Origin of the sequence: Mangrovibacterium lignilyticum, assembly GCF_010882175.1 — a bacterium.
In the GTDB taxonomy this organism is placed as follows: Bacteria; Bacteroidota; Bacteroidia; order Bacteroidales; family Prolixibacteraceae; genus Mangrovibacterium; species Mangrovibacterium lignilyticum.
The window spans coordinates 692,056-749,726 of sequence record NZ_WKLH01000003.1 but is presented as its reverse complement, the minus strand read 5'-3'; the positions used below and the strand labels follow the sequence as shown (position 1 = coordinate 749,726).

General features: G+C 45.2%; 42 protein-coding genes (2 of these 42 only partly in view). 23 read left to right on the top strand and 19 right to left on the bottom strand.

The window, feature by feature from the left end; translation table 11 throughout:
• The 7 genes from GJV22_RS17350 to GJV22_RS17320 form a co-directional block, all read left to right on the top strand.
• Positions 1-251, top strand: partial view of a glycoside hydrolase family 10 protein gene (locus GJV22_RS17350; protein WP_238480356.1) — the 3' portion only. The gene continues 1,255 nt to the left of window position 1, outside the view; 251 of the gene's 1,506 nt are visible here — the last part of the coding sequence; the start codon falls outside the window, past its left edge; the stop codon is at positions 249-251.
• 6 nt (positions 252-257) lie between these two features.
• Positions 258-1,697 carry a glycosyltransferase family 2 protein gene (locus GJV22_RS17345; protein ID WP_163716803.1) on the top strand — a complete coding sequence of 480 codons (1,440 nt, stop codon included), beginning with the start codon at positions 258-260 and terminating at the stop codon, positions 1,695-1,697.
• Positions 1,698-1,777: 80 nt separating this feature from the next.
• Entirely contained in the window at positions 1,778-2,725 is a 948-nt protein-coding gene (locus tag GJV22_RS17340) for a DUF4922 domain-containing protein (protein WP_238480350.1), read from the top strand.
• Between the two features lie 187 nt (positions 2,726-2,912).
• Positions 2,913-4,244 (top strand): SpoIID/LytB domain-containing protein, encoded by a 1,332-nt coding sequence (locus tag GJV22_RS17335; RefSeq protein ID WP_163716801.1) that lies wholly within the window; start codon positions 2,913-2,915, stop codon positions 4,242-4,244.
• 84 nt (positions 4,245-4,328) lie between these two features.
• Complete coding sequence (locus GJV22_RS17330; protein ID WP_163716798.1) at positions 4,329-6,965, top strand: DUF5686 and carboxypeptidase regulatory-like domain-containing protein; 2,637 nt, start codon at positions 4,329-4,331, stop codon at positions 6,963-6,965.
• Positions 6,966-7,023: 58 nt separating this feature from the next.
• Positions 7,024-8,298, top strand: a complete 1,275-nt coding sequence (locus GJV22_RS17325) for an AmpG family muropeptide MFS transporter (RefSeq protein WP_163716796.1) — start codon at positions 7,024-7,026, stop codon at positions 8,296-8,298.
• Between the two features lie 227 nt (positions 8,299-8,525).
• On the top strand, positions 8,526-11,018 hold the full coding sequence (locus tag GJV22_RS17320; RefSeq protein ID WP_163716793.1) for a TonB-dependent receptor domain-containing protein: 2,493 nt from the start codon (positions 8,526-8,528) through the stop codon (positions 11,016-11,018).
• 390 nt (positions 11,019-11,408) lie between these two features.
• Here the strand turns inward: GJV22_RS17320 and GJV22_RS17315 are convergent, their stop codons facing one another.
• From GJV22_RS17315 to GJV22_RS17295, 5 genes are all read right to left on the bottom strand, one after another.
• Positions 11,409-11,792, bottom strand: coding sequence for a hypothetical protein (locus tag GJV22_RS17315; RefSeq protein WP_163716790.1), 384 nt, complete (start codon positions 11,790-11,792; stop codon positions 11,409-11,411).
• Between the two features lie 338 nt (positions 11,793-12,130).
• Positions 12,131-12,958 (bottom strand): MBL fold metallo-hydrolase, encoded by an 828-nt coding sequence (locus GJV22_RS17310; protein WP_262888227.1) that lies wholly within the window; start codon positions 12,956-12,958, stop codon positions 12,131-12,133.
• A 340-nt stretch (positions 12,959-13,298) separates the two neighbouring features.
• Positions 13,299-13,949 (bottom strand): hypothetical protein, encoded by a 651-nt coding sequence (locus GJV22_RS17305; protein WP_163716785.1) that lies wholly within the window; start codon positions 13,947-13,949, stop codon positions 13,299-13,301.
• Between the two features lie 300 nt (positions 13,950-14,249).
• Entirely contained in the window at positions 14,250-14,615 is a 366-nt protein-coding gene (locus GJV22_RS17300; protein WP_163716782.1) for a hypothetical protein, read from the bottom strand.
• Complete coding sequence (locus GJV22_RS17295) at positions 14,605-14,973, bottom strand: DUF6864 domain-containing function (RefSeq protein WP_163716779.1); 369 nt, start codon at positions 14,971-14,973, stop codon at positions 14,605-14,607. Before GJV22_RS17295 ends, GJV22_RS17300 begins: the two co-directional genes overlap by 11 nt.
• A gap of 1,129 nt (positions 14,974-16,102) precedes the next feature.
• Here GJV22_RS17295 and GJV22_RS17290 point away from each other — a divergent pair.
• From GJV22_RS17290 to GJV22_RS17275, 4 genes are all read left to right on the top strand, one after another.
• Positions 16,103-16,462 carry a BlaI/MecI/CopY family transcriptional regulator gene (locus GJV22_RS17290; RefSeq protein WP_163716775.1) on the top strand — a complete coding sequence of 120 codons (360 nt, stop codon included), beginning with the start codon at positions 16,103-16,105 and terminating at the stop codon, positions 16,460-16,462.
• Position 16,463: 1 nt separating this feature from the next.
• Entirely contained in the window at positions 16,464-18,188 is a 1,725-nt protein-coding gene (locus GJV22_RS17285) for a M56 family metallopeptidase (RefSeq protein ID WP_163716773.1), read from the top strand.
• A gap of 477 nt (positions 18,189-18,665) precedes the next feature.
• A complete protein-coding gene (ppnP, locus tag GJV22_RS17280) occupies positions 18,666-18,947 on the top strand; it encodes a pyrimidine/purine nucleoside phosphorylase (RefSeq protein WP_163716771.1) in 282 nt (93 codons plus the stop codon).
• 104 nt (positions 18,948-19,051) lie between these two features.
• Positions 19,052-20,539, top strand: coding sequence for a Gfo/Idh/MocA family protein (locus tag GJV22_RS17275; protein ID WP_163716768.1), 1,488 nt, complete (start codon positions 19,052-19,054; stop codon positions 20,537-20,539).
• 51 nt (positions 20,540-20,590) lie between these two features.
• Here GJV22_RS17275 and GJV22_RS17270 read toward each other — a convergent pair whose 3' ends face one another.
• The 3 genes from GJV22_RS17270 to GJV22_RS17260 all read right to left on the bottom strand — a co-directional run bounded on the left by GJV22_RS17270 (position 20,591) and on the right by GJV22_RS17260 (position 23,915).
• Entirely contained in the window at positions 20,591-21,292 is a 702-nt protein-coding gene (locus GJV22_RS17270) for a Crp/Fnr family transcriptional regulator (protein WP_163716765.1), read from the bottom strand.
• Between the two features lie 147 nt (positions 21,293-21,439).
• The gene (locus GJV22_RS17265; protein WP_163716761.1) at positions 21,440-23,083 is read right to left on the bottom strand and encodes an NAD+ synthase; all 1,644 of its coding nucleotides are present in this window, start codon (positions 23,081-23,083) and stop codon (positions 21,440-21,442) included.
• A 169-nt stretch (positions 23,084-23,252) separates the two neighbouring features.
• On the bottom strand, positions 23,253-23,915 hold the full coding sequence (locus tag GJV22_RS17260) for a porin family protein (RefSeq protein ID WP_163716758.1): 663 nt from the start codon (positions 23,913-23,915) through the stop codon (positions 23,253-23,255).
• Between the two features lie 441 nt (positions 23,916-24,356).
• On the opposite strand from GJV22_RS17260, the gene GJV22_RS17255 reads away from it, so the two are divergent.
• Together GJV22_RS17255 and gldB are read left to right on the top strand one after the other, a co-directional pair.
• Positions 24,357-25,046 (top strand): hypothetical protein, encoded by a 690-nt coding sequence (locus GJV22_RS17255; RefSeq protein WP_163716757.1) that lies wholly within the window; start codon positions 24,357-24,359, stop codon positions 25,044-25,046.
• A 177-nt stretch (positions 25,047-25,223) separates the two neighbouring features.
• The gene (gldB, locus tag GJV22_RS17250; RefSeq protein WP_163716755.1) at positions 25,224-26,222 is read left to right on the top strand and encodes a gliding motility lipoprotein GldB; all 999 of its coding nucleotides are present in this window, start codon (positions 25,224-25,226) and stop codon (positions 26,220-26,222) included.
• Positions 26,223-26,228: 6 nt separating this feature from the next.
• On the opposite strand, the gene GJV22_RS17245 is transcribed toward gldB, so the two are convergent.
• From GJV22_RS17245 to GJV22_RS17235, 3 genes are all read right to left on the bottom strand, one after another.
• Entirely contained in the window at positions 26,229-27,440 is a 1,212-nt protein-coding gene (locus GJV22_RS17245; protein ID WP_163716752.1) for an acyloxyacyl hydrolase, read from the bottom strand.
• Positions 27,441-27,664: 224 nt separating this feature from the next.
• Positions 27,665-28,369 (bottom strand): response regulator transcription factor, encoded by a 705-nt coding sequence (locus tag GJV22_RS17240; protein WP_163716748.1) that lies wholly within the window; start codon positions 28,367-28,369, stop codon positions 27,665-27,667.
• Complete coding sequence (locus GJV22_RS17235) at positions 28,369-30,000, bottom strand: sensor histidine kinase (protein WP_163716745.1); 1,632 nt, start codon at positions 29,998-30,000, stop codon at positions 28,369-28,371. The genes GJV22_RS17240 and GJV22_RS17235 overlap by 1 nt, the downstream gene beginning before the upstream one ends.
• A 162-nt stretch (positions 30,001-30,162) precedes the next feature.
• Between GJV22_RS17235 and GJV22_RS17230 the strand changes: the two genes are divergently transcribed.
• On the top strand, positions 30,163-30,846 hold the full coding sequence (locus tag GJV22_RS17230; protein WP_163716742.1) for a hypothetical protein: 684 nt from the start codon (positions 30,163-30,165) through the stop codon (positions 30,844-30,846).
• Between the two features lie 115 nt (positions 30,847-30,961).
• Here the strand turns inward: GJV22_RS17230 and GJV22_RS17225 are convergent, their stop codons facing one another.
• Positions 30,962-31,906 carry a mechanosensitive ion channel family protein gene (locus GJV22_RS17225; protein ID WP_163716737.1) on the bottom strand — a complete coding sequence of 315 codons (945 nt, stop codon included), beginning with the start codon at positions 31,904-31,906 and terminating at the stop codon, positions 30,962-30,964.
• 581 nt (positions 31,907-32,487) lie between these two features.
• Between GJV22_RS17225 and GJV22_RS17220 the strand changes: the two genes are divergently transcribed.
• From GJV22_RS17220 to GJV22_RS17190, 7 genes are all read left to right on the top strand, one after another.
• Positions 32,488-33,381 carry an ABC transporter ATP-binding protein gene (locus GJV22_RS17220; protein ID WP_163716734.1) on the top strand — a complete coding sequence of 298 codons (894 nt, stop codon included), beginning with the start codon at positions 32,488-32,490 and terminating at the stop codon, positions 33,379-33,381.
• A gap of 77 nt (positions 33,382-33,458) precedes the next feature.
• The gene (locus tag GJV22_RS17215; RefSeq protein WP_163716731.1) at positions 33,459-36,785 is read left to right on the top strand and encodes a golvesin C-terminal-like domain-containing protein; all 3,327 of its coding nucleotides are present in this window, start codon (positions 33,459-33,461) and stop codon (positions 36,783-36,785) included.
• Between the two features lie 16 nt (positions 36,786-36,801).
• Entirely contained in the window at positions 36,802-38,289 is a 1,488-nt protein-coding gene (locus tag GJV22_RS17210; protein WP_163716728.1) for a TolC family protein, read from the top strand.
• Positions 38,290-38,330: 41 nt separating this feature from the next.
• On the top strand, positions 38,331-39,389 hold the full coding sequence (locus GJV22_RS17205) for an efflux RND transporter periplasmic adaptor subunit (RefSeq protein ID WP_163716725.1): 1,059 nt from the start codon (positions 38,331-38,333) through the stop codon (positions 39,387-39,389).
• Between the two features lie 12 nt (positions 39,390-39,401).
• A complete protein-coding gene (locus tag GJV22_RS17200) occupies positions 39,402-42,488 on the top strand; it encodes an efflux RND transporter permease subunit (RefSeq protein ID WP_163716722.1) in 3,087 nt (1,028 codons plus the stop codon).
• A gap of 5 nt (positions 42,489-42,493) precedes the next feature.
• A complete protein-coding gene (locus tag GJV22_RS17195; RefSeq protein WP_163716719.1) occupies positions 42,494-47,209 on the top strand; it encodes an efflux RND transporter permease subunit in 4,716 nt (1,571 codons plus the stop codon).
• On the top strand, positions 47,209-47,925 hold the full coding sequence (locus tag GJV22_RS17190; RefSeq protein WP_163716716.1) for a hypothetical protein: 717 nt from the start codon (positions 47,209-47,211) through the stop codon (positions 47,923-47,925). The genes GJV22_RS17195 and GJV22_RS17190 overlap by 1 nt, the downstream gene beginning before the upstream one ends.
• Before the next feature lie 107 nt (positions 47,926-48,032).
• Here GJV22_RS17190 and GJV22_RS17185 read toward each other — a convergent pair whose 3' ends face one another.
• The 3 genes from GJV22_RS17185 to GJV22_RS17175 all read right to left on the bottom strand — a co-directional run bounded on the left by GJV22_RS17185 (position 48,033) and on the right by GJV22_RS17175 (position 50,352).
• Positions 48,033-48,812, bottom strand: a complete 780-nt coding sequence (locus GJV22_RS17185) for a hypothetical protein (protein WP_163716714.1) — start codon at positions 48,810-48,812, stop codon at positions 48,033-48,035.
• A 431-nt stretch (positions 48,813-49,243) separates the two neighbouring features.
• Positions 49,244-49,627, bottom strand: a complete 384-nt coding sequence (locus GJV22_RS17180) for an HU family DNA-binding protein (RefSeq protein WP_163716711.1) — start codon at positions 49,625-49,627, stop codon at positions 49,244-49,246.
• A gap of 164 nt (positions 49,628-49,791) precedes the next feature.
• Entirely contained in the window at positions 49,792-50,352 is a 561-nt protein-coding gene (locus tag GJV22_RS17175; RefSeq protein ID WP_163716707.1) for a PhnA domain-containing protein, read from the bottom strand.
• 146 nt (positions 50,353-50,498) lie between these two features.
• Between GJV22_RS17175 and GJV22_RS17170 the strand changes: the two genes are divergently transcribed.
• Both GJV22_RS17170 and ppgK read left to right on the top strand, forming a co-directional pair.
• Complete coding sequence (locus GJV22_RS17170; RefSeq protein ID WP_163716705.1) at positions 50,499-51,077, top strand: GNAT family N-acetyltransferase; 579 nt, start codon at positions 50,499-50,501, stop codon at positions 51,075-51,077.
• A gap of 156 nt (positions 51,078-51,233) precedes the next feature.
• The gene (gene ppgK / locus GJV22_RS17165) at positions 51,234-51,968 is read left to right on the top strand and encodes a polyphosphate--glucose phosphotransferase (protein ID WP_163716702.1); all 735 of its coding nucleotides are present in this window, start codon (positions 51,234-51,236) and stop codon (positions 51,966-51,968) included.
• Positions 51,969-52,173: 205 nt separating this feature from the next.
• On the opposite strand, the gene GJV22_RS17160 is transcribed toward ppgK, so the two are convergent.
• The 4 genes from GJV22_RS17160 to amrB all read right to left on the bottom strand — a co-directional run.
• Positions 52,174-52,857, bottom strand: a complete 684-nt coding sequence (locus GJV22_RS17160) for a uracil-DNA glycosylase family protein (RefSeq protein ID WP_163716699.1) — start codon at positions 52,855-52,857, stop codon at positions 52,174-52,176.
• Positions 52,858-52,957: 100 nt separating this feature from the next.
• On the bottom strand, positions 52,958-54,082 hold the full coding sequence (gene amrS, locus GJV22_RS17155; protein WP_238480349.1) for an AmmeMemoRadiSam system radical SAM enzyme: 1,125 nt from the start codon (positions 54,080-54,082) through the stop codon (positions 52,958-52,960).
• A 51-nt stretch (positions 54,083-54,133) separates the two neighbouring features.
• Positions 54,134-56,623, bottom strand: a complete 2,490-nt coding sequence (locus GJV22_RS17150; RefSeq protein WP_163716696.1) for a spermine/spermidine synthase domain-containing protein — start codon at positions 56,621-56,623, stop codon at positions 54,134-54,136.
• Positions 56,620-57,671, bottom strand: the 3' portion of a protein-coding gene (gene amrB / locus GJV22_RS17145) for an AmmeMemoRadiSam system protein B (protein WP_163716692.1). 478 nt of this gene lie beyond the right edge of the window; the window shows 1,052 of its 1,530 coding nt (coding positions 479-1,530); its start codon lies off the right edge, out of view — the gene reads right to left on this strand; its stop codon occupies positions 56,620-56,622. The genes GJV22_RS17150 and amrB overlap by 4 nt, the downstream gene beginning before the upstream one ends.

The following is a 57,671-nucleotide window of genomic DNA, read 5'->3' as shown; positions in this document are numbered from 1 at the left end:
AGCTGAAGTGGGAAAAACCCGCATTCAAAAACGAGATGGACGAAGTAAAACGTTACATTGTCTATAAAAACAAAGTCGGCGAGCAACTGAATGAAGCCGATGTCCGTTCCATTTATACGATCACCGACGGAACAGCAATAAAGCTCGAACGGCGAAAAGGTAAAAAAGAACGCTTTGAATTTCGGGTGACAGCACTCGACCGCTTAAATAACGAAAGTTCGGCTACCCTGCCGGAAACAATAAAATGGTAAACGAACATGAAAACAGATATTTTTGTTGCCTGGTGTGGTCAGAAAAACACACAAAACCTGATTGACCAACTTCGTCAATCGCAGTCCGTCGCATCAATCTTCGTACTTGCGCCGCAAGCAGTTCAAGTCAAAGCGACGGATGTCATTGAGGTCGAAGAGCTCTATTCCACGCAATGTATGAAAGCTATTGCGGAACGCACGCAAAGCGAATACGCTTTGTTGCTGTTGCAGAATAGTCAACTCGGTATTGGTCAGTTTGCCATCGAGCGGTTGCTGCAACTAGCCGAAAACAGCGATGCCACCATGCTTTACGCCGATTATTACGAGCAAAAGGAAGCCGTGTTTGCTGCTCACCCGGTGATTACCTACCAGGAAGGAAGCCTGCGCGACGATTTCAACTTTGGCCCGGCACAGCTTTACCGCGCCGATGTGTTGAAAACCTTTGAAGCAGCTGTAACTGCCGACTGGAAACATGCGGGCTACTACGCACTGCGCCTGCTTGCTTCGCGCATGGGAGAACTTCTTCGTGTTCCGGAATTGCTGTTTACCATGACGGAAACGGACACCCGCAAATCGGGCGAAAAGCAGTTCGACTACGTGACCAGCTCGGCCCGCGAACGCCAAATTGAACTGGAGCAGGCCTGTACCGTTCACCTGCAAAAGATCGGTGCTTTTCTGAAACCCGACTTTCAGCAAGTTGATTTTGCCGACGGTTTTCCGGTAGAAGCAAGCGTGGTAATCCCGGTTCGAAACCGAATCAAAACCATAAAAGATGCCGTGGATTCAGTCTTGTCGCAGGAATGCAATTTCCCGTTCAACCTGATTATTGTCGACAACCATTCCACCGACGGAACAACTGAATTACTCCAAAGCTATAAGGACGAACGATTAATCCACGTGGTGCCCGAGCGGAACGACCTTGGTATCGGCGGTTGCTGGAACGAGGCGGTCTTTCATTCGCAATGCGGTCGTTTTGCCATTCAATTGGACAGCGACGATTTGTATTACGACGATACGACGCTGCAACAGGTGGTTGATACGTTTCACAAAGAGCAATGTGCCATGGTCATTGGCTCCTACCAGATGTGTAATTTCAAACTCGAGGAAATTCCGCCGGGATTGATTGACCACAAAGAATGGACACCGGAGAACGGGCCCAATAATGCACTCCGAATCAACGGACTTGGTGCACCACGGGCATTCTACACACCGATCTTCCGCGAAATCCGGATTCCAAATACCAGCTATGGTGAAGACTATGCGATGGGGCTGGCCATTTCGCGCCACTGGAAAATAGGACGCATCTACAAGCCAATATACCGGTGCCGCCGTTGGGAAGACAACTCCGATGCCTCGCTTGATATTGCCAAACAAAACGCACATAATCAATACAAGGATGCCTTGCGGACATTCGAGCTAAAGGCGAGGATGAAAAAGTTGCAGTGATCAGTCATTCGTTTTATTTGTGAACGCTGTTCAGAACCCTGTTTTCTCTGTAGTAAAGAGATAACTCAACACCTGTAATATTGAAACTTGAAAAGAAAATAGACCGGTTTACAAAGGATCAAACCCGCAACTGGGAGCTTGCCCGGAAGAACTATGCCGATTTGGGCAGCATTGAAAAACGCAACTTCGTTTTTGATGGGTTTCGGGTTGTTGCCCAATTCAATCCCGGACGAATTCGGTCGTCGGCTGCCAAAACCGATCGGACATCGATTAGCGAACGGCCCTGCTTTTTGTGCAAAGCCAATCGCCCCGAAGAACAACTGGGAATTGACTTTCAGGGCAAGTACGAGATTCTCGTCAATCCTTACCCTATTTTTGAGCAACACCTCACCATCGTTGGCTACGAACATGTGCCGCAACATTTTGACGGGCGTTTACGGGATATGCTGGCGCTGGCTGAAGCGTTGCCCGAATTCACCATCTTTTACAACGGCCCTAAATGCGGCGCTTCAGCCCCCGACCATTTTCACTTTCAGGCCGGACAAAAAGGCGCAATGCCCGTTGAGCTTGAACTGAACGATTTATTGAAATCGAACGCTGAACTACTCGTCAGTCTGCCATCAACACAAGTTTTTGCATTGGCTGAAAGCTATTTGCGGAAGTTGATCGTTCTTCAATCGACCGATCAAGGTGAACTCGTCTTGCTGGTGGAAAAAATACTTCAACTGTTGCCACAAAACGAAACTGACGACGAACCGATGATGAACGTTCTGGTCAACTTCGACGGCGCACAATGGCAAGTGTTGCTCTTTCCGCGGGAAAAGCAGCGTCCCTGCCAATACTTTCGGGAAGGAAGGGAGCAAATCCTCATGAGCCCGGCATCCGTTGAAATGGGTGGACTGGCCATCCTGCCGCGCAAAGAGGATTTTGAAAAGATCACGAAAGCAGATTTAGCGGACATTTACAAGCAGGTTAGTTTGAATGATGAGGCTTTCAATCGAATAAAAGCGAAGATCCGGAATGATTAACGAAAAACGATCTCTATATTGAATCTTGACGAAGATTTTTCTTTTACCCCGGCCCTAAGGGGAGAAAGAAAAATCAGAGCAAGCTCAAAGCTTAAAACCGAACAAAGACTTAATCGTGAATAGCGCCGATTTACAGCCAACCTTTAGGGATGGGGTCCGCTGGAAATCGCACATTTATTTTGTAAGAATGAACACACAACCCGAAATACAAGTCGGCATTATGGCCGAAAAACAGATTCAATTTGAATTAAACGGTAGTTACCTGACTCCTGCTGCGATCCGGGGAAAGGTATTTTCGGCTACCATCGAAGACCAGAACATCGTTTTGCACGATGCGGACGGAAATCAATCTGCTTCTGCCGAATTTACCTTCCTGTGTCCATCTGCTGATGATTCATTTAAACTGAAGGATGTAACCATCGGCATCAATTTCCATTGGGAACAAAAGCAGGACCAGGAATTTCGGGGCAGCTTAAAATTACTGATTGAAGACGGCAAAGTTCGTGCTGTAAATATCGTTCCGTTGGAAGAATATTTACGTTCGGTCATCTCGTCGGAAATGAGTGCAACGAGTTCACCCGAGCTGTTGAAAGCCCATGCTGTTATTTCGCGTAGCTGGCTGATGGCGCAAATCGTCAAAAGCAAAAAACTGGAAAGCGAACAAAGCAATTACCAGACCTTTATGGAAAGCGATGACGAGCGCGTTCGCTGGTACGATCGCGAAGATCACAGCCAATTCGACGTTTGTGCCGACGACCATTGCCAGCGCTATCAGGGCATCACCAAAATCATCAGCGAGAAAGCCAATGCAGCGATCGAAGCGACCTTTGGCGAGTTCCTGATGTCGGACGACAACATTTGTGACGCCCGTTTTTCGAAATGCTGCGGAGGCATTTCCGAGAACTTCGAAAATGTTTGGGAACCGGTTTACCATCGTTATCTCAGTAAAATTGTCGATTCGGAAAATGCCTGCACTACCTGTGTCGATTTACGACAGGAAGAGGAAGCGGAAAGCTGGATCAGAACATCACCCGGTGCCTTTTGCAACACCACCGACCAACAGGTTTTGTCGCAGGTCCTCCCCGACTTCGACCAGAAGACACAGGATTTCTATCGCTGGAAAGTCACTTATTCCCAAGACGAACTGAAAAGCTTAATTCAGAATCGCACCGGAATCGATTTCGGTGAAATCATTCAACTGGAGGCTATCAGCCGAGGCCATTCGGGACGGATAATCAAGCTGAAAATTACCGGAAGTAAACGCACGATGACCATTGGCAAGGAACTGGAAATCCGCCGGGCATTGTCAAGCTCGCACTTATACAGTTCCGCTTTTGTGATCGATCACCGGGACATTCAAACTGGAATCCCGCAAAAATTTATCCTCACCGGAGCTGGCTGGGGACATGGTGTTGGCCTGTGCCAAATCGGTGCGGCAGTTATGGGCGAAAAAGGCTACAGCTACCAACAAATTTTGGAACATTATTTCAGAGGAGCCCAATTGGTGAAAAAATACTGACACCGCCGAAGTGGTTTTAAGTCCGGTTAACATGGTCAATACGATCGTTTATCATAAATTGCATACAAAACCGATCATTTTGCCATGAAACCATTTTTCACCTTTTTGTTTGTGTGTCTTTCAGCTACCCTGTTTGCCCAGGGCATCCGCGGTACCATCACCGATTCCAACAAACAGGCCGTCGCCTACGCCAACATCTATGTGCCGGCGCTTAAAACCGGAACCACCTCCAATATCGATGGTCTCTTCGAGCTGAAACTTCCCAAAGGTGAATGGGAAATCCTGTTTCAATACATCGGCTACCAATCCGTCAACAAAAAAGTCCTCATCAATACCGCGTTCAGGGAACTCGCGATCACGCTGCAGCCGCAGAATGTCCGGTTGAGCGAAATCAAAGTGCTGGCCTCGGGTGAAGACCCGGCGTATTACGTCATGCGACACGCCATTGCCATGGCTCCCTATTACGAAAAACAGGTGGCAAGCTACGCGTGTAAAGTCTACTTGAAAGGAACCGGCGTGGTCTACAAAGTTCCGGGCCTGTTTAAAACGAAGATGGAAAAAGAGGGCATCGAAAAAGATAAACCGTTTGTGACGGAATCGATCAACAAGATCCGTTTCGAACAGCCCGACAAGCTCGATCAACAGGTCATTGCCATGCGTTCGTCGGGCGAGGACAACAGCACCGACCCCATGCAAATGATCACTACGAATTTGTACAATGTCGATGAATACGGCCTTGTTTCACCCGTGGGAAGACAAGCGATGCGAACTTACCGCTTTGAACTGCTTGGTGTTTTTGAAGACCAGGGTCGGCTGATCAACCAGGTGAAAGTCATTCCAAGGGTGAAGGGAAAAGGTGTTTTCGAAGGCACCATCAACATTGTCGATGCCTATTGGAATGTCCATTCGGCGGACCTCGATTTCTCGATGCCGATGGTTGATGTGAGCATGCGCCAAATGTATTCACTGGTTGATGAAAACACCTGGATGCCCACCGGCTTCGACTTTAAAATGGATGTCAGCGCTTTGGGCTTCGGGTTGAACTACGACTATGTCGCGTCAGTTTCTGATTATGAAATTCAGCTGAACGACAAACTGGACCATTCATTTTTAGACCGGCTGAACCAGGATGTTCAGGACGAAAGTGCCTTCCTCGATTCGTTAACAGAGACAAAATCGGTGGTACAGGAAGTTGAGAAACCCGCTTCGAAAGACCAGCAAAAAATCAACGAGTTACTGAAGAAAGAAGATCTCTCGACCCGGGAAATGTACAAACTGGAAAAGCTGATGGATCAGGAGACCCAACATTCGTTGCCTCCCGAACCATTGGAGATTCCGGAACGAATCAAAGTGACCGGCAAAGCCGTTAACAACGACTCGACCTACTGGGCTGAGCTTCGCCCAATTCCGCTGACTGAAAAAGAATCGACAGAATTTGGACTGAAAGATTCCATCGTGGCAAAACAGAGCACCCCTGAATACCAGGATTCCATTCAGGATGCCCAAACGAAATTCAAACTCGCCGATCTGGCTTTTGGCCGCACCTATACTTATGGGAACGATTCGAGTAAAAGTAGATCATGGCTGGCAGTTCCCGGTATCATCAATCCTAAAGGAATCAACTTCACAACCGTTGACGGCTTTAGCTACCGCTTGCCTTTGTCCTTCGGTCGGAACGATACGCTGGGCCACGCGCTGCAGATTAACAGCTCGGTGAGTTACGCTTTTTCCCGCAAAACGGTTTATGCTGACGGAAACCTTCGCTACCGACTGAATGGTATCAAACAACAGTGGCTCGGTCTGCAGGGAGGACGAACCCTCGAAGACTTTAAAGGAAGTAAAGGCATCAGCAATATGGAGTACGCTATTTATGCCCTTTTGATGGAGCGAAACTTTCAGAAGTTTTACGAAAAACGATTCTTCCGGCTCAACGGCTCGACCGAACTAACCAACGGGCTTGTGCTGAACGCCGAGCTCGAATACGCCGACCGACTAGCCGTTCAGAATTATTCAGGATACACATTTATTGCCTCCAATAAACGGGATTTCACCGAAAATGTCCCGGCAATTTCGGGCTTGGAGGCGTGGCAGGTGGAAAACCACCAGTCGGCCAGCGTCCGGCTAGGCCTGACCTACACGCCAAGGCAGCGCTACCGCATTCGCCAACATGTGAAATATCCGGCCAACAGTAGCTATCCAACCTTCAACTTAAACTACCGCAAAGGGCTGAAAACTATCGGCGGAAGTGATGTGGACTACGACTTGCTCAACTTGGGAGTGAATCAGAAGCTTGAAATTGGCTTCAACGATCAACTCAGCTATTCCGTTAGCGCAGGTCAGTACGTCAACAAAAAAAGACTCTACGCTGCTGATTACAGTTTTGTGAAATCGAACGATCAGTGGCTGACCTTATCGAACCCGGATGAATCGTTTGCGTTGCACGGCTATTACAACTTGTTCAGCAAAAAACATTACCTCGAAGCGCACGCCGCTTTAACTTTCGACAAGTTTCTGCTCACCCGTTTGCCCTTCGTCAATCAAACGTTAATCAGCGAAAAACTGAAGTTTCATTTTTACACGAGCGAGTCCGTTTCGAAGTACTGTGAGTTCAGTTACGGGTTGAATGACATTTTCTTCCTGTTCGACGTTGAATTTAATTTCGGTATAAACGACTGGCATCAAACAGAAACCGGCTTTCGAATCAGTTTGAAAATTCAGTAAGCAATTGACAACAGCCATTTTTTGCTAAATTAACGCTCCCAAACCGAAAACAAACACGATGAACAAAGCGACCAGCCGCAGCCCCTGGGCATGGATTCCAACACTTTATTTTGCAGAAGGACTACCCTATGTTTTTGTGATGACTGTTTCGGTGATCATGTACAAGCGCCTGGAAATATCAAACACCGACATTGCTTTGTACACCAGCTGGCTGTATTTACCCTGGGTGATTAAGCCCTTTTGGAGCCCATTGGTTGATATTCTGCGCACCAAACGATTTTGGATTATCGGGATGCAGCTGGTCATTGGCGGCGGTTTGGCCGGCGTCGCGTTCACCCTTCCCATGAGCAATTTCTTTCAGTATAGCCTGGCCTTTTTGTGGCTGATGGCGTTCAGTTCGGCGACACACGATATTGCTGCCGATGGCTTTTACATGCTGGGCTTGTCAACGCACGACCAGGCATTTTTTGTGGGCATCCGAAATACCTTTTACCGCCTGGCCATGCTTGCCGGGCAAGGGCCACTGGTAATACTGGCTGGTTATCTGGAGCAGTCGGGCGACAGCATTCCAACGGCCTGGAGCATGACCTTTTTCATTTTCGCCGGCCTTTTTGTTGCCTTCTTCCTGTATCACCTGTTCCTGCTTCCCTATCCGGCCAGCGATCAAAAACGGGAGAATAAAGACTTCGGTGAAATCATGCGCAACTTCGGCGAAACCTTCGTTTCCTTCTTTACCAAGAAAGGAATTGGTCTGGCCTTGGTTTTCCTGCTGGTTTTCCGTTTGGGCGAAGCACAACTAGCCAAACTGGCCTCTCCTTTTTTACTCGACGATCTGGCCAAAGGCGGACTGGAACTTACCACCAGCGACATTGGTTTTGTTTACGGCACCGCCGGAATCATAGCGCTTACTTTAGGCGGCATTGTTGGAGGGATTGTCGTTTCCCGCCACGGACTGAAACAGTGGCTTTGGCCCATGGTTTTTGCCATGAACCTGCCCAACATCGCCTATATTTTCCTGGCCCTGCTGCAAACCCAAAACCTGGCAGTCATCAGCTCGGCGGTGGTGATCGAGCAATTTGGCTACGGATTTGGCTTTACCGCCTACATGCTGTACATGATTCAACTGGCCGATGGCGAACACAAAACGGCCCATTATGCGTTGTGCACCGGCTTCATGGCTTTGGGAATGATGCTGCCGGGGATGATCAGTGGCTGGATTGAAGACCAGATTGGCTACCTGTATTTCTTCATCTGGGTCATGATTTGTACCATTCCCGGATTTATTATTGCCCCGTTTCTGCATATCGATCCCGAATTTGGCAAGAAAAAATAAACCTTCTCTCCCTCTGTACTCCCCTGTTTAAAAGCTAAACGGGAATTTACACTTGTTAACAAAACTGGCTGATTCGCGATTAAACCTGCCACCTCTTTTGCTGTCTTAGTATTTGTCAACGCAATTTAAACAAACAGGAAACACGGAAGCATCGGGAAAGCAATCCTGCAGGGAGAGATTTTCAACGTTTTCAACGCTGTTACCTTATCAAAACAAAACAATTAAAGATGTACAAGAGAGCAATTCTATGCCTGATTTTATTTGCTACGAGTTTGGCTGGCGCCGGACTTCAGGCGATGTCGGACACGCCCGGGAGTGACCCGGATGAAAGTCCGTCACCAAAATCAGTCATAAAGGGGAAGGTAATCGAGAAGGAATCAAAAACGCCAATGGAATATGCCAATATTTCAATCTATAACAGTTCGGATTCATCGTTGGTAACCGGCGGAATTACGAATCCTGAAGGAGCGTTTCTACTCGAAAGAATTAAAAACGGCACCTACTATGTTGAAGCCAACTTTATTGGGTTCAACAAAACACGCATCAACAATGTCAAAGTCACCAACGATAGCAAAACCATCGATCTGGGAGTCATTTCGCTTGAGGCATCGCACCATGAAATTGGCGGTGTTGAAGTTGTTGCCGAACGAACGCGGCTGGAATATAAGGTAGACAAAAAAGTGATTAATGTTGATCAGGATATCAATGCAGCCGGTGGTACTGCAGTCGACGTGCTCGAAAATACACCATCAGTACAGGTTGACATTGAAGGAAACGTGACCTTACGCGGCTCGTCAAGTTTCACTGTATTTATCGACGGGCGCCCATCGGCACTGAGCGGAAGCGACGCTTTGCAGCAAATTCCGGCTTCAGCGCTTGAGAACATCGAGATCATTACCAACCCGTCGGCCAAATACGACCCGGATGGGATGGCCGGAATAATCAACCTGGTGACCAAAAAGAATGCATTGACCGGCTTCGACGGTATTTTCAATGTATCCGGAAGCACCAACGAAAGCCGGAGCCTCGACTTCACGGTGAACCACAAAAATGAAAAACGGCAGTTTACCTTTGGCTTCGAAACAAACGACCGGATTTTTAACGGGGAAAATCACTCCACCCGCGAAACCTTTTATACCGACAGTACCGAGTACATGACCTCTGACGGAGACCGTGAATTTAAACGGAACGGCTACCGGTTTAAAGGTGGTGTCGACCTGTACCTGAGCGACAAGACCACCTTGGGTTTCAATGCCAATGCCGGTACGCACAACCGCGCTTCCAAATCGGATGTGCGCAACTATTACAACACCGACTTCGTCGACAGTTCTGTTTCAACGGAAGAATATACGCTGGAGAGTCAAGATTCACAAAGCGATAACAAGTTTGTCGATGCAAGCGCCAACTTTCTGCATAAATATAACGACGACGGCACTCATAAACTGGAGGGGATGTTCTATTTCCGCAGTCGCACAGGCGACGACGTGGATTTCCAATCAGAGATACAGGCTGATGAGAACTACAATCCATCCGATATTTACGACCTTCGCGTACGGACTACAGAAGGTGAAGATTCGCAGGATTACCGCACCAAATTAGACTATACGCGCCCCTTGGGAGAAAACAGCAAACTGGAGGCTGGCTTTCAAAGCCGCATGCGCCGCGAGACTGAAGATTACACCTTCGAAAACTGGGACAACGGAAGCTGGATCAACGACCCGAAGTACACCAGTGTCATGGATTTCAAACGCGATATCCACGCCCTTTACGCAACCTATTCGACCAAAATCGACAAAGTGGAAGTTATGGCCGGCTTACGCGGTGAATATACCGACCGGGAAATCAAGCATCAAGGCGAGCAAAATGAAACTTACTCCCTGAATCGCTTCGACTTTTTCCCGTCAGCCCACGCCTCTTACGAACTACTGGAAGGTATGCAGTTAATGGCCAGCTACAGCCGGCGCATCGACCGCCCGAGAGGATGGGACCTCGATCCGTTTGAGACATTCATGAATCAAACCACCATCCGCAAGGGAAACCCGGATCTTAAACCGTCATACACCAACTCCTATGATATGAGCGTGCTGAAACGCTTTGGAACCTCGTTCCTGTCTCTGGATGCTTTTCACCGGAAGACCGTCGATGTAAGAGACCGAATTACCGAAGTGCTGGACGATGGAACCTACCTGCTGACCAGCGCCAACGTTGGCGACAACAAATCAACCGGGGGAGAACTGATGTTAAACCTGAATTTAACGAAGTGGCTGTTGCTAAACTCCAGTTTTTCGATCTACCAATACCAACTACAGGGTGAAGTTTTGGGTGAATATGTGAGCCGGTCCAGTATAAACAAAGATGGCCGCATGAATGCAACGATAAAATTCTCGAACACCAGCCGACTACAATTAGACGGCAACTACCGGGGACCTTCCGTTTCGGCGCAGGGCGATCGTAACGGTTCGTTCTACTCCAACATCTCCTACCGCCAGGAATTCATGAATCGCAAGCTAACGGCCACACTGAGCATGCAGGATATTTTTGGATCGGGTGGCTGGCAAGGCACAAGCAGCGGCAGTAACTTTAACTCGAGCTTCAAGTTTAAACACGAACCACGGGTTGTGAAGTTGAGCTTAAGCTTTAAACTGAATAATTATAAAACCGATAACGGACGCGGTAGCGACGGGACCAACGAAGTAGAATTTGATTCCGGAGGTTATTAATCTCCGACCAAATATGGGTTATACTTGTAAATACGGAGAGGGGAAATGTTCCCCTCTTTTTTTGTACCTGAAAATTGGGCTTAACCCGTTGACTTTATTCTTCTGTCGCCCACTAGCCGAACACAAATAAATCAGAAAAGCAAATCTTTCGCTCAAACAGGAAAAAACAGGAGCTGGCATCTGCTAAAAACAAAAAAGCCCGACCATCCTAGTCAGGCAAAATAGCTTATCTCCGATCGGAAAGTCCATCATACTTGTTTCGGCTATCAATCCCGGTTCCGTCAATGGCCGGAGAAGGTTCTCGTCCATCCCGATAGCTATCGGGACGTTCAAGCGCTGCGCTGCGCGCGGCTCGAACGCTTAATTATTGTGTGCTGGTTTTTAATTTAATCAGTTTTGTTTGTTAAATTTTTCTTCAAATTCTTCTTCCTTTTCCTTTCTTGAAATCTCATAAGCTCCACTCTGAATATTTATTGTAGCTTTCTCCGTTTGAAGTTTTCTTTGTAGTTCACCTCTTTTTTTGCGGGATAATTTTCCAAGTAATTTCTTCTCAGAATCCTCATTCAGTTGTATTTCGATGCTTTTGCAAATAGAGTCATGAGGATAAATAGCTTTTGCTTCTTGGTCATTGATAATTTGAATAGACTTTTGATATTCTAGTTTCAGGCTATCACTAGAACTCAATTTTTCAGCAGAGATAGAGTCAGTCTGTGCGTTCTGAGCCTGAATAGATGTAAATGATAAAACAGAATTTAGAGCTATTAAATATTTCATTCTATATGATTTTGGTTTTGTGATTCTAAACTTGCACACAACGGTCACTTGGCCAGGTAGGCAAAGGGAGTTTCTCCCCAAGCCTCTCACAGAACCGGACTTGACAGTCTCCCGTCATCCGGCTCTCTTCGAATATCGGTCATTCTATGAAAAAGCCGAACCAGCATGGTCAGGCAAAACAGCTTATCTCCGATCGGAAAGTCCATCATACTTGTTTCGGCTATCAATCCCGGGTTACGTTAGTGGCCGGACAAGGTTCACGTCCATCCCGATAGCTATCGGGACGTTCAGCCACTGTGCTGTGCACGGCTCGAACGCTTAATAGCTGCTGTTTTTGTTTAATCATTATTAAAAGCATCAGTATATCCATCCATGAAAGTTACATCGCCAATTTTGTAAATGCTTTTAGTCGTTCCAAAAAAATTGACTTGACGAAATGGGTTGATAGTATCTCTGCCTGAACGATAATTCTCAATTGCCTCCTCTATTTTGAAAAGGCGTTCGTAACTTATTTCAGGTCTTCCATGAGCACCGAATACCTTATATTTAGAGTTGCTGTTCTTTATTATTTCATTGATGCTACGAACATACGCATCACAGTCGTTAATTAACAATAACCCATTATATACCAAATCACCCGTAAAAAGATAACCATTTTCATTGTCAATAAGCGATATTGATTCTTTTGAATGTCCAGGGGTATATAAAATTTTAATTTTACGGTTGCCTAAATCAATATCTTTCCCAACGGGGAATAACTTACTTATCTTTAAAGTTGCTGTCTTTTGGGCTAAAGTTTCCGTATTTGTCAAATGCAGCAAACTATCAACAGTCATTTTATCTTCAATCACAGGAATTTCCGGGATTCCAATGCAATCGAATTCACTTGTTGTTCCAATGTGATCGAAATGAAAATGAGATAATAGCACTGTTAATGGAAGATCAGTCAGTGCACTAATTATGTTCTTGAAGGTTTCATCCTTATTTTCTCCTGTTCCAGAGTCTAATAGAATAGCTTCTTTACTCCCCATAATTAAGAAACAAGAGTTGTTTTGCGAACTTTTGGGCTCGGATATTATAAAGGTTTTGCTATCAATTTTACTTATTCGATACCAATCATTCTTCCGGTTCCCACAACTTAATGAGATAATCAAAAAAACAATCATATAGTACTTCAGACGACTCATGTTCAATGTCTTAAATAACACCTAACGATTGGTAAACGGGTAAGCAAAGGGAGTTTCACCCTAAGCTTCTCACAGAACCGGCCTTGACAGTCTCCCGTCATCCGGCTCTTCTAATATCGGTCATTTCATGAAAAAGCCGAACCAACATAGTCAGGCAAAACAGCTTATCCCCGATCGAAAAGCCCATCATACTTGTTTCAGCTATCAATCCCGGTTCCGCCAGTGGCCGGACAAGGTTCTCGTCCATCCCGATAGCTATCGGGACGTTCAGCCACTGTGCTGCGCACTGGCCGAACGCTTAATTGTTATGCGCTGAATTTTATTTATTTAGATATCGTTTCATTTTTATATCCACTGGTTCTTGGATTCTTAAAATATAAATAGTCGCCCACAATCGGTTTTTAGGGATATTGAAATCAAATTTATTATGATTTTCAGGAAAATAGACTGCCATGCTAGCTGGCAGGTCTCCTGCAACTTCAATGCTTTCATGAAGCGACTTAAAGAATTCGTCAGTATCTCCAAGTTTTTTCAAATAGTCCATATAGTTTCCAACAGGTTTTAAATAAAGAGTTTTAAAATTTTCAAGGTCTCTATAAATTGTGTCTTGGTATCTTACCATTTTTAAATTTGTACTAATGCGCCAAATGTCATTAAACGCAGTGGTATCCATTTTTTCTAAAAAATCATACTTATCTTTTTCGTTGAATGGGACTAAAAATTTAGAACTGTCTTTTATCGTTTGAGACATTAACTCGAAGAATTGATGATAAGCCTTATTAATATCTGTCTCTTTTGTTTTAGCTAAAACCATTTTATCAACATAGTCAACCATTGATTCAAAACTTTGAATCTCATATTTACTAAAAGTTTCGGTCAATAATTTATCTGTCCCCAGGTCAACTCGATGTTGGCAAGAACACAATGTTAATATCAAGGCTAGTAATAAAATAGGTTTAAGATTTTTCATTGTTTTTCGATTTTAATTTTGCACACAACGTTTAGTGGTCGAGTAGGCAAAGGGAGTTTCACCCTAAGTCTCTCACAGAACCGGACTTGACAGTCTCCCGTCATCCGGCTCTTCTAATATCGGTCATTCTATGAAAATGTCAAACCATCCTAGTCAGGCAAAACAGCTTATCACCGATCGAAAACCCATCATACTTGGTTCGGCTATTAATCCCGGTTCCGTCAGTGGCCGGACAAGGTTTACGTCAACACCCGGTTCAGCCACTGTGCTGCGCACTGGCCGAACACTTAATTGTTGTGCTTAGTTATTCTTTATCTTATTTATCAGATAATCCAATTGTACTTTTTTTCTATTCTTAATCGCAGATATTGTTTTCACGATAAACCAAACAAAACTCAATGCTAATGCAAGGTAAAATATTGCACACCAAATTTCTTTAGGGATAGATAAAAACTCTTTAAAATCAGCCGTTAAGTTTGTAATCAAAATTGTTATGAATATTGATAATGGAGTTAACCAACCACTCGATTTTTTTAAATCTCTTAGGAATTTAATCAAAATGTTTTCTAGCTTATCTTCGGTTATTTCAATAAAATCCGTCTTTGTATTACTACAGACTTGATTTATAAAACGACTCTCTTGTTGAGGATTAGGATTAGTTGCCATTTTCAACCTCCTTTCCAACGTAAAAATTATACATCAATGTCTTTCCAACATTATTCAGGTCAAATACTCTATAATTCAAATACAAGGGTAAATTCCTCAAAGAACCTAAAGTAATCAAGCTAGAATTACCACCACCCATAAACCCATCAAAATTCTTAAAGTCAATCTGAAGTGTAAATTTGTCAATGGCTGTGTATTTTGTAACGGCATCTTTGTTGTCATTATCCGTTACAAAGTTTATAATAAAGGTATAATCACCTTCAATTTCGTCAGGTAGTTTTATCGTAATCGGATTATCATCAATCGTGATAACAACCCCAGAATGAATTAATTCAAAATCACCAAGTTTTATTTGCATATGTTTCTATTTTGTTTAATTAAGCATAACGTTCTGTCTATATGTACCGGCACCTATATCCCCCTATTCTATTTTTAGTTTTCCGTTGGAAATCAATCCGGAACCAACTTCAAAACAGAATCTCCCAAGGTACGAAATACCGACCAACAAATAATTCATTTTGTAAGTCAGAATGAATCTAAAATACTGTTTAGTACCAATTCGGTATTTATCGATTACCAAAATTATGCTCCAAAACATTAAATTAAGTACGCAACTGTACAGATGCGATTTGACTTTCGTATTTAACCGCTGTAATTTTATTTCAGAATTGCACAGGACTTTGATTACCAATTTATTTCTACCCGTGAAAAACCAATCGACTGAACATACCAATAGCTATTATGCCCGCAACGAAGCGAAACAAACCGATTGCGCCGCTTGCCAAACAAAGGATGCCACCGGTCCATTCGACACCACTATCCAACCGGTTAATTACACCTTACGCCCCATGAAACGCACAACGGAACTGTACAGTTATGTCACGCAACTGTACAGTTCCGTTCCACAACAAAACAGATGCGTCATGCAAATGCACAGTTCCGTCACGCATCTGTACAAATGTGTGACATTGTTAACGCGTTCCGTCATGCAACTGGACTGTTTTGTGCCATTGCAAGCTTGTTCCGTGACGCATCTGTACTGTTTCATGACGTTGCAAGCTTGTTCCGTGACGCAAATGAACTGTTTCGTGACGTTGCAAGCTTGTTCCGTGACGCATCTGTACTGTTGCAACATGCCTAAAACAAGCAAAATAAACCATATCGCACTACATAGCAATACTTTACACCAAATAGTGAACTGCTTCAGCAGGCACCGGGCTTACCAATGGGCAGCCAAATTGGCAGTGTGCCTTGGGCTGCTTCAAAACGATGATTTTTTCTAATGAAATCATGATTTATTCTGAGCAATCACGACTCTTCCCCTTCAACTTGTACCGCTTTTTCTTCCGGGATCGTTGCTGTCTCTTCCGGGATTGAAATAACCTAAAACTCAATGAAACTACTTTTTCAGTTAGCTAACTGTTTTTCCAGTTGCAAAACTGATAAATCAGTTATACATTTACAGCACCATCTAAAAAAGCATTGTCATGAGGAAATTAACCCGCAAAGAAGAAGAGCTGATGAAGATTTTATGGAAGCTTGAAAAAGCTTTCGTTAAGGACATGATTGCCGAATACCCGGATCCCAAGCCGCATTACAACACCATTTCGTCGTTGGTGCGTTTGCTGCAGGACAAGGGTCTGGTTGGCTTTACCGCTTATGGAAATACCTACCAATACCATCCGCTAATGTCGAAAGAAGATTACCGCGGTACCTTTATGTCGCAGGTCGTGAAAGACTATTTCGACAATTCGTACAAAAATGCGGTCGCTTTTTTTGTGAAGGAAAAAGGCTTAAAGCCCGAAGAGCTGGAAGAACTGATTGAGCTGATTAAAAAAGAAGACTGATATGGAAGCTTTTCTAGTCTACCTGGCCAAAGCAGGCATTGCGCTGGCGGCATTTCACCTGTTTTATTTATTGCTTTTCCAGCCGCAAAAGCATTTTCGGTTCAACCGCATTTACCTGTTCCTGGCCATGCCGGTAAGTTACCTCTTGCCGCTGATCACCTTTAAGGTTGAAGCGCCGAAATTCGACCTGATTCAAATGGCCGAACTGGCTAATCCGGTGCAGGGGGAGCAAGCGGTGCAGGCAGCCGTGCCTGCCAACTGGCTTGGCATTGCCCAAATCATCTTCGCCGCAGGCTTTGTTATCTTCCTGCTCAAACTGCTGATTGGCAACATCCGGGCAATCGCCCTGGTCCGTAAAAGCGAAAAGGTGAGCCTGCACAACATTGCCTGCTGCATCTCGGACCACGACGTCCACCCCTTCTCCTTCTTCAACCGGATTATTATTCCCCGCGAAGTAGTGGAAAGCCGACACTTGCCCGTCATCCTCCGCCACGAACAAATACACGTGAAAGAACAACATACGATCGATGTTTTTCTCGCCGAGCTCCTATTCCTCTTCCAATGGTTCAACCCCTTTGCCTGGCTTCTGAAGGATGCCATCAGGAACAATCTTGAGTATCTCACCGACGACCTGATCATTCGCGAAGCCGATCGCCAAAACTACCAACTGGCCATGGTAGCTATGGCCGATAAGGATGGCGTTGCACCGTTTTTAACCGCACTAAATGGATCACAACTCAAAAACCGCATTTTAATGATGAAAAAGAAAACTGAAAACAAGAAACAAATTCTCCGGAAGCTCCTGCTCCTGCCCTTACTAACCTTATTGGTCATTACCTTATCGAACAAGGAGTTTGAAGCCGCACCGCTCAACCAGCACGACAATGTGGTGAGTGGAGTCGTTACAGCTGCCGGCAGCGGGAAAGTGTTGTCGGGCACTTCAGTGCTCATTAAAGGAACGCACACCGGTACCATCACCGACACGAAGGGCGAATTTATCCTTAAGGTCGCCGAATTTCCATGTACGCTGGTGTTTGTCTTCCCCGGTTTCGCGAAGCGCGAAGTTGCCCTTGAAAAACCGGCTGAGCTCAACGTAACATTGATTCCCGATTACAGTGATGCGTCATCGCTAACCACCCCTCCGTCCGAAGAGTGGGAACCGGGTGCAAACCCGCTCTACATTGTCGACGGGAAAGTCGTTTCGAGCATCGACGACATTGATCCCGCCACCATTGAATCGATCAGTATTTTGAAGTCGGAAGCGGCAATGCAACTTTACGGCGACAAAGCAAAAGACGGGGTCATCGATATCAAACTGTTGAAGAAACCCGCAAAAAGCAAGCGCAACAAAAAGGGGAAAGAAACCGGTGCTGTCACCCCTAAAGCGCCAAATGAAACGGTTTTCATTGTCGATGGAAAAGAAATGGATCCTTCGAGCCAACCAATTGGAGTGATTGAATCTGTTGAAACCGTTAGCAGTGATGAAGCAGACGGAGCCACGCGCCAAATCGTAAAAATCCGCTCAGTCGATAACGATAAATTGCCCAAGACCAATCCCTTGATTGTTGTTGATGGCGAGGAGAAAGGAAATATCGATGTCAAAAGCCTCGATATTGATCCCGAAACGATTCAAAGTATTGATGTGTTAAAGGACCAGTCGGCCACCACGCTGTATGGCGAAAAAGGCAAAGCAGGCGTCATTCTGATCACAACCAAAAAGAAGTAGTCAAAATCCGCGCTGACTCTTCTGTTTACTCTTTGTGTTAAGCCGCAAGCGTAAAGTCGGCCGGTTAAGGCAAAACAGCGGAAGCTAAGTGATCAGCTTATTCCTAAGAAACTGCTGTAAATAACGCGAAAAAGGGAACCGATCGGTATTCGGTTCCCTTTAATCTGTTGAATAAGAAAGCTATTTATCTAAATGTTGTTTGTTGCGAAATTTCGGTTGGCTTTAAACCTGAACCAGTTTATCACCTTTGATACTTCAAATATAGCCCCTTAATACTTACGTATCAAATTGATTTTTTTTATTCGCCTTCGACAAAACCTATCTATCAAAAATATAGCATTAAAAACAGATCTCTATTTTATAAATAGGTTTTCCATCATTTTTCCATTTTCAATAACTTCTTAAATCCAAGCGATCAATCTTTGTGCTTTTCTGCTAATTTTGTCTTTCCATATAAATATCCTAAAGCAAAAATCTATGTTGAAAGTAAATGAATACTTCGGCGGAAGCGTCAAATCCATCGCACTCGAAAACGAGGAAGGAACAGCTACCATTGGAGTTATGGAAGCCGGCGAGTATGAGTTCGGCACAGCTACAATCGAACTTATGACGATTACAAGCGGTAGTCTGGACGTACTTCTTCCGGGTGAAACCGACTGGAAAGTCTTCGAAACCGGTTCAACTTTCCGGGTCGAAAAGGATGTCCGTTTCAAAGTGAAAGCAGCCGGGCAAGTCGCTTATTATTGCCTGTATATTTAAAATTAAGGGAACCTGCAGTCGTGAAAAACAACTGCAGGTTTTCTTTTTTCATCCCTTCATCTTTTCTTATTAAATTGCCTCGCGCAATCCTTCAAACACAAATAATGAAAACTGAAAAATCAACCCTAAACCGCCGCAAGTTTATTGGTTCCTTCTCTGCCGCTGTGGGCGGGCTCACAATCCTTCCCAGCAACGTTATCGCCGGGCTTGGTCATCCGGCTCCGAGCGACAAACTAAATATTGCCGGGATTGGGGTTGGCGGAATGGGCTACCGCAACCTTAAGAACATGGAACTGGAGAATATTGTGGCACTCTGTGATGTTGATGCAGAATATGCCAATCGAAATTCGTTTCGCGAATGGCCTTTAGCTCCGCGTTACACCGATTTCAGGGAAATGTTTGACCGGCAAAAAGACATTGACGCGGTGATGATTGCCACTCCGGACCATACCCACGCGCTTCCGGCCCTAATGGCCATGCGTCAAGGCATTCATGTTTACCTGCAGAAGCCGCTGGCGCACTCTGTGTACGAGTCACGTGTACTGGCCGAAACATCGAAACGATACAGCGTGGCCACCCAAATGGGCAACCAGGGGAACTCCGGCGATGGCATTCGCGATATTTGCGAATGGATCTGGGCCGGAAAGATCGGCGAAGTCACACATGTTGATGCCTGGACAAACCGTCCGATCTGGCCGCAAGGACTAACCCGCCCCAAGAAGGAAATGCGCATCCCCAAAACACTTGACTGGGACCTGTTTATCGGACCGGCACACATGCGGCCCTACAACGAAATATACCACCCCTGGAACTGGAGAGGTTGGTGGGACTTTGGCACCGGCGCGCTTGGCGACATGGCCTGCCATATTCTCGATCCGGTTTTTAAAGCGTTAATGCTCGAATCGCCGGAAGCCGTTCAGGCCAGCTCCACAAGCTATACAACAGATTCGGCACCGAATGCTGAAACCATCTGTTACGAATTCCCTGCCCGCGATAATTTACCCAAAGTAGCAATGCCGCCGGTCACGGTAAATTGGTATGACGGTGGCCTGTTACCCAACCGCCCCGATGAGCTGACAGACGGCGAAGAAATGGGAGACCAAAACGGTGGGTGCATTTTTTACGGCACCAAAGGCAAAATCATGTGTGGCACTTACGCTCTGAATCCGCGCTTGTTGCCAACCAGCGAGATGGACCATTTCCAAAAGCCGATGCGACAGTTTAGGCGCATCCCGGAAGCCATGAATGGCGGACACGAACAGGACTGGATCCGGGCTTGTAAAGAAAGCCGGGAGAACCGCGTAGAAGCCTCATCGAACTTTGCTTATGCCGGCCCCTTAAACGAGATGGTGATGTTGGGCGTATTGGCTGTAAGGCTGCAAAGTTTAAAACGGAAACTGAGATGGGATGGAGCAGCGATGCGTTTCACGAATATCAGTGCTGCAGACAAGCTTCAAATACTGAACAAAGAAAGCTTTGAGATTGTCAACGGAGATCCGAGGTTTAACAATGAATATTTGGAACTACCGGCTCAGGCAATGGCCGATGAATGGATTCGGCATACTTACCGAAGAGGTTGGGAACAAGTTTAACTGGCTGAGTGCTATGAAATAAAAAATCCCGCCGTGGCGGGATTTTTTGTTTTATCCTAGTTTGCTTATGCGTTCTAATTTTTGAAGGTCAAGAATCTTGATTTTTCGCCCGTCAATGGCGATCACTTTTTCACTGGAAAAGGTTGACAAGGTTCGAATCGCGTTGGATGTTGTCATGTTCGACAAGTTGGCAATATCCTCCCGTGACAAATAGGCTTTCAGCGATATACCGTCGTTTTCAAATCCGTATTTCTCTTTCAAAAGCAGTAGCGACTCTGCTAAACGTCCGCGAATATGTTTTTGGGTAAGGGTTACAGTTCGTGAGTTTGAAAATCCAAGTTCACGAGCCAATTTTTGAATTAAGCGAAATGAAAAGTCAGGGTTGCGCAATAGTTTTCCGAAGAAGTGTTCCGAATTCACGTACAAAACATCCGAATCTTCCAGTGTAACAGCCGATGCATTGTGGATCTCTTCAGCAATTAATGCTCTGTATCCAACATATCCCATTGGTTTTGTCATTCGGATAATTTGCTCGCGGCCTCCAACACCTTCTTTAAAAATTTTGATTTTACCGTCAATTAAAAACATAAATGCCGAAGGAATATCCCCTTCTTTATAGACAAATTCATTCTTCTTGAAGTTGACAATGGTCATTTGGCTTAGTAGATCTTCTTTTTCATGAGGGCTCAATAAACTGAAAACCGACTTAGGATTTTCAAATATTTCTTTGATCCCCTGTTCTTGACTCAGCATAGGTTCCGTTTTACATGTTTTACAGCATCAAAGTTAATTAAATTTGTGAAACATGAAATTTTTCAACCACTTATTTTGGCCTTATAAACCCCTGCTGTGAAGAAAAATAAGTGCTTTGTCTAAAGTGCGTTTTAACCGCTATTTTGGTTAACTGTATCTCGCAACCAAAGGCATCTTTCGTCCAAAGCCAAAAGCTTTCGAACTAACCCTCAAAATTGGGGGGGACTGGAAGCGTTTGTACTCATTTTGGTTCACCATGCGCACGGTTTTCAAGACAGTCTCGCGATCGAACCCCTGTTCTATGATTTCGTCCGGTGATTGATTATTCTCGATGTACTTAAACAGGATGGCATCCAGAATATCGTAGTCGGGCAACGAGTCTGTATCCTTTTGGTCGGGCCGAAGTTCTGCCGAAGGTGGTTTAACGATACTATTCTCCGGTATCAATTCCTGATCGCGATTAATGTAGCGGGCCAACTTGTACACATCGGTCTTGTAAACATCTCCCAAGACCGACAAGCCACCGTTCATGTCGCCATATAAGGTACCGTAGCCAACGGCACATTCGCTTTTGTTAGTCGTGTTCAAAAGGATGTTCCCAAACTTGTTCGACACAGCCATCACCAGAATACCGCGTGTACGTGCCTGCACATTTTCCTCGGCAACACCCGGTGGCAGGTTTTCGAATATGGGTCTCAGTTCATTCTCAAAATCATCAACCATATTCTGTATCCCGACAATATCGTATTTCACACCGAAATTATCGGCCAGCTGAATCGCATCAGCCACACTGTGATCCGATGAGTATCGCGATGGCATCAGAATTCCATGGACATTCTTTCCACCCAGCGCTTCAGCGGCCAGGGCACAAACCACTGCGGAGTCTATTCCACCCGACAATCCCAAAACAACATCCTGAAAATGCATCTTGTTAAAATAGTCGCGAATTCCCAAGACCAGTGCCTGATGTATTTTAGCGATATAATCGTTCTTGGGCTGTTTCAGCTCACCCGGCTTATCGGTGTCCAACACATAGAAATCTTCCTTGAAATAAGCCATTTCAACAGGCATGGAGCCATCGGCTTTAACAAAGCAGGAACCACCATCGAATACCAGTTCGGTTTGTGCACCGGTCTGGTTGACATAGACGATGGGCAATTGATATTGCAACGCATTTTTAACCAAAATATCCTTCCGCCAGCTTTCCTGGTTGTACGAAAATGGCGAAGCCGACAAATTAATCACCAAGTCAGGGTTTAACTCGCTTAGTTCTTTCATCGGATTGCGCTGGTACAACTTATCCCGTCCGAATTCATTTTGAGTTGGTTGCTCATCCCACAAATCCTCACAAATGGTCAAGGCAAGCTTTTTACCGTTGAATTCCACCAGTTCAAAATCACGGTTGGGTTCAAAATGACGGTACTCATCGAAAATATCATAAGTGGGAAGCGATGATTTATGCCGGATGGCCTGCACTTTTCCATTATTCAGGAAATAGGCTGAATTGAAAAGCTTTTTCCCGCGGCTCCCCTCATTAATACTTGGCCCGCCAACAACCGCTGCAATACCCACACAGGATTTTGCGATGACATGAATAGCGTCTATCGCTTGCTGAATAAATTCTTTCCGCTCCAGCAAATCGTGCGGATAATAGCCACACACAGACAACTCGGAAAAGACGACCAATTCGGCACCTTCGTCTTTGGCTCGTTGAATGGCAGCAACAATTTTCTCCGAGTTACTCTCAAAATTGGCGATATGATAATTCAACTGGGCTAGCGCAACTTTCATCTTCTATATTTTTCAGACAATCAATTCTATCGATTTGTCAAATTGTTTTTGAATTAATAATTCCTGGCGTACCACGCTTCATTTTCCGGAAAAGAAAAGGACTGATGATCCCGATCAACTACCAGAGCCAACAAAAATAAGTGAAATCAGAAAATAAGCGGCCGAATTCTCAGAAAACCAGGCCGAATTTAAAGGTAAGTGAATTTAGATTGGTTTTTCCGCCTAAAGAACCGTCAGTAACATCTAAAAATCCGTTCTTATAAATCACCCCTAAAATCAAGGCATTGCGTTCTCCCAGGTCGTATTCTGTCCCGATGCCTACATTAAGCGCCATGTTAAACAGGTTTACCTCTTTACTAATACCTGCTTTGTCGAGCAAACCATCGCTCGAGTCGCCCTTGGCTCCTACCTTAAAAGCGAAAGAACCTCCGAATAAACCCCAATAAGTCCAGCGGTAAAATTGCTTGGTGCGCATCTTTAATGCCAGCGGAAATTCAACATATTGCAACCGGTATCGAATACTGGTTCCGGGCGCGAAAGTTTCGCCGGCAAAACTAAACGGTTGATCTGTATTGTAAGTCAATTCGCCACCTGTTTGTGTGATCAACATCCCGGTTGCAAAGGCATAACGCATCTCTTCATCAAAAAAGAAATCCGCGTTAACTCCGAATTCATACCCCAAGGTCGATTTGTTTTTCTGAACATCCTGATTATCCGCCGACATCCAGTTGATGGATGGACTTCCGGTGAATGATAATTCAAACTTTTTCTGTGCAAAACCGGTACTGGCTACCATAATAAGCAGCATTAGCAGAATTAGATTTTTTCTCATGATGTATTGTTCTGTTTAACGAAACAAGCTTTTAACCGACGAAATTACATTCAACAATAAAACCTGATAGACAAACGTCAGCAATAAGCTTTTGGTATCCACAAAGCTCTAATATTATTTTGAGAATACAAGGTCAATTGCACCATTTATCCATTTATTACATAATTTTTAAACAGCGGTCGAAAGAGCGTTTAAAGTAAACCTTGGGTCACAAAAACAGTTGCGCAGCACATTTAAGGATATTTGCGTCCTTTTTTTTAACATTCTAAAATTCACCCCGTAGAGAACAACAAGTTAACACCTTAATCTTACAGTATGAAATCAACAATTATCCCTCATTTTCGAAAGAACAAACTGCCCCTTTTTTTCGCTCTCCTTTTTTCTCTCTCTTCTTTTATTAGCTATTCACAAGACAGCCCCATGTTTGTTATTGTTGAATACATGAAAACGAAACCCGGTAAAGAATGGAACTATGTGGAGCTGGAACGCAACTTCTGGAAACCGGTCCACCAACAAAGAATAAAAAACGGTGAGATCATAGCCTGGCAGCTATACCATATTCGCTACACCGGTGCCAGCGATCCATACAACTACGCAACCGTTACGATATTCAATGATCCCGAAAAGCTTGAAAACCCCTGGACGGTTGATCCAATGACTGTCCACCCGGATAAGGATATTGAAAGTATTTATGAGGAAACTGAAGAAAGCCGGGAGCTCGTCATTACGAACCTGCTGCTGCGGGAAAACTATGTTCAAATGCCACAGGATGCACCGGATCCCAAATTCATTGAAGTGGACTACATGAAAGTTGAACAAGGCAAAGATGGCGCCTACTTAAACGTGGAAGACAAGGTTTGGAAACCGATCCATCAGCAATTTATAAATGCCGGAACAAGAGCCGGTTGGTCTGTTTGGGGACGAATTTATCCTTCCGGTTACGGACTGGACTACCAATACCTGACCGTGAATGATTTTGCTGAGTTTTCACAAATTGGAAAGGCTGACTACGTCGCTGCGGCCAAAGCGGCGCACCCGAAAGAAGATATGGACACAATTGGCAAAGAAACCAACAACTCGCGCGAGTTGGTTAAATCAGAATTGTGGGAACTCTTAGACGTCGCCTATTGATCAATTCTACTTCTTCCCCGCTTTCATCAACATCTTTCCGGTGATTTTTTGATGGATCGCATATTTTAATTATCATCGCTAAAATATTTACGGCAATTTTTAGTTGAAAAGAAAGGCCCCGATACATTCGGGGCTTTTGATGTTGAATCGATTGCTGACGTTGATAATTGACAATCCATGAAAAATGTATTTTTTGCAATAGGCTGTATTCTTCTATTCACTTCCTGTAACCGAAACCCGTTTAAAGTAAACCTGACAGACACGACGATCAATTTTCAATTCCATGCTTTTGGCAGCGATTTATTTGCTGCTAAAGACAAGCTAAGTGAGCAGCTTCCGGAATTGGAGAAAACATATCCGGATATCTTACCCCTGTTCTCTTCTGAAATTATCGCGATTGGCTTACCGGAAGACGATGGTTTTGAAGAACTTCTCAACTCCTTCGTTGAAGACAGCCTGATGCAGGAAGTCAAAAAACAGGTAGATGAAAAAATAAACCGGGATGACATTCATGATAAACTCGAGGAAGCTTTCCGCTATTTCCATTACTATTTCCCCGAAAAGGCTGTTCCCGAAGTGTTCACCTGCATCAGTGGATTTAATCAGTCGATTATTATGACCGAAAAACTCATGGGCATTGGTCTGGACAAGTATTTGGGCCGTGATTGTGAGTACTACCCTCGCTTGGGAATTCCGCAATACCAGCGCATCAATATGCACCCGGACAAAATTGTTCCAGATGCCCTTTATGCCTGGGCAATGACTGAATTCCCGTTTAATGACTACGGTCCGCACCTGATCGACCGAATGATCTATGAAGGAAAATTGCTCTATCTGCTGGATGCTACCCTACCGGAAACTGCCGACAGTTTGAAAATCGGCTTCACCAAAAAGCAACTGGATTTCTGTTCGGAAAAGGAAAATGCCATGTGGACCTACCTGGCGGAGTACAAGATGCTGTTTTCGACAGAACGGATGGATGTAAAACGCTATGTTGATGCTTCGCCATACACGTCCAGTTTCACAGCCGATTCACCCGGAAGAACGGGCGTTTGGCTGGGCTGGCAAATCGTGAAAGCTTACATGAAAAAGAACCCTGACGTTTCCATCCCCGACTTGATGAACGAAAAAAACTGTAAGCTGATCCTCAACCAGTCTGCTTACCAACCGGAATAATTGATCTTAATACCACTTCAGCCGATAGCCAACATTCCATTCGATAACATCGGCAACGGTAAATTTATGGGCACGAACCAGCAAGCCAATGTAAACATCATTCTTGAAATGGTATTTCAATCCAAACTTCTGATAAATGAAAGGTTGCTGCCCCGGGTATGATTTTCGCAAGGCGTAAAAACCAAGATGAGAAGCAACTGACAAGTGGTTCACACAGAACTCGTAGGTTCCGTAAATTCCCACTTTCATGAGATCTAAAAAATCTTCAGACTTATGAACGACAGGAATGCCTTCCTGATCATAGCTTATCTTTACGTTTCCTTGCGTATCGTGCGTAATGTCAACTCCTGCTCCGAATTTATTCTTCCATGAAACCTGCTTGAGGATAGCCGCCGAAAAGTTCACAACCGCAAACGAGCCGGCGATTTTCAACTCTTCATCTTCAGGATTCTTATAACTCTCTTGTTTTTTACCAACTCCCATTTGCACGGCTAATTCGTAATTATCCAGGTAATCCGGCTGTTTCTCCCGAATCAGGATCGGGCGGTCATGCAAACTGTAATTTACCTCAATAAAGGGCGAGACCAGGTTAAGTCCGCTATTCGGCTTCTTGGTCGCTCCGTTTGAAAAGTGCGTAAAACCCAAGCCTGTTTTCAACTGCCATCGGGGAGTCAGGTCATAACTGTAAAACAAACTGGCATCGATGTAAACGGTCTTATTCGAGCCAATAGCAATATTGAAAGGATTTCGGTACGGATCATAAGCCTGCCAGTTATAGGTCAAACCAAAACCCAATTCGTAGCCAACTGTAGATCGTTTGGTTCGCTTAAATGGAAATCCCATAAATCCGTAAAGAGCAGTCGGATAACCGAGTTCCTGTGAATTAAAAAAGTTTGCATTGTAAAATGAAACCCCGTAATACGGGAAGTTTAAAACATGGTGCCATTCTTTTTGCCCGGCAGTTTGAACACCGTAACTAAACGCCAAGGCATGAAAAGACGTTATGGGCTCTTCCTGTAAATTCTCTCCTCTCAGAAAATCATTCGTTTGTAAAACCCGACCGGCATGGTACCGCGTTGAAAAAAAACTATACCGCTTGGGTTCAGTTTGAAGGCTATCTTTTTTGAATAGCGAAGTCAATGGATTCGTGGCTTGTACATCAACAACAGATGTAAAAATCAATAGCAAAAATAAGGCAATTTTATGTTTCAAACTCATACCGGGAAAATGAGATATTGGCAGCAACTAAGGTTCTTGAGCTGAATGCTGTTTTACAAAAATATGAAATCAGGACGAAAGCATTGCAAATACCGAGCCACTTCAATTCAAAATTATGAAATCATTAGCAAATCAACATAACGATATGTAAATAGAAACGGAATGTCCTTTTCAAAGACGTCTTAAATATTAGTAAATGAAAAATTTAATCTGAACAGCTACCATCAGCGCGGGTCGTCGAGCACTTGCAATATGAAACCACTGCTATGAATATTCCTGATTTCGATAGCAGGGTCCTGCGACAAATACTTTCTCAATTTGGTCAGGTACACATCCATGCTGCGTGCGGTGAAATAGCCGTCGTCGCCCCAAATCTTTCTCAGTGCTGTTTCGCGGGGTAACAAATCATTCTTATACTCCACCAGCAACTCGAGCAGTTCCGCTTCTTTGGGCGACAATTTCTGTTCAATTCCGTTGCGAACAATGCTTCGTCTCTGAAGGTGAAACCGGTAGCTGCCTATTTCATACGAATCCGCATGTGTGCTCTCATGAGCTCTTCCCCGGCTTAAAATCGCTTTGATCTTGCAAAGCAAAACTTCGGTATCGAAGGGTTTGGTCACATAATCGTCTGCGCCAACTTCGTACCCTTTCAGGACATCCTGCTTCATTGCCTTGGCTGTTAAAAAGATGAACGGAACGTGCTTGTCCAGCGTCCTGATTTCCTCACCAACCGAAAAACCATCGACATTAGGCAACATCACATCAAGCAAGCACAGCTGAAACTTCCCCTGACGAAAACGCTCAACAGCATATTTCCCGTCATCCACCCATGTCACTTCGTAATCATTCAGCTCCAAATAGGATTTCAAAACAGCCCCGAAACTAAGGTCATCCTCCAGCAAAAAGATATTTAGATTTTGATCTTTCATCAATTCGTCTCCATTACAAAAGGTAAAAATACGTCAAAACGACTGCCCTTTCCAAGTTCGCTGCTCACGTGAATAATTCCTTTGTTCGCTTCCACGACTGCTTTAACGTAACTCAAACCTAACCCAAATCCTTTCACATTGTGAATATTCCCGCTGGTTTGGCGATAGAAGCGCTCGAATATTTTGGATTGAACAGGCTTACTCATTCCAATTCCTTTATCAGAAACCGCAATCACAACCCCTTTGGCTGTGTTCCGGGTCGTAATCTCTATTTGTGGCTTATCCGACGAATATTTATTGGCATTGTCCAGCAAATTATAAATCAGGTTGGCACAATGTACGCGATCTGAAGTCACAATCGGATTTATCGCTTCCGTTCTTATCAACAATTCTCCGCCGCGCTTATCAACCTGCAAGCGCACACTTTCACTCACTTCTTCAATCAGCTGGTGAATATTCACAGCTTCCCACGTAAATTCAAATTCCTTTTTATCCAAACGGGCAATTGTTAGAATATCTTCAACCTGCCGGTTCATGCGGAGGTTTTCCTTTTTTATCATCTCCACATAGTAATTCACCCGGTCCGGCTGATGAATGACCTTATCATTGACGATGGAATCGGCCGCAACCGAAATTGTTGCGATAGGCGTTTTGAACTCGTGCGTCATATTATTGATGAAATCGGTCTTCATTTCCGAGATCTTCTTTTGTTTCAGCATAAACAGAATACTGAGTGTGAACGTGAGCAAAATAATCAGCGAAAAAATCAACGAAGCTGCCAGCAACCAGGATACCGATTTATAAATGAACCGTCCCTGATTGGGGAAATACAGGTGTAGCTTGCTGTTTCTGTTGAAAATTGCATGTGGAAAAAGCCTCACCACGTAAGAACTTTCAGCCAAGGCTAAACTATCCGCGTTAGGTGATAACTGAATAAGGCTGTCGTTTTCAGAAAGCGCCAATTCAAAATCGATCGGAATATCCCGGTCAATCAATTCGCGCTTCACAACCCGGGTCAGCTCAGGCAACGGAATCTCTTCGTGTTCAAGCTCGGTCACTTCATTCATGACCCGGTGGTTAAAATTCTGCAGATTTTGCGTCTTCATCTCAATTCGCTTGTGTAAACCCGGCGAAATAACACGCAACGTGTCCAGCACAACATTCAACGAATCCAGTTTTCGCTGGTTATCCCGGATAAATTGGTCGGTGTCTATCAGAACAGTGTCTTTTGCATTGACGACAATCGTCTCTGTCCGCACTTTTTGCCCACCCTCGCCCGAGAAAGTAAACGTATGGGTCTGCGTTCCGGCGCTGTCAGTTACAATCTCAAACTGTGTATTGGTTGGAAACTTGCGATCCCGAATCATCCGGATTTGACGAGGTGGCGGCGGCTTTATTCCTTGTTGCACCCAAACAGCACTGTCGCTATCATCAAATTGGGTGAAAATCCGAAAATTCTGACGGTCTTCCAGGTGTTGAACGGCCCGGTTCATCGCCTCATTTACACTGCGATCAAACAAATCGGTCTTTACCCCAATGGCATTGTTGATCCAAATAATCTGCACCAATATAATGCCTGCGATCGACAAGCCCATGAGCACCATAATATAGGTAAAAGTCCGTCTGTTCATTCCCTGAAACTAAATTGATTCGATTTACACGTCAAATATAAGGCTTTCAAAAACAGTCATTTCGACTTTAACTTTTCTTTAACTCATTTTAAGTCTGCCTTAACTCAAACTTCCCCTGGCCTGCCCCATCTTTGTTCCAAGCAAAATCAAAAAAAGGAAAACATGAAGACATTTTTAAAGCCATTGTTCCTCAGCGCTGCTGCCCTAATTGCCCTAAACGCGGGAGCACAAACAAACGAGGAAAACAAGCCGGAGGAAAAACCGGGGAAAAAGCATATTAAAATAGTTCAAATTGAAGATGGTGTAACAACCAAAGTCGATACGATCATTAGCGGTGACGATCAATTTATTTGGAATTGTGAAGACTTTTCTGACGAGTTTTTCAGGGATGGGCAAGGTGGTCTCCCTCCGGAATTTTCAGATTCGCTCATGCATAAACGAATGAAGCATTTTCGTTTTGAAGGGCAACCAGGCGACAAAGGTTTAAGAACCGGGATGCGCGTTTTTAAGGGACCGCGGGAATTTCATAACATCCGGGAATTCAAATTCGAAGAAGGTGATTCAACCCGCCACATGATCGTTATTAAACACGGAGAGGGTGACGAAGAGTTTATGCACTTCCGTGGTCAGGGGATGCCTGCTCCGCCTCGTCCGGAAAACATGATGAGCCACGAACGGATGCAAGATCCAAACATTATCAACCTGAATGATCCGGGTGTTATTTCCTTCAAGAAAAAAGACCTGAGCGGTGGGCGTGAAAAAATAGAAATCATCCGTCAAAAGCCCGACAAGAAAAAGGTTGACATTGAAAAGGAAGTGATCGTTGACGATGCAAATGCAAAATAAGAATTCTCTCCCCTTCTTTCAGAAAATAATTAAACACTAAAACAAAGGCTGTCGACACCACGGTGCGACAGCCTTTTTCTCTTTTTACAGAAGAGACCAAAACCCTCCTTTTGTGCTATTTTTTTGACGACTGACTCGCCATTTCTTCTGCTTTTTGCATACTTAATTTCAGCGGATCGATTTCTTCGCCCCAATAAATTGTCCGGTGTGGGAACGGAATTTCGATTCGGTGCTCATCAAAGGCTTCTTTGAGTCGCTTGTTATATTCCCGGCCAACGTTCCATTGCTCAATTGGGCGGGTTTTAATGCGCCCTTTTATAATCAAAGCGCTGTCGCCAAAACTGTCGAGCCCAAAAATCTCCATGGGCTCCAATATGCGATCTTTAAACTGCGGATCCTTTTGCAGTTCATCAGCCACATCTTTCATGATCTTCATCACCTTGTTCAGGTTCTCTTTATAAGCTACTCCAATATCGAAAACCATGGCCGACCAACCTTTAGTCATGTTAGACACGGTATTGATTTTCCCATTCTGAAAAATATGGACTACCCCCGACAAATCACGCAGCGTAATTGTCCGGAGCTCGATTTTCTCGACCAATCCTCCTGTTCCGTTAATAATCGCCACATCTCCTGTCCGGATCTGATTTTCAAGCAGAATGAAAAACCCGGTAATAAAATCGCGAACAAGTTCCTGCGCTCCAAAACCGACGGCCAAACCAAGAATACCTGCACCCGCTAAAATAGGCCCGATTTCGATGTTAATCTTTTTCAGAAAGATCATGATAAACAAAGTCCAAACAATTATTGTCGCCCCTTTTTTGACGATCCCCATCAATGTATTTAAGCGTTTTTCGGCTTCCAAATCGGGTTCATCGGTATGATGAATTGTTTTGGCTACCAATATCTTTTTGAGTTTCCCAATCAGGAATTTCGTGACACGCAATAAGATTACAAACAGGATAAAAAGAATAACCAGTGATGGTAGTTCAGTAATCAGCCAATGAGCCAGGCTCGAAGTCACTGTTTCCCAAAAATCGGTCGTAAATAGTTTTTCCATAGAATTAATATTTGAGGATAAAAGAATCGCATGAATTCAGCCGAAAACAGTGCCAGAACCAGAAGCAAACCGGAAATAAAGACTAGCAGGCTGATAAATAGAAATATAAGCTAAAAAACCGAGGCATACAAACCCAGCTGTCATGTAGAAAGAATTTCAGAGGTGTGGAAGAGATGGGACAAAGATCTCAGATCACGCTGTTTCCTCACCTTTTGAAAAGCAACATCCGACAGATCCCTCCGGAATACATTTTGGTGACGGGTTCTTAGATTGTGCTCAATCCCTCAAAAGGAGTTCCCATCTTCCCGATTATCGGCCTCAACATTCATCAATCTAAAACCAAATCTCTCTTAAAACACAGGCATACTGAAGCATGAAAAACGAACCGAAGACAAGATTTGAAAAATCCTGCCGACGAAAAATCCCTCAATTTGCCGGTGAAATAATTCAGTTGATCGATTTTAAAAGTAAAAAAGAAATTTCTTCTGTTAATTTCCCGCAAAGAGATTAAACGATTCCATCAAACAGGAGTCTGATTAAAAAAACAAAAGCGGACCTGTTCCATTCCAATTTTATTGCAGATGAAGATAACTATTGAAGGACTAAGCAAGATCTACCCGAACGGCAACCGGGCAATCAACGATATTAACCTCGAAATTAGCGATGGCATGTTTGGTTTGCTTGGCCCAAACGGAGCAGGTAAATCCAGCTTGATGCGCATATTGGTTACGCTGATGAAACCCAGCGCCGGCAAAGTCACTATTGATGGGTATGATTTGGTGAAAAACAGGAAGGAAATCCGTAAAATGCTGGGCTATCTGCCACAGGATTTTCGCTTTTTCTCAAAACTAAAGACGTCCGAATTTTTGGACTATGCAGCCCGCTTAGCAGGAATTAAAAATGCCCGGGAACGAGCACAATCTGTTGACCGGATGTTGGAAGAAGTTGGATTATTTGAAGCACGCGATCGTCAAGCCAATCGACTATCGGGCGGTATGAAACGCCGGCTGGGGATCGCACAAGCCCTGATTAATAATCCGCGGGTAATCATCGTCGATGAACCAACGACAGGCCTTGACCCCGAAGAGCGAATTCGGTTCCGAAACTTACTGTCAGCCATCTCTACGAAAGACGTCATCATCATCCTTTCCACTCATATTGTTGGCGACATCTCGAGTACCTGCAAAAATATGGCCCTGCTCAATAAAGGCGAATTAGCTTACAGCGGGTCTCCCGACGACCTAGTAAGCGAAGCCAACGACAAGGTCTGGCTTATTAAAGCAACCGAAAGCGAATACATGGAAATCAACGAAAAATACCCGGTGATATCAACAGTTCCAACAAGCGAAGGTTGGGAAATACAGGTCGTAGCCGACCAGATTAATGGCTATTACGGTCAGAACATCGACGCAAACCTGGAACATGCCTATGTATATTTTATGGAAAATAAGCTGAACCAGTGGAGTGCCGTTTAAAGGCTGAATCTTAGCCCTGACAATTGAATACAGACAACTGAAAACGAGATAACAACGACAACAACAAATAACGACCTATGATCTCTCTGCATAACATCCGATCAATCGCGTTGTATGAAACCAAAACGCTGTTGCGAAGCTGGTTCTTCCGCATTTTTGCCATTTTGGCTATGGTGGTCCTCATCTTTTTCAATGTAGGAACACTCCTCCAGGCCAATGGCGGCACCGGTTTCTGGGCATTGAAAGGATTGTCCTCCAATATCCCCTATGTTAACCTGCTCTTGCTAAATGTTGTCCAAGCCATTATTGCCATATTTCTAGCCAGCGATTTTTTGAAGCGCGATAAAAAATTAGACACCACCGAGGTAATCTACATGCGTCCGATGACCAATGGTGAATATGTAATTGGCAAGACCCTGGGAAACCTGGGCGTTTTTATCGTCCTCAACCTGATTATTTTGGGCATCGCCATGATTTTCAATTTTATCGCGAAGAATGTTGATGTCAACTACAGTGCTTACCTGTATTACTTTTTATTGATCAGCATCCCCACCCTGGTATTTATTATGGGGCTCTCGTTTCTTTTTATGTCGATTATAAAAAACCAGGCTGTCACTTTTGTGATTCTATTGGGCTATGTCGCTATTTCCCTGTTCTACCTGCAAGATAAATTCTACTACCTCTTCGACTACATGGCTTTCAACATTCCGCTGACTTATAGCGATTTTGTAGGATTTGGAAACATCCACACACTGATGGTCCACCGGGGCATGTACTTCTTTTTCGGACTGGCTTTCATTCTCTATACCATTTTATTGCTAAAACGTCTTCCACATTCCAATGCCGTTCGCTATATCGCCAGCATTCTTGGAACAGCCTCTTTCGTTTTTGCCCTATACCTGGGGTACAGCCATGTAAATCGGTTTCTCTCAGAGCAAAACCTTCGGCAGGATATGATTAATCTGAATGAAAGCTACCTGGGAACGAAAGCCGTTCAGGTAACCGATTACGATATTCATTTAAAACATGAAGGCGATCAGATTGCTGTCACTGCTTCACTGCAAGTAAAAAATGAAAACTCATCACCAGTCAAACAGCTTATTTTCAGTTTAAATCCGGGACTAAAACTGGAACAACTAACACTGAACGATCAACCAACAGATTTTGAACAGAAACTGGGAATCATCTCAGTAAAAGATTGTCAACTTCAGCCGGGAAAAAAAGCAAAACTGGCATTGACTTATTCCGGCCAGATCAATGAAGCCGCTGCGTACCTCGACATTGACGACGAAACCAGAACTGAAGCCTTCAGAAACTTCATGTACCAAATTGATAAACGGTATGCCTTTCTGACTGATGACTATGTATTGCTGACCCGCGAAAATAACTGGTATCCGATTCCGGGCGCAGGCTACGGAATAACCAACAGCCAATGGCTGGCACGCCAGTTCAGCAATTACAAACTGGAGGTTACGACAACACCCGGGCTAACTGCCATCTCGCAGGGAAAAAGCGAAGTGGATGGCAATACTTTTACGTTTGAATCGACACATGCCAATTCCCAAATTTCACTGGTTATTGGGCAATATGATAAAATTGCAAAAAACATTGATGGGCTGGACTTCAACATTTACGTCAAAAAAGGACACGATTATTTCTCTGCTTTTTTCGAAGATATCAAGGATACGATTCCGTCGATTGTGGCTGAAGCACTTCAGGATTTCGAACGTTCCATCGATATTTATTATCCGTTTGAACAGTTCTCACTGGTAGAAACGCCGATTCAATATTACAGTTACGAAAGAGTCTTAAGCGGTAGCCGCGAGCAAATACAACCGGAAATAGTCTTATTCGGAGAAAAAGGCTTGCTGTCTGACGACGCCGACTTTTACGGACGCATGGAAAACCAGGGGCGTTTTGGTCGAAACAGAAACGAGGACATGACTGCTGAAGAGAAAAAAATTCAGGTGCTGAAAAACTTTATTTCATCATTTACTCGCTCCTCAGGCCGCCCCGACTTTAGCCGTTCGAGAGGAGAAACCCAGGTTGAAGAAACGCAAAATGCCTATTACATATTCCCGCTATTTTACAACTATGCCTATTACATCAGCTCTCAGCGCTGGCCGGTAACCGACCGCGTTTTTGAAAGCTACAAGAAAAGTAAGCTGGACGATGGACAAATGGGGTGGATTCGTAATATCCAGGGAATGTCGGAAGATGAACAAGCGAACCTGGCCCTGCTGTCGCACAGCTTTCAGGATTTACTGGACGACCCGGATCAGAAACAGATTATCGACAATGTCATTCAGCAAAAAGGAACAACTTTGTTTTCCATCATCAAACGCAAAGTCGGTGATGATGCTTTCGAGGATTTTCTGTTCAACTACCTCAATAAAGTTAAATTCGGAAACGCTTCAATCGAAGACTTCAACGATCAACTGAAGGCAAACTTCAACATCGATCTGATTCCTTACATGGAAGGTTGGTTCAGCAGTACTGATTTACCGGCATTTTTGATTGGCAATGTCTCGGCTGTGAATGTGCTCGAAGGCGACGAACTGAAAACAATGGTCAAGTTTAAGGTGAGTAATACTGAAAAAACAGAAGGCATTATTTCTATTGAGTTCAGAACAGGAGGTGGTTTTGGACGTGGCGGCGGAAGTTCTACCGATAACATTACCAAGTTGGTACACCTGGATGGTGACCAAACGAAAGAAGTTAGCTTCCTGCTATCGGGAACGCCGCGTGGTGCAACCATCAACACCCTTGCATCCAGAAACATTCCTTCCGAAATTCGCCTGCCACTGGACAATATTGAAGAAGACACAAAAGCCATTCCGTTCGAAGGCGAGAAAATAGTCGATACCCCCGTTCGTATCGCTGAAGACAACGAAATTATTGTCGACAATGAAGATCCGGGGTTTGAGGTCACAACAAACGATGAAACGAGTCTTCTCCGGAAGCTGCTCATCCCGGAAGAAACCGATGATGAAAAATACTCAGGCTTCAATGGCTGGCGTCCTCCAAGAAACTGGACACTGACAACCAATTCATCCTTTTACGGAGCCTACATCCGCTCGGCCTATTATATCGCTTCGGGCAATGGCGACCAGGTTGCGCGCTGGAATATTCCAATTAGTGAACCCGGATTCTACGATGTATATGCCTATGTGTACAAGGAAGAGCGTCGTGGTCGCAGGAATAGTGAACTTGGTGAATACCATTACATCATCCACCACGACGATGGAGATGAAGACGCCACTATTGATGTAAAATCAGCAGAAGACGGCTGGAATCACTTGGGCGCTTATTACTTTTCTCCGGATACAGCGTTGGTCGAGATGACCAACAAAAACGATGGACGCATCGTCGTTGCCGACGCCATTAAATTGATTAAACAATAACAAAAGAAATAAACAAATGAAACTCCTGCTATCGAAATTAAAACTCCTGCTAATTTGTCTATTGCTACCCGGTGGGTTCGTTGCCGCCCAGCGAATACTGACACTGGACATGGCGATGGATATTGCTCAACAAAACAGTCCATCGATCCGGACGTCCTTATTGAATCTGGAGCGGTCTCAGCAATTACTGAAAGCGCAAAAAGCGGCCTTGAAATCGCAGTTCACACTTAGCCTGACTCCGGTTGACTACAGTAAAACACGTGCTTTCGACGACTATACATCGAACTGGTACACCACCGAGCGGTTTAACACCTACGGAACATTTACGGTGGCTCAACCTGTTTTGGTTACCGATGGAACAATCTCGCTGTCGAACACCTTTGGATGGCAAAAAAGCAACAGTACTTCGAGTGGATCCGAAAACAAATCGTTCACCAACGACCTATACGTCAGCATCAACCAACCTCTTTTCACCTATAACAAGTTAAAACTGCAACTCAAAACACTGGAGCTCGATCTGGAGAATTCCAACCTGAGCTATGCCATGCAAAGGCTGAACCTGGAGAAACAGGTGACACAATATTTCTACAATGTTTATATGGCGCAAATGAGTCTGACAATCTCTCAGGACGAGTTAAGCAACACGAAAAAGACATATGAAATAACCAAAAATAAGGTCGATGCCGGCTTGTCGGCCATGGAAGAATATTACCAGGCAGAACTGAACTACGCAACTGCTGAATCGGAGGTTCAAAACCAGCGTGTCTCGCTCGAGAATGCGAAAGATATTTTTAAGCAATACATCGGAATGGACATTTACGAGGAAATCTCAATGATGGCTGATGTTAAAGCAACGCCGGTTGACGTTGATCTGAAACAAGCCATCAATTACGGGTTACAATCGCGCATGGAAATCCGTCAACGTGAAATTGACGTGGAAAATTCCCAGTTCGACCTGATCACGACTAAAGCGCTCAATGAGTTCAAAGGCGAAGTAAATGTATCCTACGGATTAACCGGCGATAACAGCAAACTGGTGGACATATACAATAGTCCGACAAAGAGCCCAAGAATTTCAGTAGCGTTCAATGTGCCGCTTTTTGACTGGGGCGAAAAGAAAGCCCGAATCAAAGCACAGGAAGCGGTGATTCAGTCACAAGAGCTGAACCTGCAGGAAGAGAAAACGCAGATCGTCATTGATATCAGATCCGTGTACCGCAGTTTGCTGAACCAGACAACTCAAATCGATATCGCGCAGCAAAACGAAAAAAATGCACAGCTGACCTACGAGATTAACCAGGAGCGCTACAGCAACGGCGACTTGACCGGAATGGATCTCAACCTATACCAAACACAGCTATCCGAGAAAAAAATGGCTTATGCTCAATCACTCATTAATTACAAAATTGAATTGCTGAACCTGAAAATTCAAACCTTGTACGATTTTGAAAAAGGAATCGCTATTGTTCCGGAAGAAATCATGCAAACACAACAAAATAAATAGGTCTGAAAAATAACTGCATCCTGAAAAAAAATTAAAACACCATGAATATAAAATTTTATGTCCCAATAGCCCTTTTTGCACTTGTCGGGTTTTCTGCATGTAATAACCAAAGCAGCGATACTGAAACTGATCTGGCTATTCCTGTTTCGGTCGAAGATATTAAGCTTAGCTCCATTGAACAGACCATCAGCTCTACCGGTACGGTAACAGCTTCACAACAGGCAACGCTGACCACTGAAACCAGCGGTGACTATATTTTAAAGACCAATCCAAAAACCGGGCGTAAATTCTCGCTGGGCGATCGGGTTGAAAAAGGCCAGATTGTTATCGAACTTCAGGATAAAGAATACCTGAATGGTATTGGACTGGAAAGTAAGAAACTCAACCTGGAAATCACCGAGCAGACTTACGAAAAACAAAAATCGCTGTACGACAAGGGTGGTGTAACACAAAGTGAACTGAGCAATGCCCAGGTTTCGTTGGTTGATGCAAAAAACAGCTTCGAGCTGGCTCAAATACAATTAGAGAAAATGTATGTTCGGGCACCCTTCACCGGAATCATCACTTCGTTGCCTACTTACACCCAAGGCACACGCGTTGCCAGCGGCACCGAAGTCGTTAGTTTGATGAGCTACAACAAACTGATACTTGAAGTAAACCTACCCGAAAAATACATCAATGACATTCAGCGCGGACAAGATATCCGGGTGATGAACTACACCCTTCCAGACGACACACTACACGGGCGAGTGGCCGAGCTGTCGCCGGCAATTAGTACTGAAACCAGAACATTTCTCGGCAAGCTGGAAATAGACAACCCCAAAATGTTACTCCGCCCGGGAATGTTCGTTCAAACGGAAGTCATTCTCGACCGGAAGGACAGCGTCGTGGTGATCCCTAAAAATGTTGTAATCTCCAACCGCCGTGGAAAATCAGTGTTCATTGTGACCAAAGGTACAGCCGAGGAAAAACAAATTACGTTTGGCTACGAAGATAAGGACCGGGTTGAAATAACCTCCGGACTAAAGGCAAACGAACGCCTGGTCGTGAAGGGATTTGAAACCCTTCGGAACCGTTCGAAAGTTAAAATCATCAAATAGAAAGGATAAACCGTGAAGAAATTAAGCGAATTTTCGGTCAAGTTTCCGGTTACCATTCTGATGATCGTGCTCGGCGTTATCTTGCTGGGCTACATTTCATACGATAAACTGGGCATTGACCTGTTCCCGGATTTAAATAACCCGCGCTTGTTTATCGAGTTGCAAGCGGGCGAACGCCCTCCTGAGGAAATTGAAAAGCAATTTGTTGAAAACCTCGAAGCGCTTGCTATCCGCCAGTCTGATGTCGTTCAGGTTTCTTCCATCTCAAAAGTGGGAAGTGCACAGATTACCGTGGAGTACGCCTGGAATAAAAATATGGACGATGCCTTTTTGGATTTGCAAAAGGCCGTTTCATCTTTTTCCCAAAACGAAGATCTGGACGAAATCAACATCACCCAGCACGATCCGAACACAACTCCGGTTCTGCAAATTGGCCTTACACACAGCAATGTCGACGACATGAACGAGCTGCGCAAGGTAGCTCAAAACTATATCCGCAACGAATTGGTGCGTTTAGAGGGAGTTGCTGAAGTAGAAGTGAGTGGTGCTGAGGAACCTCAGATCCTGGTTGAAACCAATCAATATCTACTCGATGCTTTCGGCCTCACCCTTGATGACATCTCCACCCGGATCAATAGTTTCAACCAAAGTATTTCGGGTGGAAGTATTGAAGAAATGGGAACCCGCTACGTCGTCAAAGGCATCAGCCTGCTAACTGATGTCGAAGATTTTGAGAATGTGATCGTCGGTTACAAACAGGTTCAGTCTGATGATACCAATTCAGCCTACGCTCCCATCTTCTTGCGCGAGGTCGCTAAAGTGAGCATTCAAAATAAAGATCCTGAAAATATCGTCCGCCTCAACGGTCAGCGTTGTTTGGGACTGGCAATTTATAAAGAGACGAAATTCAACACCGTTAAAGCGGTGGAAGCCATCACCGCTGAAATCGGCAATATTGAAAAAGCGCTTCCGGGCTACCACCTGACAGTGGTTTCCAACCAGGGGAGCTTTATCAACGATGCCATTAGCGAGGTTGAGAACTCAGCCTTACTTGGAATTCTGTTGGCTGTCTTTGTGCTATTCATCTTCCTTCGCCGTATCGGAAGCACGCTGATCATCAGCATTGCGATCCCAATTTCGATCATCGCGACCTTCAACCTGATGTACTTCAACGACCTTACCTTGAACATTATGACCTTGGGAGGTTTGGCACTCGGTGCCGGTATGTTGGTGGATAATGCGATCGTTGTCATGGAGAATATTTTCCGGAACCGCGACGAGGGCATGTCGGTTAAAGAAGCTGCCATTGAAGGAACAGCGCAGGTAAGCGGAGCGATTATCGCTTCGACCTTAACGACCATCGTTGTTTTCCTTCCCATTGTGTATTTACATGGCGCGTCGGGCGAGCTATTTAAAGACCAGGCCTGGACGGTTGCTTTCTCGCTGGTATCCTCACTGGCCGTGGCGATTTTGGTCATTCCCATGCTGTTCAACCTTTTTTACCGCAACAAGCCAGTTGCAAAGGTCCACACTGTTCAGGTAAAAGGCTATGGCCGTTTCTTGGAAAAAGTTCTGAAAATGCGCTGGATGGTCATTCTCCTTTCTGTTATTCTGCTGGGAATTTCTGCCCTTATCGTTCCGATGATCGGAACTGAATTTATGCCGAAAACAGAGACACGGGAATTTAGCATGGACATTCGCATGGCTGAAGGCACTCGGTTGGAACGAACCAGTTCTGCCGTGCAAAACCTCGAAAATATTGTCACCGAATTGCTGGGTGATAACCTCGAGACCGTGTACAGCCAGATTGGCCCGTCAACCGGAATCAGCACCAGTTCAACATCTATTTTCGAAGGAGAGAATACCGCTTCCATCAAGATTATTTTAGCAAAAGGGAGCCAAATTGCATCAACTGAAGCCATTCGGGCGATCAGCCAAACGATTGGCGAATTGCCTGATGTCGAAATAAGTTACAAACAGGACGAAACAGCTCTGAAGAGCATTATGGGCACAGACGATCCACCATTGGTTGTTGAAGTTCAGGGAAGCGATCTGGATGAAATTGAAGAGCTGGTTGCCGAAGTGAAAAGTAAAATTGATGGTCTTCCCGGCATTTATAATATTGAATCGTCGATGGAAGAAGGCTCGCCGGAGATTGAAATCATGGTCGACCGTATGCGTGCCGGCATGTACGATCTGAGCGTGAGCACCATTGTTTCACAAATCCAGGATCAGCTGTCCGGAAAAACAGCCGGACAAGTAGAGCGGTTGGGTGAAATGCAGGATATTAACCTGAAATTACCGGATAAAAGCCTGGTCGATTTAAGTGACCTGCGCATTACCGGCAGCAGCCAGGAATTTTATGTGAACGAACTGGCAACAGTCCGCATGGGACGGTCTCCAAAAGAGATCTTCCGCCGCAACCAAAACAGGATTGGCAAAATAACCGCTCAGCTGGATAAAAATACACCACTGGATAAAGCCGTAAAGGAAATCAAAGCGGCCATTGCACCGATCGATTTGCCCTTGGATTACAAGGTGAATATTAGCGGTGAAGAAGCTAAACGGCAAGAATCGATGGATAGCCTCGGCTTCGCGCTGTTGTTGTCAATCGTGCTTGTGTACATGGTCTTGGCTTCTCAGTTCGAATCGTTGCTGCATCCTTTCACCATTCTCCTGACTATTCCGCTCGCAGTTGTCGGTTCTATTCTGACTTTCTTCCTGCTTGGAAAATCATTCAACATGATGGCTTTCATCGGTATCATCATGCTGGCAGGTATCGCGGTTAACAACTCCATCCTTTTAGTCGACCGGATTTTGCAGCTGCGAAAAGCGGGCCACAACCGGCACGAAGCAATTTTGCAGGCCGGTCAGCAACGGATTCGCCCGATTATGATGACCAGCTTAACAACCATTCTGGCACTGCTACCGCTCACCATTGGAATTGGAGAAAGTGCATCCCTGCGATCACCCATGGCCTTAGCCGTTATTGGAGGTATGGTTACATCAACCCTGCTTTCATTGGTGGTGATTCCTTGTGTGTATGAGATTTTTGAAAGTGTGAAAGATCGCTTTGTCAAACCCAAAGCTGAAGTTTAGAAACTATGAAGTTTATAATAGATAGAAAGACCCTGATCAGCATGCTGTTTGTCGGCCTTACCCTACTGGGGTATGTGTCGTACAAGCAACTGGGAGTGGAACTGCTGCCCAACGCGGAGCTTCCGTTCCTGTATGTTCAGGCGGTCTCTCCACAGGAAGCTGATCCGACTTATCTCGAAAACGAGGTGGTGATTCCGTTGGAAGGAGCCATCAGTACCCTGGAGGGAATTGAGTCGCTGGAATCCAGTATTTCTTCGCGCCGGGGAAGCATCGTGGTCTATTACCAGAAAAATGTCGATTTCAATTTTGCCTACCTCAAACTGCAGGAAAAGATCAACGAAATGCAATCGAGCATGCCGGAAGGTGTGCAGGTAAGCGTGAACAGGGTTGACCTTTCGCAAATGAACAACCAGTTTATGGAGCTGCAGGCACGAGGTAGCGGCGGAGTCGACCGTGTCCGGAACGTCGTTGATGAAGAAGTCGTCAGTGACCTGGAGAATCTCGACGGCATTGCCGGGGTGAATGTCTACGGTGGTCAGCAAAAAACCATCGAAATCATTCCCGACAAGGGCGCCTGCGAAGCATACAACATCACTCCTGCCACTATCCGCTCGTTACTGTCGCAAAATGCGCAGTCGAGAACTTATGTGGGCAACCTGAAAGAACAGGATCAATTGTACTTCGTCCATGTTACTGCAGCGTATTCGCAAGTAAAAGATATCGAAGACCTCGTTGTTGCCGAAGGTCCAATTCTGTTGAAAGATGTTGCCAAGGTCAATTTCGGCGTGAAAGAGCAAACCAGCTATAGTCGTGTCAACGGACTGGATGCCATTACCGTTCAGCTGGTCAACGATTCACAAGCAAACCAGATTGAGCTGTCGCACAAAACGCTGGCGTTAATCGATAAACTGAATGAGAAGCTGAAAACCAAAGATGTGCAACTTGTCGTTCAAAGCAACTCGGCCGAAACCATGGAAACCAACATAGACCAGATTATTAACCTGGCATTGATCGGTGGTTTTATGGCGGTCTTTGTCCTTTGGATGTTCCTTAAAAATGTGCGTATCGTCGCTTTTATTGCGCTGGCCATTCCGGTTTCCATTTACACCGCTTTCAACTTTTTCTATGCTTACGGAATCACCTTGAACAGTTTGACCCTGGTGGGGATGGCCCTTGCCGTTGGGATGCTGCTCGACAACAGCGTGGTGGTTCTCGAAAATATTTACCGGCTTGCGGGGAAGGGCGTTGATGCCGATACCGCGGTAACGCAGGGCACAACAGAAGTATGGCGGTCGATCGTGGCAGCCACCCTAACCACGATTACCGTTTTCCTTCCCTTTGTTTTTTCCAGCAATTACATGGTTGAAATGCTGGGCAAAAACGTCGGTGTTTCCATCATATCAACCTTGTTGGTTTCGCTGGTCGTAGCCTTGCTCTTCGTTCCCATGACGATTCATTACATTCTGAAAGGTCGTCGAAGCGCTAAAATTTCGTTCGAAAAAGTGACGACGAGCAACCGCATGGTTCAAATTTACCTGCTCATGCTGAAATCATGCATGCGCTTCCCTGCTGCGACGGTCTTGGGCGCTGTCGCAATTTTTTTCGTCACCATCTTCCTGGCACTGACAGTCAGTGTGAGTTCCTTAACAGAGATTGAAAATGATGAAATTCAACTTTACATCACGATGCCAACCGGTTCGAGCCTGGCAAAAACCGATGAAACAGTTCAGAAGATCGAAGAAAAACTGAACGACGTCAAAGAGAAGCTGGATATCGTCAGTCGTATCGAAGAAGAATCAGCCAACGTAACGGTCAAACTGGTCGAAGATTACGACAAGGTTGACGGGCGTAATTTTGCTGAAATTAAAAACTCCATTTACGATTTGGTGAAAGATATTCGCCCGGCCGAAATTTCATTTGAGCAAACCAGCTCAAGCAGTGGCGGCGGCGGTGGCGGTTTCAGTGGTGGCGGAAATATGATGGGTAACTTCCAGCGCATGCTTGGTATTGGTAGCAACGAGGAGCGGATTGTTCTGAAAGGACAGGATTTTAAATCGATGCAAACGGTCGCTGAAGATTTGCGCTACTTTCTCGAAAATATGGATATCATCAACCGGGTACGGCTTAACGTGTCGGACAACCAACCGGAAGTACATATGCGATTCGACCCGCTGCTGATGACTTCATACAATATCAGCATGTCCAATGTGGCTTCCGAACTGAATTCGTTTTCCGGTGAAATTTCTACCGGCGTCATGTTCAATCAGGGGGTTGATGAGTATGAAATCATCATCAACCAGGACGCTGATGAAACGGAAGAACAAGCCCGAACCATGGATGATCTGAAGAAAGTCCAGGTGAGCGACGCCAGCGGCGGGCTGCACGATCTGCAGAATTTCGCGCAACTGGTTTATGCACGGGGACTGTCGAGTATCAACCGGGTAAACCAGGAAAAACAGATCGAAATTACCTATAGCCTGATCAGTGATGCCCAAAGTTCGAAAGATCTGCTGGAATCGTATCGCTACGAAATTGACAACCTCATTGCCAACTACGCCTTTCCGACCGGTATCGCAGCTGAGGTCATTCACGAAGAAAGTGATTTGGATGAGTTTTACTTCCTGATTGGTGCAGCGATCCTGCTTATCTTCATGATCCTCGCGTCTGTATTTGAGTCGGTGGTCACGCCTTTTGTACTGCTTTTCTCAATCCCACTCGCAGCCATCGGATCACTGATTGCCTTAATCATTACCGGCAACAGCCTGTTCAACGCCAACACCATGATCGGATTCCTGATCTTGCTCGGTGTGGTGGTCAACAATGGAATTATCCTGATTGATTACAGCAATATCTTACAAAAACAAGGTTATCGCCGGTCACGGGCACTGATGACAGCGGGTCTGTCGCGTGTACGACCAATACTGATTACAGCCATTACCACCATTGTGGCCATGGTGCCACTGGCAATGGGACAGGCTGAATATGTCAGCGTAATCGGTGCTCCTTTTGCGATCATCGTCATTGGCGGATTAGCCCTGAGTACTTTACTAACCTTAATTTTCATTCCTACCCTTTACTCGGGTTTGGAGAATGCGCTGGAGTGGTTCTACTCCCTGAACTGGAAAACTAAAGCGACCCAGTTGGTTTTAATTGCCGGTGCTTTCGCTTTAATTTATTTTGAAGTAGACGGCCTTACCTGGCAAATGGCCGATGTAGTGCTGGCTGTTGTACTAATCCCCGGAATCACCTGGTTCATTTTGAACAGTCTCAAAAAAGCAGCAACCAAGCTCATCGGGCCGGATGAAAAAGTTCAAATCCGAATCCAGAACCTGGTGAAGATTTACGACCGTCCGGGACGATTCTCCCGCGAATGGATCGGTGGCCTCAACATCAGACGCCGCGCCGGCTTGGAAAAGGAGTTCCGCTCCATCAGGGAATTTGACCAACTGATTTGGCAACTGCCTTTGCTGGCGTTCCTCATCTATTTCACCTTTTTCTTCCTGGGCATCGCATTCTGGATTGCATTCATGATGCTGATGGTTTATTTCTATGTGCTGGCCATTTGGAAACCGGTGACCATCTATCTGAATAACCGGTACCAGGAAACTCAGAAAGCGCCCTACCGGTTTCTGAGTATTCGTACCGAACAAGCTTTGTTCTGGTTTTTGCCGCTCATCGAGCTGTTCTTTCTTTACCAGAAAACAAAATACATTGGTTTGGTAGCATCATTCGCTGCCTTGTGGTACCTGGGATTGGTTGTTTCTGTTACCGCCAAACGTTTGTATGAAGAAAAGGTCAATGTTGACCGTATTACCGGACGCTTTGGATCACTCCGCCGTACCGTTTACCGACTCGTGAAACAAATCCCGCTGATCGGGAAACGTAAAGTGCCGTTCAAGGCCCTCAACGGTGTTTCCCTGGAAATCAACACCGGGATGTTTGGTTTGCTTGGCCCGAATGGCGCGGGTAAATCAACCATGATGCGGACCATTTGCGGTATCCTGGAACAGAGCTACGGTAAAATCTGGATCAACGGAATTGATACACAGGAGAAACGCGAAGAACTGCAAGGGTTGATTGGTTACCTGCCTCAGGAATTCGGTACGTATGAGAATATGCCTGCCTGGGACTACCTGGAATACCAGGCTTTGCTGAAAGGCCTGACCGATGTGGAAGAACGTGAAAAACGACTGGAGTATGTGCTCAAGGCTGTTCACATGTACGACCGCCGAACAGAGAAAATTGGTTCGTTCTCAGGCGGTATGAAACAGCGAATCGGTATTGCGCAAATCCTGTTGCACTTACCACGGATTTTGGTGGTCGACGAACCGACTGCCGGTCTCGATCCGCGTGAACGAATCCGCTTCCGGAACCTGCTGGTTGAGCTGAGCCGCGAACGTATCGTCATCTTTTCAACGCACATTATCGAAGATATCGCCAGCTCGTGTAACCAGGTAGCCGTCATAATCCGGGGACGATTGAAATACCACGGCAGCCCGATGAATATGGTCAACCTGGCTGATAAGCTGGTGTGGCAGTATGACGTCCCAGCTGCCGAATTCGACCAGATGCCAAACAAACAAATGGTGATTCACCATATGCGCGTTGAAGATAAGATCAGGCTCCGGGTACTTTCGAAAGGAAAACCGGCACCCGACGCGATTGAGTTGCACCCAATGCTGGAGGATGCTTATTTGTGTTTGATTAAAGATTTGAAATAATGGACAAACGAAAAATACATAACACAATCAACCTGATTACAAGTATGATCCGGTACAATTTCCGAATCATCTTTGCAGGTCGATTCATCTGGTTCATGCTGGCTGCACTCGCATTTTACGTATTCATTGCCATCAGAGGGATCCTGGACGGAACGGTACCCGATGAAGAATTTATTTACGGCATTCTGCTCCTTCCGGCGATGTTGCTCATTTTTTACCCGATGACATTCGGTATTCAGAATGACCTGGATGCCGGTATCCTGGAAATTCTGTTCGGAATACCCGACTACCGCTATAAAGTCTGGTTGGTTCGCCTGGTACTGGTTTTTGTGTTGGTATCGATCATTCTGTTTGGTTTTACCGCACTGAGCTATATTTTTCTGGCACCTGTAAACCTGGTCGAAATGACCTGGCAAATCATGTTTCCCGTGTTCTTTTTAGGAAGCATGGCCTTTATGTTTTCCACCATCATTAAAAATGGCAACGGAACAGCGGTCGTCATGGTTATTTTGGGGGTTTTGGCACTAATATTGTTAGATACGCTGGACCGTACCATGTGGAACATTTTCCTGAATCCATTCAGTGTTCCCAGAAATATGAATGCATTGGTTTGGGAAGGCATAACGATGAAAAACCGCGTATTCCTGTTTACCGGAGCGTTGGTTTTTATTTTGTACGGCTTGTTCAACCTGCAAAAGCGCGAAAAGTTTATTTAGTAAATCTCCTGATATTTTGTCAATTGGGTAGTAGCAATTGGCAACAACGACGATTCAATCGTGTAGTTAAAGAAAGAGGCTCCAAACGGAGCCTCTTTTTTAGTTGCTTAAGGCATGTCAATTGCCACCAGATCGACGGTCGTTCTTCCGCCTTTAGGCTGCAACTCCTGAACCAAACCCACCTCTTTTTGATAGAATTTGTGTTCGCGTTCGCCCGGTTCAAGCGGAGTCCATTCCATGGTTTCCAGGCAGCCTTCGAATGTTCCGTAGTCAATTTCAACCGTTTTATCCAGGTTGACAACCATAGCCATATCTTCCGCTTCGTCTTCCAAATATTCCTGTTGATACTTCATCCCCATTTGGGGCTCAGCAAACATCAGCACGCCGGGCAATGCACCGTCCACCCCGGCTTCCCAGGACCCTTCCGTTCCAACAAGCTCTCCGTCTTCATACTCTTCGCTGTATTCGCCAAAGTACCACACATTTCCTTCCGAATCTTCGGCATACCAGTCGTTCGTTTTCTCGATCATCTCCCCATCGAGGTAGGCAATATCGCTCACCACCGTAGTCATCACTCCCATTATTTCCCGTGTTTCGCCGGTCACCGTAACCACAATTGTCTCTGTCCCATCTTCCGTTTCGCCTTCATAGTGGAATACTTTCCCGACTTCAAAAGCAAGATACGGGTTGGTGAAACCGGACACAAACGCATCGGTCCCGGGGAACTCAGGTAAAAACGACTTACTTTTCAGAACCAATTCGTTCTGATTTTCAACTGCCTCGTCATCAATAGTTATCATATCGCAACTTGTATTCAGCGTTGTCAGCAGCACAACAGCAACCATGAAAACGCCGCTATACAAGATCGATCTGTACTTTTCTTTCATAATTCATACGTTTAAGATTAAAATCACTTCACTTTCATCGAACAGATTGAGACCTACAAGGAGAGACGAATTCCGGATTTATCACTACGGAATTGTACGGCTCCGGGTTCAAATTGTTCAGACCCCGTTGGGCGCGCCCGCCATCGCTGGCTTAGCCGGCGCCGGAAACCGGAGAACTAAAAGGAATTGTTCGGCATGTAATTCGCGAGGGTTGAATTTGAACAAGAAGCAAGAGGATAAGCGTGCGCGGGATGAAAAATGAAGTTGGAAACAAGCCTTCAGGAAAAAGATCGGGACCTTTACGAAAAGTGGTCGGCACCACTTTGAGAAATGAACGGGACCATTATTGAAAATGGTCAGGAAGACTTTTCAATCTTGTCCTGACCATTTCAGCGAGGTATCGGGTTTAGTATTCCCGGAGCTCTTAACAACTAATCAATTTTCTTGAATTCAGCATCGTCGAGGGTTTGCTTAAACAGTTTTCCCGGAAGGAACGAAACTTTTAACCCTTCGATATAACTGGCATTGAATTCATCTTCGGTTTGGGCAGCCTTACTTTTGGCAATCAGCCCCATATTGCCAAACTCACCCAAATCGACCTTGTATCCGTCGTTCAATGTTTCGGGTATAATTTGAAGGAAACCCTCGATAACCGAGAGTACATCCATCACATTCAGCGAGGAGCGCTCAGCAATTTGCTTCGCAATATAGCGGACATTGCGACGACCTTTGGAGTTGATTGAACCATAATATTTAGGAACTGCAGTTTGATCACCGGGTTTTTTTCGCGGTATAACTTTGTAATTGATACTCATTAGGTTATAATTTTAGTATGAGTATTCAATTTACGATAATAGTTATTTAGAGTCAATTTAAATTACTAAACAATAAATTAGCTTCCAAATGCCAAAAGCGAACCAAACGGACATAAAAAAAGGGGGAATATTCCCCCAATGTCTTTTTGAACCGGTCCGGTTGGTTAGCTCTTTTTCACGTATTGCGTTAAAATTACGATTCCCTGACCATTCACTTTTCCTTCAATTTGCTCCATATTATCGCGAACCAACGAAATATTACGAACTGAGGTTCCGCGTTTGGCCGTAAATCCGGCTCCTTTTACATTCAAGTCTTTAATCAGCACAACCGTATCGCCGGCACTTAAGGCAACGCCGTTGCAATCGCGGTGTTTGGTATCCAAACCAAGGTGCGCGCCATCCGATTTTGCCCAGGCCAACATGTCTTCATCCAGGTACATCATATCCAGCAAATCAAATTGTTTCAACTGGTTCAGCAGGCGCCAGGCCAACACCTGTACAGCAGGCACTGTGCTCCACATGCTGTCGTTCAAACAACGCCAGTGGTTCGCATCCATTGTTTCCGGATCCTGAACCTGGCTGTTACAAGTGGCACACAGCAACACACACTTGTCGCTGTCGTTATCCAATACCGGAGGGAGCGCGTAAACGGTTAGTCCGTCTGTACTTCCGCACAGTTCGCAAACTGCCCCACTGCGCTCATTTAATGCTTTTTCAATACTCATGGTCTTATTTTTGGTCGTTTCGGCATTTAGCAGGCCGGATTACTTTTTTTTGAGGCCGCAAAGATAATCCTTTATTTGTGAATTGAAAATCAGTAAGTTTATCAAACGATTGATCCCGAATTCAATAACCAAGGAAATGAAAGCCGATGGAACTAAAAATTGACGACTACACGTTCAGACCCTTAACCAAGGAAACCTGGAATTATTTTGCGCAGCTATTTGGTGCAAACGGCGCTTGCGATGGCTGCTGGTGCATGTGGTGGAAACAAAACACCAAAGAGTACGACCAGGGGCGTGGCGAAAACAACCGCAAAGCAATTATGCAACTCGTTCTTGACGGTGAAGATCTTGGGTTGATGGCCTTTTCGCCAAAGGGTGAAGTTTGCGGCTGGTGTGCTGTGGCTCCCCGCTCGAACTACAAGCGGCTTCAAAACTCGCGCACCCTAAAGCCTGTCGACGATCTGCCGGTCTGGTCACTCACATGCTTTTTCATCAACCGCAATTTTCGGGGCATGGGTATCGGAACAAAATTGACGAAAGCCGCCCTCGACTTTGTCCGGCAGAAGGGGGGCACTATCGTCGAAGCGTACCCAACCCTAACCGACGAAGGTCGGGTTCCGTCGGCCTCCATCTTCACCGGCGTTCCACAAATTTTCGAACGCTTGGGTTTCGAAAAGGTCGGCGAAGGCGGGAAACGGTGGACGATGCGGTATCAGCTCAAGTAGAACGAAGAGACCACGCGTCGCGGTTCACCTGCGCCACCACTAACGCCGAGACGAGGGCGAGTAAAAACACCGGGGTCTTCGTCTTACTTAATCAAAAAAGGGCTTTCATGCCATTCCCAATAATATTTGGTAAATTACAGCTTAAAACAATAAAAAATGGATGTACTCGGAATAGACTTTGGAGGTTCGGGCATTAAAGGAGCCATTGTTGACACCAATACCGGTGAGCTGCGCACAGATCGGTTTCGTATCGAAACCCCGCAGCCAGCGACACCCGCCGCGGTTTTGCAAGTTATAAACGAGATCATCAACCATTTCAGTTGGCATGGAAAAGTCGGCATCGGTATTCCGGGAGTTGTAAAAAACGGCGTTGTCCTAACAGCAGCCAATATTCATGACGATTGGATTGGCTACCCGATAAACCAGGCATTTTCGGAGCAAACAGCCTGCGAAGTGGTTGGCATTAACGATGCCGATGCCGCCGGAATTGCGGAGGTGCATTTTGGGGCCGGAGACAACGAGAAGGGAATGGTGTTTTTGCTAACCGTGGGAACCGGGATCGGAACAGTCATCTTCATCAACAAGCACCTGGTACCTAATCTTGAACTGGGACATTTGGAATTCAAAAGCAAAACCATTGAAACCTACACCGCTGATTCGGTGCGGAAGGACAAAAACCTTTCCTGGCCGGAATGGGGGAAACGCTTTAACAAATCACTGGCGTATTACGAGAGAATGTTTAATCCCAACCTGTTTATTGTTGGAGGCGGTGTCAGTAAAAAGATGGACAAGTTTGAAGAGCAAATCACCATTGCAACCCCTGTCGTTCCGGCGCAGATGCAAAACGAAGCCGGCATCATCGGTGCAGCGGTTCATTTGGCACATCTCTAAGCCGGCAGTTTGCCAATAAGGGGAATTTTCAGGCCCATCTCCCTACCGTCCGTCAGCCAGGATGATCGCCGCCGGTTGCATTTTAAAATTCAAAGCATTAACAAGTTCATGATCCGAGACCATTCTCCGGTCCCGATTACATCCTGCATCGGGTGCAGCGCACTCAGGCACATGGCTGTTGAAACCCTTTAGCGCCATGTAGACACTACCCCTTTAGCAACTGCACAAACTTGTTAATGTATTCATCTTTCTGCTTCAACTTATACTGCATAATAAACCGAGGATGTTCGAGCGGAACAATCTCGTTGAAATAATGCATTCGCTTATTTAAGTTGAGCAAGTATTTGTAGTTTTTATTGTTTCCCAAACAGTAGCACACTTCCTGATTGATTCCAAACGCCAGTTGCTGCTCGAGAGAGCGGATAATAAACGGTTCAACCTGATTTTGCAATTCCCGGCTGTCGTAGTAATTATAGTTGACTTCTTTGTTGTTTTTGCTGATCAAAAAACCCAACGGACTCACCGCACTGATCAAAAAATCACGATAAAACTGATCAACTCCGCCATAAGCGGCAATCAGCTCATACACAAAAACAGACGAAAGCTCGCGGGTTTCAACACCTTTAATTTCCAAACCGCAGAAATCGCGTAATCGTTGGGTATCTGTGAAAGGGATACCCGTAACGCCTGCCCCAAATCGACCGGGATTGATTCCCAGAATCAGCTTCCTGGGCTCATCGTCATTATAATATTTGCGGTAAAACTGAGACGAAGCTTCAAAAGCCGCCGGATTCTCCACAAAAGGATTCATCACCCGAATTCCTTCCGACAGTGCTTCATCAAACTTCAGTTCGCGATTAAATTGAATAACATGGTCAGCAAATGTCATCTCGGACTCCTTGTATTCGTTTCCACCTGGAGACAGTAAAGTATCGATTTCTTGTTGATTTTCAAAAACGGAAGAATCCGCTCATTCTGTCTGTGTCGGCTTAGTTCCAAACACCGGCAACAGGGGAGCCGCAGAATTCACAATGGCCGTCCTTCAGGTGTTGTTCCATAATCCGGTAGCCACGCCGCTCCAATACCAGTTTTTGGCAAGCCGGACAGTTGGTATTCTCAGCCCCCAAACCCGGAACATTTCCGATGTAAACGTGCTTCAACCCCTCGGCCAAAGCAATATCGCGGGCACTTTGCAAAACAGTCACCGGTGTCGGAGGCAACTGTGTGAGTTTGTACATCGGATGGAACCTGCTGAAATGCAACGGATACTGCTCGAAACCATTTTCCACCAGCCAGCCGCACATCTTTTTAATCATATCCAGATCGTCGGTCCACGAGGGAACGAGCAGGTTGGTAATTTCGATCCAAACACCTTCATTTTTCATGGTCACCAGGGTATTAAGAATGGTGTCGAGTTTGCCGGCATTCAGTTTCAGATAGATCTCATTGCTGAATGACTTCAGATCGACATTGGCGGCATCAATCACTTTGCACAACTTCAACAGTGGTTCCCGGTTAATGTAGCCCGCTGTAACCATTACATTTTTAACTCCGGCTTGTTTAGCCAGCGTCGATGTATCAAAGGTATATTCGTAGAAGGTGATTGGTTCAGTATAGGTATAAGCTATTGAGGCGCAATGATTGTCGAGACAAGATTGAACCACCTGCTCGGGCATCATCTCCTGATTCTTCGTATCGGCCGGGCTTTTTTGTGAAATGTTCCAATTTTGACAATTCAGACAAGCCAGGTTACAACCTGCTGTGGCAATTGACAAAGCAGTGCTCCCCGGAAGGAAATGCAATAAGGGTTTCTTTTCGATGGGATCGATATGAACTGCACAGGGATTCCCGTAAGCCATCGAATAAAGAATGCCTTTCTTGTTAATCCGGTTTCGGCAATCACCGGTTTCACCTTCTTTAATATCACATTCATTGGGACAGATCAAACAACGGATTCCTTTCGGGGTTTCGGTGTAAAACATCGCCTCATGGGTCCATTTTTCCTTGATTCCCGAAGATGGATTTTCATGGCCAAAAGCCTCGCTGCCGGTATATGCTATTCCTCCTGCTCCCATCACCATTGTCCTCAAAAACTCTCGTTTGGTCAATCTCATTTTCAAACTAACCTCCTGTTTTTAAGCTACGATTTGCCCATTCAAAAAGATTCAGTTACGGGCAGCATTCAGCGCCGCTCCGCCACTGAAGACATTCAGCAGCGCTACAATTAAACAGGTCACAACCACCCCAAAGCGTGGCAGCAAAATAATGCTGGTTAAAAATGCCCCGAAAGCCGATCCGACCAGATCGGTACTGTAATTAATCCCGGAAGTTTCGCTCAACCCAACCGAACGCAGACCCGATGCCAGGTAAAACTCATAGCCAATTCCGAAGGCCAACAAAAAAACAAAGCAAAAAAATATGAATTGCGAAAAGATCCTCCATCCTCTGCCCAACCCGATCAGTTCGAGGAACAACGGCACCAACATGGCCAAAACGGCCAACAGAAATTGAAGCAAGGCATAGCTTTTCATCCCCGAATATTTCAGCAGGTTACTTTTCACCGAGCTTCCCAAGGCCAATCCGCCAAAAAAAACGGCAAAAAACAAGGCTGTAGCCAAGTAGAGACTTCCATAGAAAACCTGATAAGCCAACATCAGGCAAAGTTCAAGCGTCGCTGCCGAAAACCCAGCGGTGTAAAGTCCAAGAGAGACCGTATCCAGTTTGAAGAAAATCACAAAAAAAACCAAGGCAGGAATCACGACCAGCAAGGTGTAACTTGTTTCAAAATGGCTGAGCCAGTAAAGGGTATGCTTAATAAACATGTAGGGATAGAAATCACGGTTTATTTTAACGTAAGGCGCCACTTTCCGGATGTCACTTTCGAGCTGCTGCGAACGCCGCTGCAACAAAAGATCATCGATGTAATACCTATTCACATACTTATTTTCAATTCCCCTTCGACTGACACGTTCCGCGATATTGGCTGACAATTCCTCCCCCGAAGCCAAAAAGTAGTTCTTTTCACCAATCAGCACCAAGCGATTGGGAAAGTATTCCCCCATGGTTTTCCAAAGTGAAGCGTCTTCCTGTAGCGCATTCCCCCCGGCATAGTTCATGGTTGACGGAAGGCTGACACAAACGACCGTTTGGGGCAGGCAATGCTGCTTTAGGATACGAAAGAATTCATCGGTATAAAAACGATTGATCCCCAATGTAGACGGTGGCGGAAGGTTCATCAGAATAACATCGTACACGTCGCTGGTTCCGGACAGGAAGGTCCGGATATCGGCACGAATAAATTCGACCTTCTCAAAATCCTGTCTTTTACCGGCCTTATTTTTCCAATACCGGTACACTTCAGGATTCGATTCGAGATAGGTAATTTTCCCAAGCTCGTACTTGTTAAGTTCACCGATCATTCCCGATATGCCCCCTGACAGCAATAAAATTTGCCGCGGATTCTCCCGTTGCACCATTGCAAAATGAACCGCTTCTTCGCTGAGCATGAAGTTCCCGGAGAACAACTGCAAGCTATGATTTTCATAAAAGTTAAGCTGATCAGCCTGCCGGGTGACAATCAGGTTCCCATAGCGGGTACTGACGTTCCCGATAATCTCCTGACTGGGATAAAGCCACTTTTTGATCCGGGTATCGGGCTTAAGAAGAAAAACAACCAACGGCAATAAAAGCACTCCGGAAAAACAAGCAACTCGCCGGGCTTTGTCAGTATCAAGCCAGGCACCGATTCCCAAAACCAATGCACCCGTAATTCCGAAGATCTGGCATGTATTGAAAAATCGCCCTAAAATGAAACTAAAGAACAGCCCCCCAACCAAACTCCCCAACGATTCAAATGCGTAAGCTTTCCCAATCCTGTTTTTCTGACCGGGATTCGATAACAAGGTAGAAAACAAGGTAAACAAATAACCGGAAAGGAAGCAAACCGGGTACAATAAAAAGAAAGCACCCCAAACGACACTGCCAATCCCGGTAATGGTTCCGGGCGGGAACAGCTGGCTCTTCAGCCAATAAAGCATGGCAACCGAAACCAGCGGCAACAACGACAGAGCCAGTAGCATGCTTGTGGCACGCCACATCGTAAATCCTGCGGGTATCCCTTTCTTGCCGATATAGGATCCCCAGCCCGTCAGTACGAGCCAAACAGCCATAACAATACCTAGAACCAACTCATTCCCGGCCATCACACTCATGAATTCGCGAATGAACACCACCTGATTGATGACTGCCAGTAACCCCAGTAAGAACAATAAAATACCAACTTTTGAAAGTGACTCCGATTCTAATTCTGATACCTGAGGATCACTACCGATTTTCGTTTTTCCTTTTTGCAGACTGAAATAATATTTCCAGTGCCACGACAAATGAAAGAAGGCAATAATGACCATTCCGATCCCCAATGAAACGTGCCATTTCATCAGCAGATCGTAGTATGGAATTTCAAGTTTGTAATTCACTTTTGCCACACTCAACAGCCCGAGCAAACCGGATACCAGGAAAGTAATCAACAACAGCACATTCCAAAACTTGCGGTGCGACTTGTTTGTAAAAATTCCCCATCGGCTAAATAAAGAGCTGACAAAGTAGGCTAAAAGAATGGTTACAGATACCGGGAATAATGGGTAGGCGGTATTCATTGGTGAAGCTGTAAGATTTCCTGTTCACTGAAAACGAAAGCCCGGTAAGTATAAAGGTCTGCATTCTGCCAGCCGTTTTTACCAATCCCGGCTTTGTCAGCGGCACAGTGTTCCAAAAATTCATTTTTACTCCAATGAGTCGATTCGGCCACCTGGGGCAATAAGGTTCCCCGATATTTCCCTTTGACCATATAGATACCGTGTTTACCAAGCTCGAACTCTTCAATGGAGTGAATTCGTTTCAGTGGCGTCAATACTGAAATTTCAATATCAATATCATCCAGTTCATTCCATCCCACCGGATCAAATCGTGAATCCCAAAAAGCAGCTGCCCATGCCATTTCCGGAACAATCTGATACAATGGGTTGTCTGGTTGAAGGTGCCCAACGCATCCGCGAAGTTTGCCTTTCTTTCTAAGCGTGACAAAAGCCCCGCACCGAATTTTCAACGATTGGGGAAGCTCCGCCTCGTCAACCTTAGGATCAGATCCATCTATCAGATGCGACTCAATCGATTGCCTGGCCAACCGCAGCAAACTTATTTTCTCTTCATCCGAAAGCGAAATCTCATCCCCTTCAACGCTTTCCCCGGAACGGTTAAACGCAAAGGCATGGTAGCCCACCACCCTTTGTTTATCACCGTACCGCGAGTCACCCGAATTCTGGTAACGGACATCTTTCACTTTCATTCCTGAAACTTCTGAACTTAAATTTAGCAGCGTGAGGATTGAACTCCACCCACAGGCGCTGGTCGCCAAACCGGGAATTCGTTTTGATTCATTGTCCTTAAGGGCTTTCAGAAAAGCTTCCGGCGAATTGGACGCAATAGCAGCTCCAGTGTCGTGATCGGCATTTCTTGCCCCCTCGTAATCCGGATAGTGAGAAAAGTCGCTGCTGATAACGAATAAATTACGGGACGTAAAATAGGGTTTCAGTGCTTCAGCAATCTCTTTGCAGGTCGCTGCAGACTGGGTTCCAATAATAATCGGTATTATTTTAAAGTGCTTATGAAGCCTGTACTGCAAAAAGGGTAACTGCACCTCGAGGC

Coding starts and splice junctions, on each gene's coding strand:
- ppgK (WP_163716702.1), top strand. CDS start 51,234: ATGGATGTACTCGGAATAGACTTTGGAGGTTCGGGCATTAAAGGAGCC.
- GJV22_RS17235 (WP_163716745.1), bottom strand. CDS start 30,000: ATGAACAGACGGACTTTTACCTATATTATGGTGCTCATGGGCTTGTCG.
- GJV22_RS17185 (WP_163716714.1), bottom strand. CDS start 48,812: ATGAAAGAAAAGTACAGATCGATCTTGTATAGCGGCGTTTTCATGGTT.
- GJV22_RS17320 (WP_163716793.1), top strand. CDS start 8,526: ATGTACAAGAGAGCAATTCTATGCCTGATTTTATTTGCTACGAGTTTG.
- GJV22_RS17205 (WP_163716725.1), top strand. CDS start 38,331: ATGAATATAAAATTTTATGTCCCAATAGCCCTTTTTGCACTTGTCGGG.
- GJV22_RS17315 (WP_163716790.1), bottom strand. CDS start 11,792: ATGAAATATTTAATAGCTCTAAATTCTGTTTTATCATTTACATCTATT.
- GJV22_RS17150 (WP_163716696.1), bottom strand. CDS start 56,623: ATGAATACCGCCTACCCATTATTCCCGGTATCTGTAACCATTCTTTTA.
- gldB (WP_163716755.1), top strand. CDS start 25,224: ATGAAAAATGTATTTTTTGCAATAGGCTGTATTCTTCTATTCACTTCC.
- GJV22_RS17210 (WP_163716728.1), top strand. CDS start 36,802: ATGAAACTCCTGCTATCGAAATTAAAACTCCTGCTAATTTGTCTATTG.
- GJV22_RS17260 (WP_163716758.1), bottom strand. CDS start 23,915: ATGAGAAAAAATCTAATTCTGCTAATGCTGCTTATTATGGTAGCCAGT.
- GJV22_RS17275 (WP_163716768.1), top strand. CDS start 19,052: ATGAAAACTGAAAAATCAACCCTAAACCGCCGCAAGTTTATTGGTTCC.
- GJV22_RS17170 (WP_163716705.1), top strand. CDS start 50,499: ATGGAACTAAAAATTGACGACTACACGTTCAGACCCTTAACCAAGGAA.
- GJV22_RS17270 (WP_163716765.1), bottom strand. CDS start 21,292: ATGCTGAGTCAAGAACAGGGGATCAAAGAAATATTTGAAAATCCTAAG.
- GJV22_RS17195 (WP_163716719.1), top strand. CDS start 42,494: ATGAAGTTTATAATAGATAGAAAGACCCTGATCAGCATGCTGTTTGTC.
- GJV22_RS17220 (WP_163716734.1), top strand. CDS start 32,488: ATGAAGATAACTATTGAAGGACTAAGCAAGATCTACCCGAACGGCAAC.
- ppnP (WP_163716771.1), top strand. CDS start 18,666: ATGTTGAAAGTAAATGAATACTTCGGCGGAAGCGTCAAATCCATCGCA.
- GJV22_RS17175 (WP_163716707.1), bottom strand. CDS start 50,352: ATGAGTATTGAAAAAGCATTAAATGAGCGCAGTGGGGCAGTTTGCGAA.
- GJV22_RS17240 (WP_163716748.1), bottom strand. CDS start 28,369: ATGAAAGATCAAAATCTAAATATCTTTTTGCTGGAGGATGACCTTAGT.
- GJV22_RS17330 (WP_163716798.1), top strand. CDS start 4,329: ATGAAACCATTTTTCACCTTTTTGTTTGTGTGTCTTTCAGCTACCCTG.
- GJV22_RS17335 (WP_163716801.1), top strand. CDS start 2,913: ATGAACACACAACCCGAAATACAAGTCGGCATTATGGCCGAAAAACAG.
- GJV22_RS17160 (WP_163716699.1), bottom strand. CDS start 52,857: ATGACATTTGCTGACCATGTTATTCAATTTAATCGCGAACTGAAGTTT.
- GJV22_RS17190 (WP_163716716.1), top strand. CDS start 47,209: ATGGACAAACGAAAAATACATAACACAATCAACCTGATTACAAGTATG.
- GJV22_RS17180 (WP_163716711.1), bottom strand. CDS start 49,627: ATGAGTATCAATTACAAAGTTATACCGCGAAAAAAACCCGGTGATCAA.
- GJV22_RS17225 (WP_163716737.1), bottom strand. CDS start 31,906: ATGGAAAAACTATTTACGACCGATTTTTGGGAAACAGTGACTTCGAGC.
- GJV22_RS17255 (WP_163716757.1), top strand. CDS start 24,357: ATGAAAACGAAACCCGGTAAAGAATGGAACTATGTGGAGCTGGAACGC.
- GJV22_RS17305 (WP_163716785.1), bottom strand. CDS start 13,949: ATGAAAAATCTTAAACCTATTTTATTACTAGCCTTGATATTAACATTG.
- GJV22_RS17325 (WP_163716796.1), top strand. CDS start 7,024: ATGAACAAAGCGACCAGCCGCAGCCCCTGGGCATGGATTCCAACACTT.
- GJV22_RS17265 (WP_163716761.1), bottom strand. CDS start 23,083: ATGAAAGTTGCGCTAGCCCAGTTGAATTATCATATCGCCAATTTTGAG.
- GJV22_RS17290 (WP_163716775.1), top strand. CDS start 16,103: ATGAGGAAATTAACCCGCAAAGAAGAAGAGCTGATGAAGATTTTATGG.
- GJV22_RS17345 (WP_163716803.1), top strand. CDS start 258: ATGAAAACAGATATTTTTGTTGCCTGGTGTGGTCAGAAAAACACACAA.
- GJV22_RS17310 (WP_262888227.1), bottom strand. CDS start 12,958: ATGATTGTTTTTTTGATTATCTCATTAAGTTGTGGGAACCGGAAGAAT.
- GJV22_RS17230 (WP_163716742.1), top strand. CDS start 30,163: ATGAAGACATTTTTAAAGCCATTGTTCCTCAGCGCTGCTGCCCTAATT.
- GJV22_RS17295 (WP_163716779.1), bottom strand. CDS start 14,973: ATGCAAATAAAACTTGGTGATTTTGAATTAATTCATTCTGGGGTTGTT.
- GJV22_RS17215 (WP_163716731.1), top strand. CDS start 33,459: ATGATCTCTCTGCATAACATCCGATCAATCGCGTTGTATGAAACCAAA.
- amrS (WP_238480349.1), bottom strand. CDS start 54,082: ATGAGATTGACCAAACGAGAGTTTTTGAGGACAATGGTGATGGGAGCA.
- GJV22_RS17245 (WP_163716752.1), bottom strand. CDS start 27,440: ATGAGTTTGAAACATAAAATTGCCTTATTTTTGCTATTGATTTTTACA.
- GJV22_RS17285 (WP_163716773.1), top strand. CDS start 16,464: ATGGAAGCTTTTCTAGTCTACCTGGCCAAAGCAGGCATTGCGCTGGCG.
- GJV22_RS17300 (WP_163716782.1), bottom strand. CDS start 14,615: ATGGCAACTAATCCTAATCCTCAACAAGAGAGTCGTTTTATAAATCAA.